General features: G+C 58.8%; 48 protein-coding genes and 2 pseudogenes (1 of these 50 running past the window's edge). 24 read left to right on the forward strand and 26 right to left on the reverse strand.

Annotated elements, in window-relative coordinates; translation table 11 throughout:
- Positions 1 to 656: chaperonin GroEL (groEL, locus tag FHT93_RS19015; RefSeq protein ID WP_183848947.1), on the reverse strand; the 656-nt coding region annotated here is incomplete at its 3' end.
- 62 nt (positions 657 to 718) lie between these two features.
- On the reverse strand, positions 719 to 1,033 hold the full coding sequence (groES, locus tag FHT93_RS19020; RefSeq protein ID WP_018114737.1) for a co-chaperone GroES: 315 nt from the start codon (positions 1,031 to 1,033) through the stop codon (positions 719 to 721).
- Positions 1,034 to 1,310: 277 nt separating this feature from the next.
- On the opposite strand from groES, the gene FHT93_RS19025 reads away from it, so the two are divergent.
- The 3 genes and pseudogenes from FHT93_RS19025 to FHT93_RS19035 all read left to right on the forward strand — a co-directional run bounded on the left by FHT93_RS19025 (position 1,311) and on the right by FHT93_RS19035 (position 2,432).
- The gene (locus FHT93_RS19025) at positions 1,311 to 1,583 is read left to right on the forward strand and encodes an usg protein (RefSeq protein WP_113205169.1); all 273 of its coding nucleotides are present in this window, start codon (positions 1,311 to 1,313) and stop codon (positions 1,581 to 1,583) included.
- A 92-nt stretch (positions 1,584 to 1,675) separates the two neighbouring features.
- A pseudogene (locus FHT93_RS19030) lies at positions 1,676 to 1,953 on the forward strand (hypothetical protein).
- Positions 1,954 to 2,168: 215 nt separating this feature from the next.
- Complete coding sequence (locus FHT93_RS19035; protein ID WP_112547932.1) at positions 2,169 to 2,432, forward strand: DUF2934 domain-containing protein; 264 nt, start codon at positions 2,169 to 2,171, stop codon at positions 2,430 to 2,432.
- A gap of 61 nt (positions 2,433 to 2,493) precedes the next feature.
- Here the strand turns inward: FHT93_RS19035 and FHT93_RS35905 are convergent, their stop codons facing one another.
- The 3 genes from FHT93_RS35905 to FHT93_RS19055 all read right to left on the reverse strand — a co-directional run bounded on the left by FHT93_RS35905 (position 2,494) and on the right by FHT93_RS19055 (position 5,362).
- Entirely contained in the window at positions 2,494 to 2,622 is a 129-nt protein-coding gene (locus FHT93_RS35905) for a hypothetical protein (protein WP_281413473.1), read from the reverse strand.
- A gap of 214 nt (positions 2,623 to 2,836) precedes the next feature.
- Complete coding sequence (locus FHT93_RS19045; RefSeq protein WP_029616201.1) at positions 2,837 to 3,040, reverse strand: cold-shock protein; 204 nt, start codon at positions 3,038 to 3,040, stop codon at positions 2,837 to 2,839.
- 1,824 nt (positions 3,041 to 4,864) lie between these two features.
- Positions 4,865 to 5,362: a metallophosphoesterase family protein gene (locus tag FHT93_RS19055; protein ID WP_112547930.1), complete on the reverse strand. Its 498-nt coding sequence runs from the start codon at positions 5,360 to 5,362 to the stop codon at positions 4,865 to 4,867.
- Between the two features lie 743 nt (positions 5,363 to 6,105).
- Here FHT93_RS19055 and FHT93_RS19060 point away from each other — a divergent pair.
- The 3 genes from FHT93_RS19060 to FHT93_RS19070 all read left to right on the forward strand — a co-directional run bounded on the left by FHT93_RS19060 (position 6,106) and on the right by FHT93_RS19070 (position 9,126).
- On the forward strand, positions 6,106 to 6,372 hold the full coding sequence (locus tag FHT93_RS19060; protein WP_112547928.1) for a hypothetical protein: 267 nt from the start codon (positions 6,106 to 6,108) through the stop codon (positions 6,370 to 6,372).
- Between the two features lie 474 nt (positions 6,373 to 6,846).
- On the forward strand, positions 6,847 to 7,737 hold the full coding sequence (locus tag FHT93_RS19065; RefSeq protein WP_113144825.1) for a Hint domain-containing protein: 891 nt from the start codon (positions 6,847 to 6,849) through the stop codon (positions 7,735 to 7,737).
- 822 nt (positions 7,738 to 8,559) lie between these two features.
- Positions 8,560 to 9,126 carry a DUF1003 domain-containing protein gene (locus tag FHT93_RS19070; protein WP_112543199.1) on the forward strand — a complete coding sequence of 189 codons (567 nt, stop codon included), beginning with the start codon at positions 8,560 to 8,562 and terminating at the stop codon, positions 9,124 to 9,126.
- Between the two features lie 395 nt (positions 9,127 to 9,521).
- Here the strand turns inward: FHT93_RS19070 and FHT93_RS19075 are convergent, their stop codons facing one another.
- Positions 9,522 to 10,283 (reverse strand): DNA polymerase III subunit epsilon, encoded by a 762-nt coding sequence (locus FHT93_RS19075; RefSeq protein WP_312866609.1) that lies wholly within the window; start codon positions 10,281 to 10,283, stop codon positions 9,522 to 9,524.
- Between the two features lie 29 nt (positions 10,284 to 10,312).
- Positions 10,313 to 11,407, reverse strand: coding sequence for a DNA polymerase IV (dinB, locus tag FHT93_RS19080; RefSeq protein ID WP_162710035.1), 1,095 nt, complete (start codon positions 11,405 to 11,407; stop codon positions 10,313 to 10,315).
- Positions 11,408 to 11,977: 570 nt separating this feature from the next.
- Here dinB and FHT93_RS19085 point away from each other — a divergent pair.
- The 8 genes from FHT93_RS19085 (at position 11,978) to FHT93_RS19120 (ending at position 20,616) form a co-directional block, all read left to right on the forward strand.
- Positions 11,978 to 12,259 (forward strand): hypothetical protein, encoded by a 282-nt coding sequence (locus FHT93_RS19085; protein ID WP_112543202.1) that lies wholly within the window; start codon positions 11,978 to 11,980, stop codon positions 12,257 to 12,259.
- Between the two features lie 347 nt (positions 12,260 to 12,606).
- Positions 12,607 to 13,485 (forward strand): DUF72 domain-containing protein, encoded by an 879-nt coding sequence (locus FHT93_RS19090; RefSeq protein ID WP_348649779.1) that lies wholly within the window; start codon positions 12,607 to 12,609, stop codon positions 13,483 to 13,485.
- Positions 13,486 to 13,841: 356 nt separating this feature from the next.
- Positions 13,842 to 16,160, forward strand: a complete 2,319-nt coding sequence (locus FHT93_RS19095; protein ID WP_183848949.1) for an EAL domain-containing protein — start codon at positions 13,842 to 13,844, stop codon at positions 16,158 to 16,160.
- A gap of 224 nt (positions 16,161 to 16,384) precedes the next feature.
- Entirely contained in the window at positions 16,385 to 16,795 is a 411-nt protein-coding gene (locus FHT93_RS19100; RefSeq protein WP_112543204.1) for a hypothetical protein, read from the forward strand.
- Positions 16,796 to 17,411: 616 nt separating this feature from the next.
- Positions 17,412 to 18,485 carry an ROK family protein gene (locus FHT93_RS19105; RefSeq protein WP_112543205.1) on the forward strand — a complete coding sequence of 358 codons (1,074 nt, stop codon included), beginning with the start codon at positions 17,412 to 17,414 and terminating at the stop codon, positions 18,483 to 18,485.
- Positions 18,486 to 19,036: 551 nt separating this feature from the next.
- Positions 19,037 to 19,336: a DUF982 domain-containing protein gene (locus FHT93_RS19110; RefSeq protein WP_112543206.1), complete on the forward strand. Its 300-nt coding sequence runs from the start codon at positions 19,037 to 19,039 to the stop codon at positions 19,334 to 19,336.
- 307 nt (positions 19,337 to 19,643) lie between these two features.
- Positions 19,644 to 19,796, forward strand: coding sequence for a hypothetical protein (locus FHT93_RS19115; RefSeq protein ID WP_183848951.1), 153 nt, complete (start codon positions 19,644 to 19,646; stop codon positions 19,794 to 19,796).
- Positions 19,797 to 20,040: 244 nt separating this feature from the next.
- A complete protein-coding gene (locus FHT93_RS19120; protein ID WP_112543207.1) occupies positions 20,041 to 20,616 on the forward strand; it encodes an alpha-ketoglutarate-dependent dioxygenase AlkB in 576 nt (191 codons plus the stop codon).
- Between the two features lie 206 nt (positions 20,617 to 20,822).
- On the opposite strand, the gene FHT93_RS35910 is transcribed toward FHT93_RS19120, so the two are convergent.
- Positions 20,823 to 20,957: a hypothetical protein gene (locus tag FHT93_RS35910; protein WP_281413564.1), complete on the reverse strand. Its 135-nt coding sequence runs from the start codon at positions 20,955 to 20,957 to the stop codon at positions 20,823 to 20,825.
- 16 nt (positions 20,958 to 20,973) lie between these two features.
- Between FHT93_RS35910 and FHT93_RS19125 the strand changes: the two genes are divergently transcribed.
- From FHT93_RS19125 to FHT93_RS19135, 3 genes are all read left to right on the forward strand, one after another.
- A complete protein-coding gene (locus tag FHT93_RS19125) occupies positions 20,974 to 21,258 on the forward strand; it encodes a hypothetical protein (protein ID WP_112543357.1) in 285 nt (94 codons plus the stop codon).
- Between the two features lie 449 nt (positions 21,259 to 21,707).
- Positions 21,708 to 28,010, forward strand: a complete 6,303-nt coding sequence (locus FHT93_RS19130) for a HAMP domain-containing protein (RefSeq protein ID WP_112543209.1) — start codon at positions 21,708 to 21,710, stop codon at positions 28,008 to 28,010.
- Positions 28,011 to 28,020: 10 nt separating this feature from the next.
- Entirely contained in the window at positions 28,021 to 29,694 is a 1,674-nt protein-coding gene (locus FHT93_RS19135) for a response regulator (protein WP_112543210.1), read from the forward strand.
- Positions 29,695 to 30,057: 363 nt separating this feature from the next.
- Here FHT93_RS19135 and FHT93_RS19140 read toward each other — a convergent pair whose 3' ends face one another.
- From FHT93_RS19140 to FHT93_RS35560, 6 genes are all read right to left on the reverse strand, one after another.
- Positions 30,058 to 31,248 (reverse strand): hypothetical protein, encoded by a 1,191-nt coding sequence (locus FHT93_RS19140; RefSeq protein WP_348649780.1) that lies wholly within the window; start codon positions 31,246 to 31,248, stop codon positions 30,058 to 30,060.
- A gap of 50 nt (positions 31,249 to 31,298) precedes the next feature.
- Positions 31,299 to 31,853 (reverse strand): adenylate/guanylate cyclase domain-containing protein, encoded by a 555-nt coding sequence (locus FHT93_RS36015; RefSeq protein WP_348649781.1) that lies wholly within the window; start codon positions 31,851 to 31,853, stop codon positions 31,299 to 31,301.
- A 670-nt stretch (positions 31,854 to 32,523) separates the two neighbouring features.
- On the reverse strand, positions 32,524 to 32,925 hold the full coding sequence (locus tag FHT93_RS19145) for a helix-turn-helix transcriptional regulator (RefSeq protein WP_162710037.1): 402 nt from the start codon (positions 32,923 to 32,925) through the stop codon (positions 32,524 to 32,526).
- A 24-nt stretch (positions 32,926 to 32,949) separates the two neighbouring features.
- On the reverse strand, positions 32,950 to 33,141 hold the full coding sequence (locus tag FHT93_RS19150) for a helix-turn-helix transcriptional regulator (RefSeq protein WP_112543212.1): 192 nt from the start codon (positions 33,139 to 33,141) through the stop codon (positions 32,950 to 32,952).
- Positions 33,142 to 33,165: 24 nt separating this feature from the next.
- On the reverse strand, positions 33,166 to 33,369 hold the full coding sequence (locus FHT93_RS19155; RefSeq protein WP_113208579.1) for a hypothetical protein: 204 nt from the start codon (positions 33,367 to 33,369) through the stop codon (positions 33,166 to 33,168).
- Positions 33,370 to 35,179: 1,810 nt separating this feature from the next.
- Positions 35,180 to 35,314, reverse strand: coding sequence for an entericidin (locus tag FHT93_RS35560; protein WP_246715738.1), 135 nt, complete (start codon positions 35,312 to 35,314; stop codon positions 35,180 to 35,182).
- A 180-nt stretch (positions 35,315 to 35,494) separates the two neighbouring features.
- On the opposite strand from FHT93_RS35560, the gene FHT93_RS19160 reads away from it, so the two are divergent.
- Together FHT93_RS19160 and FHT93_RS19165 are read left to right on the forward strand one after the other, a co-directional pair.
- A complete protein-coding gene (locus tag FHT93_RS19160; RefSeq protein WP_112543214.1) occupies positions 35,495 to 35,926 on the forward strand; it encodes a hypothetical protein in 432 nt (143 codons plus the stop codon).
- A 467-nt stretch (positions 35,927 to 36,393) separates the two neighbouring features.
- Positions 36,394 to 36,546, forward strand: a complete 153-nt coding sequence (locus FHT93_RS19165; RefSeq protein WP_183848953.1) for a hypothetical protein — start codon at positions 36,394 to 36,396, stop codon at positions 36,544 to 36,546.
- Positions 36,547 to 36,657: 111 nt separating this feature from the next.
- On the opposite strand, the gene FHT93_RS19170 is transcribed toward FHT93_RS19165, so the two are convergent.
- The 6 genes from FHT93_RS19170 to FHT93_RS35565 all read right to left on the reverse strand — a co-directional run bounded on the left by FHT93_RS19170 (position 36,658) and on the right by FHT93_RS35565 (position 45,288).
- Positions 36,658 to 36,999 (reverse strand): DUF4267 domain-containing protein, encoded by a 342-nt coding sequence (locus FHT93_RS19170; protein ID WP_183848955.1) that lies wholly within the window; start codon positions 36,997 to 36,999, stop codon positions 36,658 to 36,660.
- An 83-nt stretch (positions 37,000 to 37,082) separates the two neighbouring features.
- Positions 37,083 to 39,764 carry a DNA ligase D gene (gene ligD, locus FHT93_RS19175; RefSeq protein ID WP_183848957.1) on the reverse strand — a complete coding sequence of 894 codons (2,682 nt, stop codon included), beginning with the start codon at positions 39,762 to 39,764 and terminating at the stop codon, positions 37,083 to 37,085.
- Positions 39,765 to 40,912: 1,148 nt separating this feature from the next.
- Positions 40,913 to 41,200: a hypothetical protein gene (locus FHT93_RS19180; RefSeq protein WP_210299349.1), complete on the reverse strand. Its 288-nt coding sequence runs from the start codon at positions 41,198 to 41,200 to the stop codon at positions 40,913 to 40,915.
- Between the two features lie 1,714 nt (positions 41,201 to 42,914).
- Positions 42,915 to 44,768 carry a glycoside hydrolase family 15 protein gene (locus FHT93_RS19185; protein WP_113210895.1) on the reverse strand — a complete coding sequence of 618 codons (1,854 nt, stop codon included), beginning with the start codon at positions 44,766 to 44,768 and terminating at the stop codon, positions 42,915 to 42,917.
- A 147-nt stretch (positions 44,769 to 44,915) separates the two neighbouring features.
- Positions 44,916 to 45,065 carry an RT0821/Lpp0805 family surface protein gene (locus FHT93_RS36020; RefSeq protein ID WP_348649782.1) on the reverse strand — a complete coding sequence of 50 codons (150 nt, stop codon included), beginning with the start codon at positions 45,063 to 45,065 and terminating at the stop codon, positions 44,916 to 44,918.
- A gap of 70 nt (positions 45,066 to 45,135) precedes the next feature.
- Positions 45,136 to 45,288, reverse strand: coding sequence for a hypothetical protein (locus FHT93_RS35565; RefSeq protein WP_246781648.1), 153 nt, complete (start codon positions 45,286 to 45,288; stop codon positions 45,136 to 45,138).
- 891 nt (positions 45,289 to 46,179) lie between these two features.
- On the opposite strand from FHT93_RS35565, the gene FHT93_RS19195 reads away from it, so the two are divergent.
- Both FHT93_RS19195 and FHT93_RS19200 read left to right on the forward strand, forming a co-directional pair.
- Positions 46,180 to 46,632: a ferritin-like domain-containing protein gene (locus tag FHT93_RS19195; protein WP_112543219.1), complete on the forward strand. Its 453-nt coding sequence runs from the start codon at positions 46,180 to 46,182 to the stop codon at positions 46,630 to 46,632.
- A 57-nt stretch (positions 46,633 to 46,689) separates the two neighbouring features.
- Complete coding sequence (locus tag FHT93_RS19200; RefSeq protein WP_162730003.1) at positions 46,690 to 46,977, forward strand: response regulator; 288 nt, start codon at positions 46,690 to 46,692, stop codon at positions 46,975 to 46,977.
- A 164-nt stretch (positions 46,978 to 47,141) separates the two neighbouring features.
- Here FHT93_RS19200 and FHT93_RS19205 read toward each other — a convergent pair.
- A pseudogene (locus tag FHT93_RS19205) lies at positions 47,142 to 47,527 on the reverse strand (membrane-bound PQQ-dependent dehydrogenase, glucose/quinate/shikimate family); the annotation flags it as partial.
- A gap of 102 nt (positions 47,528 to 47,629) precedes the next feature.
- Here FHT93_RS19205 and FHT93_RS19210 point away from each other — a divergent pair.
- On the forward strand, positions 47,630 to 48,898 hold the full coding sequence (locus tag FHT93_RS19210) for a DNA repair exonuclease (protein WP_112543221.1): 1,269 nt from the start codon (positions 47,630 to 47,632) through the stop codon (positions 48,896 to 48,898).
- 1 nt (position 48,899) lies between these two features.
- Positions 48,900 to 52,400 (forward strand): AAA family ATPase, encoded by a 3,501-nt coding sequence (locus FHT93_RS19215; RefSeq protein WP_112543222.1) that lies wholly within the window; start codon positions 48,900 to 48,902, stop codon positions 52,398 to 52,400.
- 476 nt (positions 52,401 to 52,876) lie between these two features.
- Here the strand turns inward: FHT93_RS19215 and FHT93_RS19220 are convergent, their stop codons facing one another.
- The 3 genes from FHT93_RS19220 to FHT93_RS19230 form a co-directional block, all read right to left on the reverse strand.
- The gene (locus FHT93_RS19220; RefSeq protein ID WP_112543223.1) at positions 52,877 to 53,482 is read right to left on the reverse strand and encodes a L,D-transpeptidase; all 606 of its coding nucleotides are present in this window, start codon (positions 53,480 to 53,482) and stop codon (positions 52,877 to 52,879) included.
- A 340-nt stretch (positions 53,483 to 53,822) separates the two neighbouring features.
- Positions 53,823 to 54,566, reverse strand: coding sequence for a glycerophosphodiester phosphodiesterase family protein (locus FHT93_RS19225; protein ID WP_183848959.1), 744 nt, complete (start codon positions 54,564 to 54,566; stop codon positions 53,823 to 53,825).
- 608 nt (positions 54,567 to 55,174) lie between these two features.
- Positions 55,175 to 55,474 carry a hypothetical protein gene (locus tag FHT93_RS19230; protein ID WP_112543225.1) on the reverse strand — a complete coding sequence of 100 codons (300 nt, stop codon included), beginning with the start codon at positions 55,472 to 55,474 and terminating at the stop codon, positions 55,175 to 55,177.
- Between the two features lie 479 nt (positions 55,475 to 55,953).
- On the opposite strand from FHT93_RS19230, the gene FHT93_RS19235 reads away from it, so the two are divergent.
- Entirely contained in the window at positions 55,954 to 56,268 is a 315-nt protein-coding gene (locus tag FHT93_RS19235) for a DUF982 domain-containing protein (protein WP_112543226.1), read from the forward strand.
- A gap of 923 nt (positions 56,269 to 57,191) precedes the next feature.
- Here FHT93_RS19235 and FHT93_RS19245 read toward each other — a convergent pair.
- A complete protein-coding gene (locus FHT93_RS19245; RefSeq protein ID WP_112543360.1) occupies positions 57,192 to 57,494 on the reverse strand; it encodes a hypothetical protein in 303 nt (100 codons plus the stop codon).
- Positions 57,494 to 57,671 carry the 3' portion of a hypothetical protein gene (locus FHT93_RS19250; RefSeq protein WP_312866615.1) on the reverse strand. Its footprint extends 98 nt past the window's final position, so only the last 178 of its 276 coding nucleotides appear in the window; the start codon falls outside the window, past its right edge; it ends in the stop codon at positions 57,494 to 57,496. Before FHT93_RS19250 ends, FHT93_RS19245 begins: the two co-directional genes overlap by 1 nt.

Below are 57,671 nucleotides of genomic sequence, written 5' to 3' on the forward strand. Positions count from 1 at the left end.
TATGGGTCTTCGAACTCAACGCGCATCTTGTCCTGGTTGGTCACGAAATATGGAGACAGGTAGCCACGGTCGAACTGCATGCCCTCGACGACTTCGAGTTCGGTCTCGGCGGTCTTGGCTTCCTCGACGGTTATGACGCCTTCATTGCCAACCTTCTCCATTGCCTCGGCGAGATGGCGGCCGATCTCGGAATCACCGTTGGCAGAGACGGTGCCCACCTGAGCGATCTCCGAGTTGCTGGTGATCTTGCGGGCATTGGTCTTGAGTTCCTTGACAACGGCGTCGACGGCAATGTCGATGCCGCGCTTCAGGTCCATCGGATTCATGCCCGATGCGACAGCCTTGGCACCTTCCTTGACGATGGCCTGCGCGAGTACCGTCGCGGTCGTGGTGCCGTCACCGGCAAGATCGTTGGTTTTCGACGCCACTTCGCGCAGCATCTGGGCGCCCATGTTCTCAAACTTGTCTTCGAGTTCGATTTCCTTGGCGACCGATACCCCGTCCTTGGTGATGCGCGGAGCACCGAAGGACTTGTCGATCACCACGTTACGACCCTTCGGGCCGAGCGTGACTTTGACGGCATTTGCCAGCACATCGACCCCACGCAGCATGCGTTCACGGGCGTCGCTATGGAATTTGACTTCTTTCGCAGCCATTTGTCTAACTCCTCAATAGGCAGCTATTGACTGATGGTGTTGGGTTTGGGGGACGAGCCGCCTCAGGCGGCTTGTTTACGCTCGGCCTGAGCTTCGATGATGCCCAGAACGTCGCTTTCCTTCATGATCAGCAGATCTTCACCGTCGATCTTGATCTCGGTTCCGGACCATTTGCCGAACAGGATGCGATCACCGGCCTTGACGTCGAGCGCCTGGATCTGGCCTGCATCGCTGCGGGCGCCGGGGCCTACGGCGACGACCTCGCCCTCCTGCGGTTTTTCCCTGGCGGTGTCGGGAATGATGATGCCGCCTCTGGTCTTTTCTTCGGATTCGACCCGGCGTACGAGAATGCGGTCATGGAGCGGTCGGAACGACATGTTTTCCTCCGTGGACAAACGATGATGTTTCGAAATCCCCTGGCCGGACCGGATGACCAGTCCGGGCGGGTGCGAACCTCGTTGAGCGTTCGCGTGCAAAAATTTATTTTCGGGCTTTTTCAATTTCAAGAGGGTCGACAAGAAAAATTAGCACTCGACGTTGGTGGCTGCTAACATGCTGGAAAGGAACGATAAACGACATCGAAGCGTTCAGAAAACCGTTGATGGCTGCATGATTTCGCGCCACCTTCGCAGTGTCATGAAACGGAGATGAAGCATGCAATTCTCATCGGACCTGGAGCGTCAGCTCAACGGCTATGGACTGACCACCGCGCATATCCTCTATCGCATTCCCGACTTCGAGTCCGTCCTGCAGACTTACGTTTGGCAGGACTACGATCTTGCCCCGGATTTCCCTGAGATGTGCAAGTTCCTGAACTTCTGGAAGGCCAGCCTCGACGGACCACTGCATTCCGTCCGCTACACCCACCAACGTCTGATCGGCCCTAACGAATGGCGCCGTGTCGAGGGCGAATTCAAGCTCCACTGAAGCCTTGAAAACGAAATTTTACTTTCTTAGCTCTCGCGGCCGGGGCTTCATGAGCTCGGCCGAGATCGCTGGTCTGTCCGGAGTGAGTTGATCTGGAAGAGAAGATCAAGATCATCAGAGACCTCGGCATCGAGGAGCGCGAGGAAGTCTTTGTCGACATCGCGCGCATCCTTAAAGGGACTGCACAAGTGCATGGCGACCGTCACTTTGCTGCGCTCAAGGCCAACATGGCCAAGGCGATCCGCATCGATGCCAACGAACCGGCGCGAGATGATCCACAAAAGGCCGAACGCGTGCTGCAACAGGCTACCACGATGATCTCGCGCTTCAACTCGGCGCACATCGAATGACGAGCCACGCGATCCACTAACCATAGGCTCATCGGACATGGCGTGCGGGTCCGGCAACAATCACTGACGCCAAACGTCTGGACCACACGCCGCATTCCATTCACCTGCCGCGACGGTTCGACGATCTGCGTGAAGTACCTAGCGATGGCGCGAGCTGCCGGGGCTCACGCCAAGATTTACGGCTCTTCAGGAACCGCAGGTTCCTTCCCAAGTTATTTCGATCAAGGAGGATGTCATGGACGACGAACACATCAAACGCCGTGCGTATGAGAAATGGGAAGCTGAAGGCCGGCCGGAGGGCGAGCATGAGCGCCACTGGCACGAGGCCGAGAAGGAGCTCGGTAATAGTAGCGAACTTCCGCAGACGTCTTCGCCCGCACATCATAGTGGAGTGAACGTTCCGGACGGTCACGATCAGACAACCTCTGATGCGATCCCCTCGCAGAGCGGTAAACCCGGAAGCTTCAAGCCGGGCGAGTTGGCGTCGGAGAATAAGTAGCGGATATGCGCAGCAAGGCGCAAGCCGTCGCGACGCGACGATTGCAGCTGCCTATGGCGCTTCAGGCGACTTTGCTCAGTACCTGCCAGGCGAAATCGACCAGCAGGAGAGCGATCTGGTAGCCGCGTCGCTGCAGCCAATGGGCAACGTTTCGTGCACGGGCGCCGACGAGGTCATCGACGAGCACCACAAGCGCCTCCTGCGGCAGAGGGTCCCTTTAGAGGGATCGCGGCCTGAAGAGCTAGATCACGGTTTCACACATGGTGCAGGCAAACGTACTCAACGTCCGCCGCCATCTTTCGACGGCCGGCGGCCACCAATCTCTCAAGAATGGCGCTCATCGCGGTTGCGTCGGAAAGGTTAGCCGTCCTGATCCTCATCCAGAAAGCCCCGCCCACGAGCGCTCAGATCGCGCGTACGTTTTCCGCCTTCGACTTGCCGGTCTTACGATCCTGACCCAGGTCGTAAGAGACGTTCTGCCCTTCGCGCAGCAGCGTCGAGCCCTGGACTGCACTCACATGAACGAAGACGTCCTGGCCGCCATCGTTTGGCGTAATGAAGCCGAAGCCCTTGTCCTGATTGAAAAACTTGACTGTGCCGTTCGCCACTTCGAATTCCCCGATTTGGATTAAGGGGAAATTCATAACCGCTCGACGTCTGCGCCGCAATGGTGTGCCCTTGCCGGCCGGAGACCGGCGCTTGGTGGCGCAGCGGGCGATACCCGCCATTTTCGGGAAGCGACCATCGAGGTCCGCCGGTCGCTTCCCGACCCCGAGCGATCCGCCGCCTGGCGCTCGAGAGACCGGCAACATACGCTCTATCAGCAAGTCTCGGTATCGGTACGGAAAAATTCCACTCGGACGTTGCCGCAATGCAGCACCTGAGAGTTCATCCCAGCGGACAAAAAGGAAAGGCTTGCATGCGGTTACACTGTGAACAGGCTGTGGATAACGTGTGGGTGACAGTTATTGGCCGAACGGCGCGTTTCCTGTCCGTTCACCACCAGCTTGCCAAAGTGCACCGACTCGGTCGACATTCGTTCCAACCACTCCTCGGCCTCCGCCGCAAACGTTGCCGGGATGGTTCGGGCGCTCCCCATTGGGTCGAGCGCCCTTTTTCATTCCAGCCGATGTCGGGCGAGATGCTTCGCATCCTTTTCCAGAAGCGATCCGGGGGAAAGGTACGCGACGGTGGCGGCGCCACTGGCTGCTTCTCTGGATGCGAGCAGTTGAGATCGTTCGAATTCGGACCTCGCCAGATCGGCCGCAGCGTTGGCGCTCTCAACTTCGGCCTCTGCAACCGATCCAATGAGCGGTTTCGTCGCGACACGCCGCGACCTGGTCGAAGCGATGGCCTCCCGGTTGAGCAACCATGGTTTCAAGGTACGCTTTGAAATCCTGTCAAATGCCGGGCCGGATGTTCGCATTGCCGAACTACCCTACCGGTTCGCGACCCGTTCAGCCGGCCACAGCAAGAGGATCGTCGCGTCGCTCTTCAATTCTTGGAGCTGCTTGTTGCCAAGGCAACGAGAGCGGCCATCCCCTTGCGGCTGGTTTGCCTTGTCATCCTCGGCGCCGCTTTCATGGCCTTACACATGGCGCTGCTAGCCGCGGTTCTTGCGACGGGCACGGAGTTCGCGTGGGCTCAAGCGAGCGCAAGCGTCGTCACCGTGATTGTCAATTTTTCAGGTAATAACCTGATGACCTGTCGCGATCAACGGCTGCGAGGCCGAGGCTTGCTCCGAGGGTTGTCGATATATTCCGCAGTAGTTAGCCCTGGAGCCGCGGTCAATGTCGGTATCGCGACGGCTTTGTTCGCGGCGGCTAGCCCCTTGGTAGGCCGCCGGTCGCACGTGATGACCATCGACTTTCTCCCTTGCCGTCGAAGGCGTGCGCGATGGTCATTCTACCGCATCTAACCGATGGCAAGTCGGGCGGCAATCGCGTTGAGGGGAAGCAGGTCGAGCGCTCCTTAACTGGCGCGATGCCATCCGAGAATCTCTCCATGTCGCCGCGGCACATCGCGTCTATGCAGCCGTCAGGGCCTTGTAATCGTCGCCAGCGAGAAGCTTGGGCAAGGGACGGGATGGCCCGGTCCTGCAAGCCAGAAGATCCCCGTCCCGTTGCGCGCTTGCAGATCGGCCGGGGAGGGCAGGCAAAGTCGCCCTCCTCGTTATACCAGTTGAGCGGTTCATCGGCCCGACACATTAGCTCAAATGCCGCCTTGCGGCCGGCGAATCCAGTCAAGCCAATCAAGGCACCAATGTGGGCCAGGTGAACCATGAGTGATTGGCTGCCGGGAGTATTGCCAGGCATTGAAATGAGCCTAACGTTTCCATCACGAAAAAAAGTCGATGCCCAATTGCCGAAATTGACCAAGCAGGCGTTGAAGGGCTTACGCTGACGGACCCACAAACGGCTTCGCAACGAAGATCAGCTACCGCGCCCGCGTTTCATGATCTGCTCCAACCTCACCGGGCGCAATTTTTGGGCATCCACGCCGACGTCGAATTGGCGAGGCAGCGGTTTTAGACGCCCGTGCGAGTGGCCGTGCAGATTGATCGATCTCTTGCCCATCTGGTTCCACGTCCTGAAAGCGTAGTGGCAGAGGATCAGGTGGTGATCGTCAGTGCGTATTTCGGCATAGTGTTGGACGCTCGTCCAACCTCTCGCTTCAGTGGTCGTTGTTGGATCGTTATTACCAACTACCAGGTGTTTGCGCCCGTTCAAGCGCGATAGAAGCTGGTCGCAATCGCCTGCGCGGGCCGACATGAAATCGCCGAGATGCCAGACATCGTCATCTTCGCCGACGAGGCCATTCCAGTTTTGGATCAGCGCCAGATCGTGGGCGGCCATGTCTGGGATAGGACGTCGGTCGATCCTGAGGACACGCGGATCGCCAAAATGGGTATCGCTGGTAAAGAAGATCATTGATGGAACATGGGGCCGGAGCGTCCGTCGCCAAGATATTGTGGCGCTTCGAAAAGAAGTCACCTTCCATTCTTCGCAGAGAAGCCGGAGACAGTGCCATTCCAGACCGACGATGGCCCTCCTTGTTTCAACAGCCCACATTGGAGCCAGGACAAGTCGCTTGTACGCTACCGTACCAACGCGTGGTTGCGGCGCAGAATCGGACTTTAGTCCGGTTGATGACCGCAGGCAGCCCGCTAGCTTCACCACTTTACACGACGCGGGGGCGCGCAAGCGGGTCGTCATGCCAATAACTGAATCGGATCGACTTTTGTTCAGCCGAGTTTGGGCTGTCGGCGCCAAAGCGGTCAAAGACGGTCACAATTCTGCGCTGCTCGATGTTACGCTTCATGCCCCTACGCTGGAACAATACCAGGATAGCCACGGTCAGCGGATGACCGATATGATCAAGGTCGTTCAGCTAGGAATCTCGAAGCTTCGTGATAGCGGCGAGCACATCGAAGGCGACGAGGACAGCATACGTCGGTCCTTGCGTCGCTCTGGTGCGCGGTATTCGTAGCGCGAGCGATTACATCCTATCGCTGACGATTTCACAAAATCCCTAGTGGCCCCGATCTTCCAACCATAACGCCATCGCTGTTGGCGGCGACGCGGGGCTGGCATCATCGCCCGGGATCTTCATGTCCCATTCAGGTGCGACTTCGCAAAATCCCGCGAGCGTTGCAGTATTCTTGGTATCAATAGTGAACGAAGCCACCTCTGACAGTTTCCAGTTCGGTCTGAAGGCACTTCTGAAGAAGCATCCCGACCTTCAGTCATATGCGTCAACGGCGCACCAGTTGACGGAACTGATCGAGACCTATGGTGAGGCATTGCAGTCTAGAGCGAAATACCAGACCGACGGTGGCGAACACGAATTGATTCTCGCCCATTATGAGAGCGTATGTATTGAGCTGGAGGAGCACCTCCGATCGAGCCTCTCCAACGAATGTCTCCGCGATGGCGGCTGATGTCTGGACCTGACGACAAACACGTTAGCCTCGCATTGATCGACGGGTCGACCCTTCTAACTCTTTAGAAGATGGCGTCTCGCTTGTTGCCTCGGATCGATCTGTTCAGCTTGCCGAACCAGCGATGCAGATCATCGCTGCGGATCCTTCATCTCCAGATATGTCAAACCGATGAGGCGCTCTTCGCGTTGGTCCGAAAGCCTGCGCAAGAAAGATCTGAAGATAATGCAGTGACCACGTTTCTGACCCGCCGCTAAAGCTGAAAATGATCCGTAGATGCAGATATGACTAAATCCAGTACTCAATAGGGACGATCCGCTTACACTGTTTTGATCGTCCCCGAGTAGGACCTTGGTCCGAGGCCGGTTGTCGCGGCAGTCCTATCTTCATTCCTGCCTGTTCACGAAGAACCTCACAATGCCGGTCTTCACGCCACTTGGAGGGCGCAGAGACCGCTTCAGAAAGGAGATCGCCATGTCATCCACGGAAGATCCGAAACTTCTGCCGCACAATACTGCGCGCAGACATTTTCTAGGTGTCGCTGCTGCCGCCGGTGTTCGGCTCGCGGGCGCGGCGGCATTGGCCACGGCAATTTCCACATCTCCTGCGAGTGCATTGGGACGCCGTTGGGGCCACGGTGGCTCGGGTGGACACGGCGGTTCCGGTGGGCACGGAGGCTCCGGGGGGAGCGGTGGTTCCGGCGGAGGCGGTGGCGGCGGCGGTCCGCAGTGCTTCCTGCGGGGAACCGGGATCCTCACGGATTGCGGTGAAAGGCCTGTCGAGGATCTGCGTGCCGGCGATCGCGTTGCCCTTCCGGATGGAAGCACTCGTCCGATCAGGTGGGTCGGCCGCCAGGCCTTCAGGAAGAACGGCGCACGCTGGCAGGAAGCCGTCGTGCCAATCCGCATTCGCCGCCATGCGCTGGACGGCCGCACCCCGCACTCCGATCTCTACCTGTCATCCGGCCATGCGCTGTTTCTGAACGGCGTCCTGATCCGCGTGAAGGATCTCGTCAACGGCACGACCATTGCACCGGTCACTCCGGCCGACGACATGCCGCTCGAATATTATGCCGTACTGCTCGATACGCATGAGGCCATCCTGGCCGAAGGTGCGGCGGCTGAGAGCTTCCATCTCGTGGACAACAACCACGAGGCCTTCTCCAATTTCGCCGAGTTCAAGCGCCTCTATGGCGAAAGGCCCGGCGTGATGACATCCTATGCCCCGGTGCTGGGCGAGGAAGGTGGCTGGAAGCACCTGAAAGCGCTCCTCCTCCTTGGCGTTTCGCCTCTGGTGCCGGTGCGCGATCCATTCGCGGATGCCTGCAGGAAGATCGACGCGCAGGCCAGGGAACTGTCGGCCTGATCCACTGCGGGCTTGCTTGCCGGGCGCATCTCGAAACCGGAGAGCTCAGTCGCTCAGACCGCGCAACGGCCTTGCCAGGCCACATGCATAGAAGAAGAAAAGCTGGGCGTCTATCCTGGCCATTCTGGTCGCCGAGGACGAGTATTACTTCCGAAGACCTAGTCGACTCGCCTCGGAGCGACCGTGATTGGGCGCACCTCAACGCTCGAACGAGCCTGGATCTGCTCGAAGATGCTGAGCAGATAGACAGCGCTGTGCTAGACATCAGTCTCGGTGGGAAGATGAGCTGCCGACCTTCTCGCGAAGCGGGGCATACCGTTTCTACTCGCCACCGGCCACCGTCTCGGCCATGGCAACTTCGCCAAGCTAGAAATGTAACAGACCCTGCGGATGTACGAGCGCTGCGATCACCCGCCTACCTGACCAGTTCCCTCGGTGGCGCCACTTCCAGCCGTTCAGCGTCGCACCGAACCTTACCGCATTCGACATGGCTGAATGGGTCTGTAAACAGCTAGGAAAGCTGGCGACGCAGCGACACCGTTCGGGTGACACATCCCAGGCACTCATTGCAAACATGGCGCAATAGCCTCAGAGGACGCCACGTCCAGCTCCAAGGATTTGCGACTGTTCCATCGCCCCAAATGCCCGCGACCGCGGGTCCGCATGGTTCAAAAACCGGCGGTTATGGCGTGGACAGGACCTTCTGCCGGTCTTCTCTGCTGGCGTCAGGCGTAACACCCGAAGGTCGCGATGCCGGCTTGAGAGAACCGAGCGGAACTTGACGGACGGCGCGAAGTTTCGATGTAAACCCGGAGCTTTCCCATGTCGACCATCGCCTCCCACCACGAGCCGGACCTTGCCAACCGCCTCGATCGTAATATCGAAGCGCTTCTTCAACGACGGCGCGAGGAAGCTCGAAAGGCGTCGGCGCAGGAAAAAGCTGCGGCCACAATCACCCGCTTCGCCGGCTCGATGACCTTCGTTTACATTCACGCCATATTGTTCGGTGGCTGGATCCTGATAAACGTTGGGGTGCTCCCGTTTCTCCCGGCATTCGACCCTTCTCTCGTCATCCTGGCGATGGTGGCGTCGGTGGAGGCGATCTTCATTTCGACCTTCGTCATGATCAGCCAGAACCGCATGGCCGAGGCCGACGATAAGCGGGCCGATCTGAATTTGCAGATCTCGCTGCTGTCCGAGCACGAGACCACGCAACTTCTCACAATCGTTGCCGCCATCGCCGAAAAGATGGGTCTCAACCTCGAACAGAAGGCGGAGATCGAGGAGCTTCAGGAGGACGTCACGCCAGAGGAAGTTCTCGACACAATGGAGAAGATCTCGAATGACGCGGACATCGGTCTCGACAGCGCGACTTCGAGCACCGAATAGCTATGCTTCAAATAACCGTCCGTGCCGCGGCCGAAGGCGTCATGTCCAGGATGGTCCGGAGCGGCGCTCTAACCGAGCCAGTGGACGATTGCCGCGCAGGACACACCGTGGATTGAATTTCAGCTCGGCTCGTGAACACGAGGTTGTCACCGAGATGACGGACGCCGCCAATCCGCGCCGAGATTGCACTCTTCTCTGTTTCAGCAGACTGAAGGCTTTCGACGTGTGCCCCCGGAGCCGGTGAAACATCGTCAGGTGTGCCGCGGAAAACCGTCAAAAGGACAGCGTTTCTGGCCAACAGATCGAGCCGTAGCATCATCCTCGGCATTCGGCCTGTCGGATCATCGGATGGTGTCAAACCGGCGGTCCGGGCTCGTCGCGTGAAGTCGAATCGATTAAAAAAGTGTCTGCTGGGTGGGAGTAGTCGTTTTAGGTGTTTCCGTTTCTCCTCGCCGCAGAAGCTCCGCCCGGGCGCTGAAGCGAACGTCCGCGTCGCGGTCGCTCAGAAAGGTGGTGAGTGCGTCGATAGTCAGACGGTCCCAGTTTTTCCCACGGTCAGGGCCCGCCGGGACCCGCGGAAGCAGGCCAGGCTGAGAACTCCACAACAGGAGCTCATCCAGAGACGCGGAATTCAACTCGTCACGCAGATGGTGGGCGCTGACATAAGCGTCGGGCATGGCTCGATGGGCGGGAAGGCCGATCTCATGAATCAGACCTTCCGGCGCACGCTGATATCGCAACATCTGGTTGGAAAACCTCGGAAGTTCTGGCCAGACGCGCAGTGCACATTTCCATGTGCAAATCCAGGGCGTGGCCCCTGCCAGTCTGGGTGTGCAGTAGCGCTGCTCGAAAGCGGCACGGTGGGCGGCAAGGGCGACTATCGGGTAAGATGGCCGCAGGATGCTCGGCGCCACCTCTTTCCAGAACGGTGCGCCTGAGACTTCGCAATCCTGAATATGATGGATCGCCATGGTCTCTGCTGAAATGGGGCGGCCAGGATTCACAAGCACCGAGCCGCGCTCTGCCGAGATCTGCCATCGCCCATCCTCGTCCTGAAAAACGTCCTGCCACCCAATCTCGCAGACGTCGGCCGGCCCGTTGCCGGCCGTTTCAAGGTCGATGACGCGAATGCAGGGTGGGGACATTTCGGCTTTCACTGCTGGTGGTTCCCCTCCCGGCTCTTGAATTATAAACCTAGCCCGAGTTGCGGTTGTTCCACGTCGTCGGCATCCTTGTCATTGATGAGCGACGACAGTGTCACGCCGAGAAGCCGAACCGGCCGCTTGAACGGATATACACCCGCAAGCAAGACGTTTGCGGCCCCGAGAATATCATCGACGCCCGCGTAGGGAAGGGGATTTGTTCGGCTCCGGGTCGCCTGGGTAAAGTCGGAATATTTGACCTTCACCGTCACCGTTTTGCCGCTGAAACCCTTGGCATTGCAGTAAGACCAGACCTTTTCGGCGAGCGGCCGCAGCTCGCTGGTCGCGAGATCGAGATCGCTGATGTCGACAGTGAATGTATCTTCCGCGCCGACCGACTTGCGCATCCGATCTGGCCGGACCTGGCGCGCATCGATGCCCCGCGCAATGCCATAGAAGTACTGGCCGGACTTCCCGAAATGATCTATCAGGAACATCAGGGGCTTTGCCTTCAGATCCGCACCGGTCTCAATGCCGAGCCGTCGCATCTTCTCCGCTGTGGCCGGGCCGACGCCATGGAACTTGTTCACCGCGAGTTGCTCCACGAAAGCCGCACCATTCTTCGGCGTGATGACCGCCTGGCCATTCGGCTTGTTCAAGTCCGAGGCCATCTTCGCAAGAAACTTGTTGTAGGAGATGCCTGCCGAAGCGCTCAGCCCGGTTACCGCTTTGATCCTTGCACGGATCTCCAGCGCAATCTCGGTGGCGACCGGCATGTCTTTGAGATTTTCGGTGACGTCGAGATAGGCTTCGTCGAGCGAGAGGGGTTCGATCACCGGCGTATACTGCGCAAAAATCTCGCGGATCTGCTGCGAAATGGCACGATAGACTTCGAACCGCGGCTTCACGAAAATCAGGCTCGGGCACTTCCGTGCCGCCGTGACCGACGCCATTGCAGAGCGAACCCCAAATTCGCGCGCCTCGTAGCTTGCTGCTGCGACGACGCCGCGGGCGGCCGCTCCGCCAACAGCCACGGGTTTGCCGCGAAGCTCCGGATTATCGCGCTGCTCGACCGATGCGTAAAAGGCATCCATATCCACATGGATGATTTTCCTCATAGGCAAGGCAGTTGCGTCCATTGGTCAGTAAGCCGGTCCGTTAAAACAAAAGCAGAACATAGCAGCTTCCGACGCCGCGTCCAGGTGAAAGTCACATCTGGCGAATCTACAAGCGGTCCCTCTCCTCCGGGGGCTAGGAAGCAAAAGCGAAGATTGAGAGAAAACAATGGCGACACGAACCTAATCACAGAGCCATCTTCGACCGCGGGAGCTTCCCGTCACTCGGGAGACGTCTTCCATTGCCTATGCCGTGATACCCGTCGCCGTCTGACGGTCTGTTTCCGCCGATCGACGCCGCGATCGTTCCAGGCTTAAACATTCCTTTCATCACACCGGATGTCTATTGGGCCTTTGCATAAAAGAAATCTCGTGAAACGTTTGTGCACGTTCCTCGGGCGAATTGACGGGCTCAGTGCAGACGCTCGGCAGGTTCGCCGAAGTCAAAGCCCAGTAAGGTCAGGACAAACAACATGCGCAATACGCGGGGCAGCCATGACTTGCAGCGCACGTGGCGCGTCGCCACATGACTGCGACCGTCGACAGACCTTCACATCAGCTGCGCCGCGATCCTCGCCCGCGCCGGAGAACAACATGCACGGAATATCGAAGACCTTGGATGCAATGACGCTTCTCGAACGCACCAACCTGCTCGAGACAGTGGCGGACGCGCTTGAAGCATCTGCCGACGAAGCCAAGGTTGAAGGAGACGCGCGGTTTGTCGAAAATTCTTTGTCCGTGATGAACACCATTCGCGGGATGTGTTGCGATCTCGGATCGCGCGACCTCGAGGTTGCCGAACTGCTGCTCGAGCAGGGAATTATGATGGTATACCAGTTCTCAAATCGGAAGCCTGAAAAGGTAGCGCTACACTGAGGCCTGTGCCCGTCGTTGAGCCCAAGGACGGCATCATCGTCATTGCTATATGCCTGAAATCAAGGTGAGCTCTCTTCACTGTAATGAGGCCAGCTTTCTCCAGGTTAGGCTCGCCCAGCCGCTTAACTCAGCCTGACGCAATAATCGGCCAGGCGAAACGGCGCGGACATTCTCGAGATTGCTTGCCTGCCGCATAGGTGCCGATGCACCGGTCGACGTCTCACGACTTTGCACCCACCGGCGGAACCTGCTTCCTCCGTCTTGGTTACACCAGGGATGAATTTCGAACGACCAGCAAAGGGTTGAGCAAATGACGCCCCAACGCTTTCGTCACCTGGGTTGAAAGGGTGGAGCGCACCGCCGAAGAGATCGCCTTACGGCGGGCCAGGCGCGCTGAACGTCGGCAGAAACAGCGCGACGCCAATGTCACGCGGGCTGCCAAGATGCACCTCGCCCGTCTTGCCGGAGATCCGTCCCCGATAGCACCCAATGGCGATGTTGCGGGCCGCATCCATGTTGGTTGTTCTGGATGGTACTACTGGCACTGGAAAGGGTCTTTCTATCCGACCGATACGCCGTCGGGGGAGTTGTTTTCGATCTACCAGGCCAACTTCAAAACAGTGGAACTCAATGCCCCGTTTTATTCCTGGCCAACGATTGGCGCGGTCAAGACCTGGATACGACAGGCGCTTCCCGGTTTCGTCTACACGGTCAAGGTGTGTGAGCTCATCACCCATGTCCAGCGTTTTCAGCAGACACAAATTCTCGTCGATGACTTCGGCTATATTGCCGACCTGCTTGGACCGAGGATGGGATGTTTCCTGTTTCAGCTGCCGCCGAGCATACGATACTCGCCGGAAATGTTGCACTCGATCTTGTCGCAGCTCGATCACCGACGTCGAAACGTCATCGAATTCCGTCACAAAAGCTGGTGGAACCCGGAGGTTTATGCTGCGTTCAAAGCGGCTGGGACGATTTTTTGCGCCTGCAGTGGACCTCGGTTGCCAGACGAACTCGTGTGCACCGGCGATGACGTCTACGTCCGTTTCCACGGGATCGAAAAATGGTATCGCCACGACTACAGCGACGCCGAGCTGGAGCTGTGGGCAGAGCGCATAGGCCAAAGTGGCGCCAAGACCATATGGGTCTATTTCAACAACGACCGCGACGGTAACTCAATCAAGAACGCTAAGCGCCTGGCTGAGATGCTGAAGCCTCAGCGCTAAGGCGAATGAGGCGCTGCGACCAGGGGCTTCAGGTGCTGGAGCCTGGGAGGTCGAACTAGAGGCGAACCGAGCCCACGCAAGGCCTCACAGAACGTCCTGTTTCAATCGGGTGGGCGTGCTCTGCTCCCGTTGAGGCAAGAACTGAGGAAGACATGACGATAGTCATCCACCGACTACGGCACAGTTTCCGGGCAAGATCGCAAGAAACCATTGATCCCGCGACCTGAGATCGATCGCTGCGGCCAGGCGTGGCCCCTGGTACATGGCCTGGAGCAATCGCCCGATCGTTAAATTCTTAGCGAGTTCGCTAACGCCACGTTATATGCCGCATGAAAGGGTGCCGGCCGGAGGTGGCAATGGTCGCACTGGTTTCCTGTATTGCCCAACAGCACAATTTTCCGCTTCTGTCTGTCGCCGTATGTGTCTGCGTGGCAGGAAACTTGGCCGCGGTCTTCATGCTGTCTCGTGCTCGCCAGTGTGTTCGAGTCCACCGGAACCTGTGGCTCATTGTGGCAGGTTTCGTGCTCGGCGGGACGATATGGGCGACGCATTTTCTCGCCATGCTGGCCTACGACATCCCTGTCTCCTATCAGCTGTTTGCGACCGGCACATCTATTTTGGTCGCGGTCGCGATCTCGTGCCTCGGGGCTTTCGCGACTGTCGGCATGCCTCGCCGTCGAGGCGCAGTTACAAGTGGCTGCTTCCTTGGCCTCGCGATCGGGGCAATGCACACGATCGGCTTGAGTGCTATCTGGAACTCGGCCTACGTCGAAACCAGAGCTGACACCTTCATTGCAGCATGGTTGCTTGGCTTCCTGTTTACGGTCGCGGCAATGTTCGTCAGTTGCTGCGAGCTGACGAGGATCAGATTGGTGTTCACGGCATTGCTTCTCGTGGCCGCCGTCTTGAGCCACCATCTGATTTCAATGAGCGGCCTGCGAATTGTGCCCCTCTACCCGGGCCCTGAAAACGGGTTGACGTTTATCAACCGTGTCGGCATTGCCGCTGCCGTATGCGTGGTATCAAGCCTGCTGATCTCGGCAGGTGTTGCCGCACTCTTGTTCGACCGGCACCTGACCGACGTGAAGGGCCTTGCGAACGCGACCTTCGAAGCCATTGTGCTGACGCGCGCGGGCGTCATCGTCCACGCCAACGAGCAGTTTGTCTCGATGGTCGGTAAGTCGGCCGCCGAACTGAAAGCGCGTCGGCTCGAAGATTTTCTGCGTCAAAGCGGAGCAACACAGGGATCTGTAGATTCGCCGAGCGGCCAGATCCCGGTCGAAGTGGTTGAAGGTGTCATTGAATATCGCGGCCGCGAAACCATCGTGTATGGGCTGCGTGACATCAGCGAGCGACTTGAGGCGCACCAGCGTCTTGATCACCTCGCCTCACATGATCCTCTGACAAGCCTTCTTAACCGGCGCGCGTTCAACGCTCGGTCGGACGAAATGATCCGCCAGTCTCATGTTTCGGGATCAGCGACGAGTTTGTTGATCCTCGATCTCGACCGCTTCAAGACGATCAACGATGTTCATGGCCATCTTGATGGCGATCAGGTGCTCCAGCAGGTCGCCGACGTACTGAGGTCCTCTTTCGACCAAACGGCGCTGATTGGGAGGATCGGTGGTGACGAATTTTCGGTGCTGCTTCCAGCCTCCGATATCGTTCGGGCGCAGGATGTCGCAGCTGAATTTGCGTCTCGCTTAAGATCGACATTTACATCTCACACGAAGGCTGCGGCGCTAGGCGTTAGTGTAGGAATAGCAGCCTTCCCAACACATGGCGACAGCCTCAGGCAATTGCAGAACAACGCGGACGCGGCTCTCTATCGCGCGAAAGCGGCGGGGAGGGGACAGATTTGCTTGTTTGACCGGGTCCTCGACCAACAAATGCGCGAGCGGCGACGGCTGGAGGAGGAACTGCGCCGGGCCGTCAAAGCACAGGAGTTTTTCCTGCTCTACCAGCCGATCGTCGATGCCCAGTCCGGATTGCCCCAAGGCTATGAGGCACTCCTGCGCTGGCACCATCCGACTTACGGCGTTCTCTCGCCGGCAGTCTTCATAGACGCAGCGGAAGAAAGCGGCAGCATCGTCGAGATCGGTGAATGGGTCCTTCGCGAGGCGTGCCATCAAGCTGCGGGTTGGAATGAGAACCTGTTCCTGGCGGTCAACATCTCGCCGCGACAGCTCCTTTCGCCCAACTTGCTCGATCACGTAAATGCCGCGCTCAAGGCTAGCGGCCTTTCCGCATCAAGGCTCGAACTGGAGGTGACGGAGACGTCACTCCTCGAAGATCGCATCGAAGTGGCGCAATCGCTTCAGGCGCTCAAGGCACAGGGTATAAAGCTCGCCATGGATGACTACGGCAGCGGTTTTTCGTCGATGACCAATCTCAGGCGCTATCCTTTCGACAAGCTCAAGATTGACCGCAGCTATGTCTCGGCTCTCGATCACGACCCAGGCGCCGGCGTCATCCTTGATTGCGCACTGGCACTCGGTCGGGGCCTTGGATTGAAGATCGTCGTTGAAGGCATTGAGACGGAAGAGCAACGGGTGCTGATTTCAACGAAAGGCCCCGACCTGGTGCAGGGTTTCCTCTTCGGTCGGCCGGGAGCACATGGCGGCCGATCAGTCGGGCGACGACACCCAAGATCATCTCGAACTCTGCCCAGTTGAGGCGACGTCGGTTTCGAGCTGCATTGACTTGCTATCGAGTGGTACTGCCGTCGAGAACCGCAAGGCGCGCAAACGGCCAGCCGCAAGCGGTGTCTATTTGTAAGGGCGCGCTGTCGGGTTGTGCATTCGTTGCGCAACGTGGTTCTCACGCTTTCCGGAACAAAAATCGCCCGTGAGGCATAATCGTTGGATGCGCGCTCGGCGCTTCATGAAGGAGGACGATCATGCCTGCAAAGAAGACTATTACGAAACCGCTGGTGGCCGAAGGAGCGAGGATTGGCGAACCTGTGCCGCGTGCCATTGTAGACACGAACACGGCGTCAGTCGGTATTCCCCCGCAGCCCGAGTTCAATGCCGAAAACGAGATCGGCGTCCTTCGGAAACAATTGGAAGCGCTTCGCCAGCAAGTGGCCGACGCCTCCGGCGCGGTAAAAGGTGGGGCTCGTCAGGCGGTTCGGCAGACGGAAGCAACGGTAAAGCTTTACCCGCTATCCACCCTCGGGGCAGTTGCCACGGCCGCAGCAGTTGTTGCTCTCGCGATCGTCGGATTTCGGACGGCGCCAAGGCGGACGCGCTACGACCGAGGCCTCGAGGATTTGCGGGATTTGTACGACAGCGTGCGCGGTCGCTTCTAGCCAAATTTCGGGATTGCCGCCGAGCATGTTTCCCCTCGAGCTCGCTAGGGGGGCCGGTAAAGGGGGAAACATGCTGAACATCACAATCAATGCCGCTCTGGGCATTGTCGACGACGGATCGCCTGATCGCACGCGCTCGCCGCGAGGCCCCGAACGATCCGACCGTCGAGACCCAACTCGATGTTCTACGAGATGCCCTCGATTCCTTGAGGAACGACCGTGAACGCTCTTGGAAGAGCGTGCGAAGACCGGCCGGAGCTGGCTCGTGGGCTTATCGACGCGACGCTCCAGTATTCGTCCGGCGTAGGCGGTTTCCTCGCCATCGATGCCGAGCGCGCCGATGATCTTATTGACGACCCATGTTCTCGACAAGCCCGATACCGATGAGTTTCGGGGCCACCGCACCGACGTCTTTTCACGCTCCCTTTCCAGCCGTCAGCTCGCTCTGCCGATCAATGACGCATTCTTACGGCAAGTTGACGGTGACCGCGCAGCCGGCTTGAGCCCGACATCCGTCGCGCTGCTGCGTTGTCTGGTAACTCCCTTGTCCTCCTCGGGAACATCAAACGTCGCTCGCGCGTTCCTGCGGTCCCGACCCACTGCCCTGCGAGCTTTTATGACCAAAACAAACCGCAAGCCCGCCAACGATACGACACCACTCGTTCACGGCGGGGCAACATTGCCTTCTGTGGTTATTGATGACTACAACAACGAGGCGCGGGACCGGAAAGGTTTCATCGGTGACGGCGCAAACAAGAAGTCTTTTCGCGACAAGGTAGACCAGCAGAGAAAGCTCTTGCGAGAGCTCGCGCGCGACCCCTTTGGAAAGGTCGCGACTAAGGAGTTGAAGAAAAAGGATATCGACGCGCTGCTTTGCGGCGAGGATGCAGAGGCCGCAGCCATGATATTCGGTGCGGTAGAGGAGTTTTCTCGGGACTTTGCCGGCGTAATAAGAAAGTTCTTGAACGAAAAGTCATGGAAGAAAACCGAGCGAATTGCTGTTGGCGGCGGTTTCCGTCAGCGAAGGGTTGGCGAACTTGTCATCGCGCGCACGATGATGCTCCTGCGCGGTGATGGTGTCGAGATCGAACTCGTTCCGATTGCGCATCATCCAGACGATGCCGGCCTGATCGGTTCGGTGCACCTGATGCCCGAATGGATGCTGAAGGGCCATGATGCAATACTCGCCGTTGACATTGGCGGAACCAACGTCAGGGCAGGAGTGGTTCGGTTCGGCAAGGATAAGAGAAGCACAAGCAAAGATGCCGCCGTGGCGGCGTCGCTCATCTGGAAGCACGCGGAGGAAAACCCGAGCCGGACTGCCACCGTCGCGAAGCTATCTGAAATGCTTGAAGAACTAGTGACCAAAGCGACTGAGGCGGAGCTCAACCTTGCACCACTGATCGGGATCGGCTGCCCGGGAGTGATCGAAGCCGATGGTGCCATCGTCCGGGGAGGTCAGAACCTGCCAGGCGGAAACTGGGAGAGCGATCATTTCAACCTGCCTGCGGCTCTCGTCAAAAGCATCCCTAAGATAAACGAGGGGGAAACGTTCGTTATGATGCACAATGACGGCGTCGTTCAGGGGCTTTCGCAGATACCGCTGATGACCGATGTGTCAAGCTGGGCAATCCTGACGATCGGAACCGGGCTTGGGAACGCGCATTTCACCAATCGTTCTCAGCCGTAGATCGTACAAACAGCGCAGGCCCGTCTCACACGCTCGTTGCGTGGTGGTGCCGGCGAGACGTCGCACGTGTTCAAGATCGACCGATGGCGGTGGTTGTCTGCGGACAGCATATGGTATCGATCCGTCTGTCCGACAAACGATGGTCTTCGCCCACTGCCCGTCGGCACGTTCGCCGTTTGATCTTATCGGGACGGCCGGTTGCAAGCCGTCTTCGTATTGTAGGTTTGCAGTCGCCGCCGGTACTTTGGCGTGGGGTGGCGCGGGGGCTGGGGCGGGCGCGGCGTCAACTGCCTGTGGAACCGGCGGTGATCCCGCTGAGGCCGGTCAGCGTTGAGCCAATCCACACCGCCAGGATTTGCCGAAGGTGGAGGCGCGATGGCAGGATGGTCATTGGCGCCATGATAGCCGCTGCGAACAGCATGCTCTGTTCCTTATGCTCCGGCCATGCTCACGCAGACGCGGTATATGGCCAAGCCACCTCTTGAAGCGGCAACACCGTTTCACAATATCATCCTGAGGAGACAATCAGTGGCATTGGAAGGAGGAAGAACATGCCGCTCAACGATGTTCAATGGACCCGGCCGGTGACGATCCGATTGCAATGCGGTTTGGAAAAGACTTTCGCCGGCATTTACGACGCCCTCGACTTTCTCGAAAACGAATGGCCGTTGCGGCACGGAGAGCGCCATCACCGGGCCGTGAAGACCTGCCGCGCCGCACTGAACGGGGTGGTGCCCGCTTTCGTCGCACGGGAGGCATTCATGGCCGCTTGTCTCGAGGCTGGGATGCCGGCTGTTATGGCGCATTGGAAACCGAAGCCGAACCGCGCCGCGCGGAGAGTTGCAACCTGATGGTCTCAGACGGTTGGCCGGCCTCCTCTGGAGACGGCCATCCCTGGCGTCACAAAGAAGCCGGCGGCGTCGTTGGTCGTGAACTGTTCGATGTGAAGACTGCTCAACCGCGTTGGAGTTCGTCCCCGCAGACGAAAGGGGCACTGCTGACATCGCGGTCGTCTTGTAATCCGCCGCGCCACGCCTTATGTACGGTATCTCGCTGACAACATTGCATTTTGCCACGCCGGACGTCCCACTGGACGCCGGTCGGGAGCGTTTTGATCGCTCGACTGGTCTCGGCTGCGTTGGCTTTCAAAGGAATCGAATGAACAAGATACCCACTACCGCCGCCCCGGCGGCTTCAACGCCCCACGGAGCTACCCCTCGCGCTGATAAGCCAGCCAACAATCAGAAGCCAAACCCCTGCCTGCTCACCCGCGCCGAACTGAAGGCGATCATCGCCAAGCAACTCGGCTGAGCGCTGAGGTTACCCGCAGATCGAAAGGCGCAATGACGGAAGAACTGCGTCGCGTTAGGGTATCGACCGAACGACTTGAAGATTGTCGTAGTATCATGGAGCTGCGCCCTAAGGACCGGATCGGCCGCTCGAGAGCCTCCAGTCTTTCTGCCGAGAAACAGCCGATCACATTCCAGCAAACGGGTGGTGGAGAAATTCACCGCAATCTTCATAACCCCAAGCGTCCATTAGAGGAGAAGCGACGATGGCCGACTTTGCACAGCTAGACCTGTTCGCGGTCGTCGCACCCGCATTACCGGATGGGTTTCGCTATAAGCCCGATGTCGTTCCGGCGGACGTGCAGTCAGATCTACTTCGCGAAATCGGACTATTGCCGCTGAAGCCCTTCGCATTTCACGGTTTCGAGGGCAAGCGAAGAGCCACCTCCTATGGCTGGAAATACGACTTCGACACCGACGAAGTAAGCCGCGTCACCGAAATCCCACCTTTTCTCCTTCCGGTGCGCAAGCTTGCGGCAACATTTGCCGGCATCGATCCCGAGAGGCTGCAGCAGGCCCTTGTTACCGAATATGCCCAAGGAGCTCCGATCGGGTGGCATAAGGACAAGAAGGTTTTTGGCAGGGTTGTCGGCGTCTCACTGCTATCGAGCTGCACGTTCAGGCTGAGGCGTCGCGTCGGCAACAAGTGGGAACGCGCTTCAGTGAGGGTCGAGCCTGGTTCTGCCTACCTCCTTTCCGGTCCTGCACGCAGCGAATGGGAGCACTCCATCCCGCCCGTGGAACAAATGCGCTATTCCATCACCTTCCGCGAAATCGGCTGAGCCGCCATTTCAAGCCATGCATCGGCTGGACTGCGATCCAGCATTTGCAAGCACTGAGGAGCGTGCTTCCTGGCTTCTTCGTTTCCGCTGTTGAGGCGATAATCATGGCGAGGTGCGGCGCCGGCCAGAGGGCAAAATGAGGGGTCTCTTCGCTCTCGGTGTCGTAGACCAGCTACCGGCGGTTTTGCCAAGCCGGACAAATTTGATCAAGAGACCAGCAGGGCTGCTTCGATCATCGCAGCCAAGTTCATTCGGAGTGTCGCGAGAAGACATCTCATCCGTACTGCATCTTTTTGCAGCAACCGACGTTCATGATCGGCGGGCGCGACGTCATCGATCATGGAGTCTTCATTGGAGATGGTCTTTCAGAATTTTGAGGAGCTGGCCCTGCCTGAACGTCAGGCCATGCTCGAGCGGCTCGCGGTCACTCTTGAGCGCAACGCCAGATGGGCCGCAGACGAGGGAGATGATGCCCTTGAGATGGTGATGGCATCCGTGGGAAAGGCGTTGCTTTCGGTCGCCAACGACTTGGCGGCGAACGAACTTGGGCTTGCCCAGGACGTCGTCTTGCGCGCGATTAGCCTCATTGCAACCTTTCATTCAATTCACCCGGAATATCCCGTAGGGCCGGCGCTCCACTGATGAAGCGTTAACGGCGCATTGAAGGCGCGGCCTTCCGCTTGTCGATAGAGACCGGTTGCAGTGCCCTACCTGAGGGAGGTCGAGACTTCCAATTGATCCCTGCATTGGTTGGTATGGGAGAACGACGACGGGCGTGCCGGTCGACGAGAAAAACCGCCTCGTCTAAATGACGGACGATTAGCCGATCAGGCCCGATTGACGATGATGAAGACCTTAGAGGGCTCGGTTTCCCTACGGTCGGCAAAGCTTCCCGGACGATGTCTGAGCAGGGGTACGGCCAGTAGGAGATGCTGGCTTGGGAAGCGTTTGTCCAACCCTTTGGGGTGCTCGCCCCTCCGCGTCCTGGAACGGAATTGCTCCAGTCGTCGTTCCCGACGCTTCCGCGCGTGGGCCGCCATGGCAATTTCTGCCTGGAGCTCTAGATTCAGGACCACTTCGCGGGAGGGCACATGGTGGGAAAACAGAACAATCCGGTCGAACTTGACGAGACGGCTGCGCACATTCGTCCGGATGGTGATCCGACGGCGATGGCGAGCACTGATGCACGCGCGCTCCTGGACGTCCTTCTGGTCATGAAAAGAGGCGACTTCTCTGTCAGGATGCGCTCTGACTTGACCGGAGTGACCGGCAAAATTGCCGATACGCTCAACGATATTATCGCCGCAAATCAAAAAATGGCGGCACAACTCGAGAATGTCGGCCAGGTCGTCGGGCGGGACGGCCGCACCAGCACGCGCGTCCGATTTGGCTTGTCCGACGGGGCATGGGCCGACATGGAAAGCTCGATCAACACCCTGATCGACGATCTCCTGTGGCCGACGACGGCCGTTACCCGCACGATTACCGCGGTTGCGAAAGGCGACCTCCTCCAGACCGTGCCTCTTGATGTGGACGGTCGGCCCCTACAAGGGGAGTTTCTTCGCTCCGCTGATATCGTCAATACGATGATCAAGCAGCTCGGCGTATTCACCTCGGAGGTAACCCGCGTTGCGCGCGAGGTCGGCACGGACGGCAAGCTCGGCGGGCAGGCGCAGGTGCCAGAAGTCACGGGTGTCTGGAAGGACCTTACCGAAAGCGTCAATTCGATGGCTTCGAATCTGACGGCGCAGGTGCGAAACATTGCCGACGTCACGATAGCGGTTGCCAACGGCGACCTTTCAAAGAAGATCACCGTCGATGTGCGGGGTGAGATCCTGCAGCTGAAAGAAGCAATCAATACGATGGTGGACCAGCTTCGCGCCTTCGCCTCAGAAGTCACGCGCGTGGCGCGCGAAGTCGGCACCGAGGGCAAACTCGGCGGACAGGCACTGGTACCCGGCGTCGCTGGCACGTGGAAGGATCTGACGGACTCTGTCAACGCCATGTGCGGCAACCTGACGGCACAGGTGCGCAATATCGCTCAGGTCACGACGGCCGTTGCGCGGGGCGACCTGTCGCGCAAGATCACCGTGGATGTCTCCGGCGAAATCCTGGAGCTCAAGGAGACCATCAACACCATGGTCGACCAGTTGAACGGGTTTGCCGGCGAGGTGACGCGCGTTGCCCGCGAGGTGGGCACCGAAGGCCGCCTTGGCGGGCAAGCGCAGGTGCCAGGTGTCGCAGGAACATGGAAGGATTTGACCGACAACGTCAACTCGATGGCCTCCAACCTGACCGCTCAGGTGCGCAACATCGCGGACGTCTCGACAGCGATCGCCAACGGCGACCTGTCTAAGAAGATCACCGTCACGGTTTCTGGAGAAATCCTGGAGCTGAAGGAGACCATCAATACTATGGTCGACCAGTTGAACGGATTTGCAGGAGAAGTGACGCGCGTCGCCCGCGAGGTGGGCACCGAAGGCCGCCTGGGCGGGCAGGCGCAGGTGCCAGGTGTCGCGGGGACTTGGAAGGACCTGACCGACAATGTCAATTCGATGGCGGGCAACCTTACCGCTCAGGTACGCAACATCGCAGAGGTCTCGACCGCGATCGCCAGCGGCGATCTGTCGAAGAAAATCACCGTCGACGTGAAGGGCGAGATCCTGGAGCTGAAGGAAACGATCAATACGATGGTCGACCAGCTCAACGCCTTTGCTTCAGAGGTTACACGCGTCGCCCGTGAGGTCGGCACCGAAGGGCAGTTGGGCGGTCAGGCAAACGTGCGCGGCGTTGCCGGGACCTGGAAGGACTTGACCGATTCCGTCAATTCCATGGCCTCCAACCTCACGGGGCAGGTTCGCAACATCGCGGAAGTTGCGACCGCCGTCGCCCAGGGCGACCTGTCGAAAAAGATCACGGTGACGGTTTCTGGCGAAATCCTTGAGCTGAAGGAAACGATCAACACGATGGTCGACCAGCTCAACGGCTTTGCGGGCGAGGTAACGCGTGTCGCGCGCGAAGTCGGCACGGAAGGGCGCCTGGGCGGGCAAGCAAACGTTCGTGGCGTGGCCGGCACCTGGAAGGATCTGACCGACAATGTCAATTCGATGGCTGGTAATCTGACGGCGCAGGTGCGCAATATCGCCGAGGTTTCGACGGCGATCGCCAATGGCGACCTGTCCAAGAAAATCACGGTTTCGGTTTCGGGAGAAATCCTCGAGCTGAAGGAAACCCTGAACACGATGGTCGATCAGCTCAACCGGTTTGCCTCCGAAGTGACGCGCGTTGCCCGTGAGGTCGGTACCGAAGGCAAGCTAGGCGGGCAGGCGCAGGTGCCGGGCGTCGCCGGCACCTGGAAGGACCTGACGGAGAACGTCAACTCGATGGCGTCGAACCTTACCGGCCAGGTGCGCAACATCGCCGAAGTGACGACGGCGGTTGCGCGTGGCGACCTTTCGCGAAAAATTACCGTCGACGTGAAGGGTGAGATCCTGGAGCTTAAGAACACCATCAACACGATGGTGGACCAGCTCAATGCCTTCGCCGGCGAAGTCACGCGCGTGGCTCGCGAAGTGGGAACGGAAGGCAAGCTCGGCGGACAGGCGCAGGTCTCCGGCGTGGCCGGTACCTGGAAGGACCTGACCGACAGTGTCAACTCCATGGCTGGCAACCTGACGGCCCAGGTGCGCAACATCGCCGAAGTGGCGACAGCGATCGCCAATGGCGACCTCAGCCGCAAGATCACCGTCGACGTGCGCGGCGAAATCCTGCTCCTGAAGGACACGCTGAACACGATGGTGGACCAGCTGCGCTCGTTTGCGGGCGAAGTGACGCGTGTCGCGCGTGAAGTGGGCACCGACGGGCGTCTCGGAGGCCAGGCTGTTGTTCCAGGCGTTGCCGGCACCTGGAAGGACTTGACCGACAACGTCAACCTTCTTGCGGCCAACCTGACGACCCAGGTTCGCAATATCGCCGAAGTGACGACGGCGGTGGCGCGCGGGGATCTGTCGCGAAAGATCACCGTCGATGTGAAAGGTGAAATCCTCGAACTCAAGAACACCATCAACACGATGGTCGATCAGCTCAACGCCTTTGCCGGTGAAGTGACGCGTGTTGCGCGCGAAGTGGGAACCGATGGCAAGCTCGGTGGACAGGCGCAGGTGCCGGGCGTTGCGGGCACGTGGAAGGATCTGACGGACACTGTCAACGTCATGGCCGCCAATCTGACCGAGCAGGTGCGAGGCATCGTCAAGGTGGTAACGGCTGTCGCGAATGGCGACCTGAAGCAGAACCTCACAGTCGCCTCCAAGGGCGAGGTGGCCGCCCTCGCCGAGACGATCAACAACATGACCAACACGCTCGCCACGTTTGCCGATCAGGTCACCAGCGTGGCCCGCGAAGTGGGCGTCGAGGGCCGGTTGGGTGGCCAGGCAAATGTTCCAGGAACAGCCGGTACATGGAAGGATCTGACAGGCAACGTCAACCTGCTTGCCGCCAACCTCACCACCCAGGTGCGCGCAATCGCCGAGGTCGCAACCGCGGTTACCAAAGGCGACCTGACCCGCTCGATCCAGGTCGAGGCACGCGGCGAGGTGGCGGAGCTGAAGGACAATATCAACACGATGATCGATAACTTGCGCCTGACGACCGAGCGCAATACCGAGCAGGACTGGCTGAAGACAAATCTGGCGCGCTTCACCAACATGCTGCAGGGTCAGCGCGATCTGACGCTTGTCGGCAAAATGCTCTTGTCGGAACTGGCGCCTCTGGTCGGTGCTCACCAGGGCGTGATCTACCAGGTCGATGACGGCCCCCAGCCGATACTGTCGCTCCTGTCGGTCTACGCACAGGGCACGGAGACGTCTCACCCGACCAGGCTCGAATTCGGGCAGGGCCTTGTCGGCCAGTGCGCCAGCGACGCCCGGCGTATCCTGATCACCGATCTTCCGAGCAATGTCGTTCCGATCAGTTCCGGCGTCTTCTCGGCACTTCCGAGAAGCGCAATCGTCCTTCCCGTGCATTTCGAGGGGCAGGTCAAGGCGGTCATTGAGCTCGCATCGGCCGGTAATTTCACCGAATTGCAGCTCTCTTTCCTCGACCAGCTCACCACGTCGATCGGCATCGTCCTCAACTCGATTGCAGCGACGATGCAGACGGAAGGCTTGCTCAAGCAGTCGCAGCAGCTCGCCGCCGAGCTTCAGACCCAGCAGGGCGAGCTTCAGCAGACCAACGAGCAGCTCGAACAGAAGGCCCAGCAGCTTGCGGAGCGAAATGTCGAGGTCGAGGCCAAGAACCAGGAAATCGAACAGGCCCGTCGCGCACTTGAGGAAAAGGCGACCGAACTCGCGCTGACGTCGAAATACAAGTCGGAATTTCTGGCAAACATGTCGCACGAATTGCGTACGCCGCTCAATTCCATCCTCATCCTGGGACAGCAGCTCGGGGAAAACCCGGAAGGTAATCTTTCCGGAAAGCAGGTGGAGTTTGCAAAGACGATCCACGGCGCAGGCACGGACCTCCTCAACCTCATCAGTGACATCCTTGACCTTTCCAAGATCGAGTCCGGAACCGTATCGGTCGACGCCGAGGAAATTTTTATCAACAACCTTCTGGACGTTATCGCCCGGCCTTTCCGCCACGAGGCGGACAATCGTGGTCTCGCCTTTGCGGTCGAAGTCGGCACGGATGCGCCCAGAAGCATCCTCACGGACGCCAAGCGGCTCCAGCAGATCCTGAAGAACCTGCTTTCGAATGCCTTCAAGTTTACTGGGCAGGGCGGCGTTACGCTGCGCGTTTCGGCGGTGGCGAGCGGCTGGTCTTCCGACCATCCTTCGCTCAAACACGCCCCGTCCGTCCTCGCCTTCGAGGTTGTTGATACCGGCATCGGCATCCCGCCGGAAAAACAGCGCATAATTTTCGAGGCTTTCCAACAGGCTGACGCCTCGACCAGCCGCAAATATGGCGGCACAGGGCTTGGCCTTGCCATCAGCCGTGAGCTTGCAAATCTGCTCGGCGGCGAGATCCAGCTTCGCAGCAGCCCCGGAGTGGGTAGCACTTTCGCACTTTACCTGCCATTGACTTACGTTGGTGCGGGCGCCGTGGCGCCGAAGGTTGTTACCGAACCCAGCAATGTTGTTCAGCTTTCGGAGGCCATCGCCGGACGGCGGCCAGACAAGCCCGGCGAGCAGGTGGAAGACGACCGCGAGAATATTACGGCCGCCGATACGGTGCTTCTCGTCGTGGAGGATGACGCCCATTATGCGCGGGTTCTGCTCGACCTCGCCCGTGACAGCGGCTTTAAGGTTCTCGTGGCGATGCGCGGCAGCGAGGCTCTGGCGCTTGCGCAGGAATACAAGCCGTCGGCGATCTCCCTCGACATCTACCTCCCAGACATGCTGGGATGGACGGTCTTGAGCCAGCTCAAGCAGAATGCGTTGACGCGGCACATTCCGGTGCAGATCATCAGCCTCGACGAAGACCGCCAACACGGACTGACGCGCGGGGCCTTTGCTTTCATGAGCAAGCCGACGACGCCTGATGGCCTCGGCAAGGCGCTTTCACGCCTGAAGGCCTACGCCGAGCCGAGACGCAAGCGTCTTCTCCTGGTAGAGGACAACGAGGCGGAGCGGATGAGCGTTTCCGCGCTCCTTGGCCATGACGATATCGATATAGCGAGCGTTGGCTCGGGATCGGAAGCGCTTGCGGCACTCAGAAGTAATCCTGCCGATTGCGTCGTGCTAGATCTTTCGCTCCCCGATATGTCCGGTTTCGACGTGCTGGAACGGATGCGTGACGACGCTGAGATCGGTGAAGTGCCTGTCGTTGTGTTCACGGGCCGCGAACTTTCGCCCGAAGAAGACGCCAAGCTTCACAGCATGGCCCGTAGCGTCGTGGTCAAGGGCGTCGAGTCACCTGAACGCTTGCTCGATGAAACGGCGCTTTTCCTGCATCGTGTCGTTGCCGACTTGCCCGCCGCCAAGCAGGCGATGTTGGAGGAGCTGCACAGTTCGGATGAAGACCTTGTTGGCGAGACGGTTTTGCTCGTCGACGATGATGCACGTAACATCTTCGCGCTCAGCAGCGTTCTGGAGCGCCGCGGCATGAAGGTCCTGACGGCCACCACCGGCACTGAGGCGATCGAGGTGATCAACAACGAGCCTAAAGTGGCGATCGTCTTGATGGATATCATGATGCCGGGCATGGACGGTTACGAGACGATGCAGGTCATCCGCTCCGATCCGAATTTCCGTCGCCTGCCGATTGTGGCACTGACGGCGAAGGCGATGAAGGGCGATCGAGAGAAATGTCTCGAAGCTGGGGCTTCGGATTATCTGGCAAAGCCGGTCAACACCGAGCAGCTCCTGTCGGCGCTGCGCATGTGGCTGCATCGCTGAGGAGCCGGCCGTGAATCCCGTCAATATCCTTCTTGTTGATGACCAGCCCGCGAAACTTCTCAGCTACGAGGTGATCCTCCAGGAACTTGGAGAAAACCTCATCAAGGCCCAGTCAGGGCGCGAGGCCCTAGAACATCTTCTGCGTAACGAAATAGCCGTCATTCTGGTCGATGTCTGCATGCCTGAACAGGACGGCTTCGAACTCGTCAACATGATCAGGGAACATCCACGCTATCAGAACACGGCAATCATTTTCGTCTCGGCGATCATGATGGCTGAGCCGGACCGCCTGCGCGGATATGAGGCCGGAGCGGTCGATTATGTATCGGTGCCGATTGTTCCTGACGTTCTTCGGGCCAAGGTGAGGGTCTTCACCGAGCTCTATCGAAAGACGAGGGAGCTTGAGCTGCTGAATGCGGAACTCGAAAACCGGGTTCGGGAGCGCACGGCCGAGCTGGAATCCTCCTCGCGGGCGCTGCGCCTGCTCAATGAAGAACTCGAACAGCGCATTGATCAGAGGACGCGCGAGCGGGAGGAGGCCCTCGCCCAGCTGTTCGAAGCGCAAAAGCTCGACACGATCGGTCAGCTGACCGGGGGCGTCGCGCACGATTTTAATAATTTGCTCATGGCAATCATGGGCAGCCTGAACCTTCTGAAGAAGCGCCTACCACCCGACGATAAGAGTGATCGTCTCATGGCGAATGCCTTGCAAGCGGCGGAAAGAGGAGCGGCGCTGACGCAACGTCTTCTGGCTTTCGCGCGACGGCAGGAGCTCAAGCCGCAGGCCGTCGATTTCCGGGAACTGTTCGAGAATGTTGAGGATCTTCTTAAAAAGGCGATCGGCCCAGGCCTCGACATAAGGAGCGAGATCCAACCGGACCTGCCGCGTGTGCTCGTTGACGGCAATCAACTCGAACTCGCTCTGCTCAATTTGTCGGTCAATGCGCGCGATGCGATGGGTGAGGGCGGCACGATCCTGGTGTCTGCGCAAGAAAATCATTCGGTTCGTCCAGTCGCGCTCAAACCCGGCCGCTACGTGAAACTCGAGGTCACCGACCACGGCGAAGGCATGGACGAGGCCGTTGCCGCTCGTGCCACGGAGCCGTTCTTTACCACGAAGGGTCCTGGAAAAGGCACCGGGCTCGGTCTTTCCATGGTTCATGGTCTTGCGGCCCAGTCCGGCGGGATGCTCGAACTGTCGAGCATCAAAGGGACAGGGACTACCGTATCGCTCTGGTTACCGGTGGCACAAGTCTATGATACAGCAGGCGTGAAGAAGGCCGAGGCGATTGAAACCGCCGTAGCGGTGAGCCACGCCTTGAGGATCCTTGTCGTGGACGATGATCCCCTCGTGCGGCTGGGCACCATGGCGATGCTGGAAGATCTGGGACATATTCCGCTAGAGGCATCGTCTGCTCAAGTCGCACTGGAAATTCTCTCGGCCGGTCAAATCTGCGATATTGTGGTCACCGATCATGCAATGCCTGGAATGACGGGAGCCGAACTTGCCCGGTCCATATCGACCCAATACAAAAGCATGCCCGTGATCCTGGCTTCGGGCTATGCCGAGCTTCCGGACGATCCCGCCGTCCTGAACCTGTTGAGAATGACAAAACCCTTCACGCAGGAACAGCTTCAGACGGCTATACAGCATGTGGCAGCCAACCGGGTGACGGCCGCTTGAATGTCGCGATCAACGTGTCGCCTTTTGTCCGCCGTGATTCGCATACGGTGCGACGGGGGTAGGGCTTAAGAAATCATCGGCTGGCGCCGAAACCGGGGGTGGCCTTGCTTGCAGCGCTAGTTCCAGAGATTCGGTTGTATTGTCGGATCTTCTAGCAGGGCAAGTTTCAGCGGCGCCTCGAGCTATCGACTGGCTGACGATGGAGCCGGATATTGATACATCAACGGCACGCAAAGCTCGCTTCTGCGCAAAAGGCACCGCGACATCACCCGCTATATCGCTCGCTCGCATGATGGCTGATCTCGAGGGCATTGGTTGCTAGCCAGCAAAGCCCCGGCGGACGGCACCGGAGCTATGAAATCGCTAGGTTGGTAGGCCCGCGCGCCTAAGTCCTTCGCGCAGTCGCGAAACATCGCGCTCTTCGCTGAGATAGGAGACGTCCACCAGCCAGTTGACGTAGTCGGCCGCGCTCGGGGCCTCGTTCCCTCGCCACCGCGCGCCGACGGCATTGAGGAAGGTTGCGGCGCATCTTTCGGCATCCGCGATCCGATCGAGATGTCCATAGGATGCAGCGCGCCAGGCCATGTCCCGCGGCTCTCGGTCCGGCGTCGCGAATGTTCTCTGTTCGAGCAGAAGCGATGCTTCACCGTACCTGCCTGAAAGGAAGAGCAGGCGAGTTTTGTAATAATACCAGCTGGGGTAGAGCGGGTTCAGCCGACAGGCCATCTCGGCGCCAGCAAGACCTTCTTCTGGCCGACCGAGCGAACCTTGCATGGATGCCGAAAGGATCAGGATTGTCGCATCGTTTGGGTTCATGGATTTTGCCAGATCGAGATGGTGCTCAGCCCTTCTGAAGTCTCTCCAGGTTAAACATATATAGCCCAATGTGCTCTGCACCCGCGGATCGCTCGGATCGAGCGCGAAAGCTGTCTCGGCTGCGCGCAGAGACTTGATCCGGTTTTCGTCACGATCCCGCGGAATGCCGATGTCGCCATCCGAGGCGCGGTTGAGGTAGATATAGGCAAGACCGGTATAGGCCCTGGCGAAGCCGGTATCGGCCTCGGCGGCGCGGATAAACAATGCCTCCGCGCGCTCCTGAGCGCCGGGTGTGAAATCATCAGATAACCGGTTGCCCTGAAGGAAAAGGTCATAGGCCCGCATGTCCTCTGGGCGACGTCTTCGCGACGTCAGCTCATTATTGTCGATGACGCGTTGCGCTACCATCGCAACGATGGCCTGGGCTATTTCTTCCTGAGTGGCGAAAATATCGTCGATGGACCGATCGTAGCGATTGGCCCAGAGATGCATCCCGCCGACCGTTTCGACGAGCTGTACCGTAATCCGCACCCGGCTTGCGGCGCGCCTGACGCTACCCTCGACAATGTAACCGGCACCAAGAGTGCGCCCGATCTCGCGCAAATCCGTGGTGCGCCCGCGAAGCGCAAACGATGAGGTTCTGGCGATCACCATCAGTTCAGTGAAACGAGCCAGTTCGGTAATGATGTCTGCGGTTATGCCGTCGCTGAAATAGACTTGTTCCGGATCGTCCGACATGTTCTCGAAGGGCAGTACGGCGATTGCTGGCCCGATCGGGGTCGAAGCCGCTAAGGAGACAAAAATCGATCCGCTGAGCGGCACATGATAGGCTTGATTGGCCGCGAGATGTTCTTGAGGTGCTGCTCTCCCGCATAGTTTATCTTCGTGTCGATCTTTCCGGCGAGATGGTCATAGGCTGTGCCTGACATCAGTATGTCACCGGGCGGGCAGATTTGCTCCAGCCGTGCCGCCACATTCACGCCATCCCCGAGCAGATCGTCACCATCGACGACGACGTCACCAACATTAATGCCGATCCGAAAGACGATCTTGCTGGTGGTATCGGACCGATCATGCTGTCGCGCGATCGCATTCTGCATCTGGACAGCGCAGGAAACTGCCTCAACGACCGAGGCAAATTCAGCAATCAAGCCGTCGCCCATCAACTTGACGATGCGTCCTGCGTGTGCAGCGATCTGTGGCTGGAGCAATGCGGTCTGCAAAGTGGGCAAGGCCGAAAGCGTCCTGCCTTCGTCCTTCTCAACAAGCCGTGAATAGCCGACCACATCGGCGACCAGGATGGCTGCCAGCCTTCGTTGCAAAGCGTGCTCCTCCTTCCTCAAAACATGCCGAGAACCGCTTCAGAGTCTCCAGCGCATTATCCGATTAAATCCGAAGACGAGGAAAGAAAAAAAGAGCCGGGATCCTCGATTCTACGCTCGCCGGACCTGCAGCATCACATTTGCACGTGCGCAGGTGTTGGAAACCATTGGGCTTCATTGATCGTGCGACCTCATAAAAAGTCTCAAGATATTTGCAGACGGACAGTCTTCGGCAGCAATGTCAAACGCGCAAGTCAATAACCAATTTGAGGGTCGCGGGGACCAGTACAAGTCCATCTCATGTATATCCACAGAACGTACGGTGGCGGACGGGATTTGATCCATGCGTGGAGGTTGGACGGAATATCCATCCGGCACTTGCCTAAAAGCCAACACCGGTGCCGTGGCAAAAGCAGCGAGCGAATGAAGGTGCTGGAGCTCCAATGGCCTGCGGCCCTATGTTTCCGCTGCCGACACAGCCTTGCTTATTATGGTCGCTTCGGTTAGCCAGGCTGCCCAGCCGGCGAGTAACGACATGACCCTCACGAGATCGGCAAGGCCGCACTCGTCAACATGCGCACAGTCGATTAAGGATGAGCGTCCCTGTCGCTCAATTGTGGCGCAGCGCAGATGGGCTGGGTCTTTGAGCAGCGAGCGTCAATCAATGGCTTCGACAGGGTCGGGGGGCCACTCAATGCGACCTGCCGTTGGTTCGGGAAGGATCGTCCTCGTCCGGTTCTGCCGAAACCTCCCTAATCAAACCCAGTAGCGCCTTCTTTACGGCAGCACTTTTGACGGCACTGAGTTCGCCGCTTAGGGGAGGGGCTCGGCGAGATCTTCTTAGAGCGTCATTTCGGATCGTCGGCTCGGCTCCATGGAAGAAGTCATCCATTGGCACCGAGAGCGCCTGTGCCAATTCGAACAGGACACTTGCACTCACGCGGTTTGTGCCCTTTTCGTACTTCTGGACTTGTTGGAACGTGATATCGAGGACTTCGGCGATCGACGACTGGCTCAACCCTCTCGCTTTTCTTATGCGGGCAAGATTTTCACCAATTATGAGATCGATGGCGCTTTTACCTGTTCGTGCCAATGTTCCTCTCCGTGTGATTGAAGACTATGCCAAAACATGTGCGATGCGTTCGACGTGGTGCTCTGGAGCCGCGTCGTCCTGCTCGGAGGCTGCGATCTCAGTAGCCGTCAATCCTGTTGCGACTGCTAGGTCTTCAATCGTGTATCCCTTGGCGATCCGCTTTGCACGACGGGTTTCCGAAGGGCTGGTTGTCTCTGATAAATTTTGCTGGTCCATGTGTCTACTCCGGGTTCGAGCTCACTAGGAATGTCCGACCGCGGGCTGTGTTCCGCAGCTACCAGAAGGTTCGTCGTCTTCAGAGAGCCGCAGTCTTCTCAGCCGTTCAGTCTTCTCTTTGCGAAGACGACGCTCTTCTTCTGCGGCCTCGGTCGCGATCTTGTTCGTATGTTCAAAAGCTGACGCGCGTTGCTGCACGGTCAGGGTTTTTCTGAGCCTGCTCACCATGGCAATCATCCTTGAGGGTTACTCCTTATATGGGCGGATTGCCTTGCCGCTTCAACGTCTTGAGCGTCCCTGTCCGCTAGCGTACTGCTTTTCCCAATGATGCCGAACCCCTCCAAAAACGTCAGCATCACGGCAAAATATGGGCTGCTCAGCGACGTCCTGAAGCCCTCGCGGGATCGCTGGCGCGGAAAACCGCTGCATCCTTCTTGAGGACAGGACAACTACGAAATCTGCGAGGACGGCGACGCATGCGACTGGAACCTTGTGTTTGCTCGGGTGTCCGGCCTCAAACGCAAGAAATGCTGAATGTTCGTCGAAATTCTCCAAGCACTGGCGCGGCTGTCTACCTCCTGTCGATTTCATTCGCCCAATATCGCGTTCCTGCTGCGGTTTGGGGAGGGCCCGACTGGGGGGCCGCTTGGAGCACCTATCCGGGGAAGCGACGGCAGCACGGCAGGGCGAGCAAACGGGGACGCAGGGCGGGGATTCGCGCCGCAGCTTGCTGCGACGGCCAACCGTCGCGCAGCCGACCAAAACGAAAACTGCATCTCGGTGGGCAGGCGAACCCCGGGTCCGTGAGCACGTCTAATGCCACGGCCGGCAATCCGGCTGCCCGCAATTGGAGTGGTTCCCTAGAGCGCCGGCTGCTTTCCTATTTTGACAGCTCACTTGTTGCAGCCTTCGCTATGGTCCGGCCACAGGTTTCCCCGAACGCCTCGGTAAACGAACCCAAGCATAACAACCGACGGCACGCAGACAGTACTGCGCGGGTCGGGCGCGATCGCTTTCCACCTTAGCTTATCGTCGCCGTCGCCTAAAGAAGGAGCGCGAAAGCTGACGGGAGCGAGATTTTCGTCCGTTGGTCCCGCCCGCTTCTGCGGCATTCATCCCTGAGCCGTGCGTCCGAGCGGCAGCGTCGGTGTTCTCCATCCGCTCCCGATAGCTCAAGTCGCGCAGTCGCCCGTAAGATCCGTTTCGCTGCGCTGCGACTTTCTTGAAAACAAGCTGGAACCAAAGCAAAAGGTAGAGGTTCGTTAGAAAGACGCGGCCGCCTAGACCTCCCCAGAGGCAAGATCGCCCCTCTCGATCGCTGCGTTACCTCGTGAAGAATGCCTTCGGCTCGACCTCCTCCAGCCGGAGGCATTTTGACCTGGACAGGCAGCCTTCAGGCTACATGTTGGCGGCTTTGAGAGCGGTCTCCGGCACCAACCACCAAACCGGCAGACGGGCCAGTGCAATAGCAACCAACCAAACAGAAGCGAACTTTATGAGGTATTGTCGGCGTGCTTGGCCTCGCTCCACTCGTAGTATATGTGCATTCTCCCTCCCAGCCGCGGAAATTGAAGCACCGGGCATTGCGGGAGTCGAGTGCGGATGTGCAAAACCCTGATAGCAATGCCCGATGTACTCCGCACTCCTTTACGCAAGGAGAGGCAGCTCTGGTCTTTGCGGCGAAACTCCCGGCATGCCTGTTTCACAATCGAGAAAGGGATTTTCCCGCGGCAGCAACCTGTTTTCGTCCCAAGGAATTTGCCGTCGTCAACACGATTTCGCCCGCGCGGCCGAAGCAAAGCCAAGCTCAACGCGAACCGCTTAAGGGGGACGTTTCTGACGCTGGTGATCTTTTCTGTGGTCGGCCTGAACGTCTGAAAAAGGCAGAGTGCCATCGGCGATATCTGGTGGGCGGGAGAAAATGCGCCCCAGGATCTGCCCATGAACGCTATGACGACAAGAACTTCCGAGCACAAGCGGATCCGTTACCGGTCCGGCATTAGCCCGCCGGCCTGACGAGGCGACGGGCTAACGGATCTTATTTAGCTGCGTTGGCGACGCGATGTCCGGCGTTCTGGGTGGCGTTCACAGTGTTGGCTGTGTCCTGGCCCATCCCCCGAATGGTGTTGCCGCAGGATGACAGCGTTATGGCAAGGGTAAGTGTTGCGATCATTGCACAAGCGATTTTCATGGAAAGACCCCGGTTTCGTAGTAACCACCCTATAACCGTCTGGAGTGTTCAAGGTTCCCAAGACTGGGTCGATATCAGAACGCGCACCTCGATAGACATCCCAGCGCGAGCTCGAATGAACCAACGGCAGTTCTCAGCGTTTCCGTTCAAAAGGAGAACGCTATGCGCTTGACGATGGAAGGAGACTATCATCGCGCCGTCGGCGATATTGACGCGCTTGATGAACTCGAGCGGGCTAATGCTCTTGTCGATGAGTACCTCCGATTTGTCAAAGCGAACGATATTCGCAAGCAGGTGGTCGATGAGGTTGAGTTGCCCATCCCAAAGCTGGGGCTTGTGAAGGCTTTCTGCGTCGCTATTGCCGCCGAACACCGCCCCGATACACGCGCGCTCCTGATCAGGGCGGGCCTCGCTCTTGCCCAATATCAACCGGCAATCGGCCCCCGTATCTTGATAGAGGCACAGCATCATTGCCGCGCTGAGCGATCGAGGATGTCTGCTCGCCGCCTGGAAAACATCCTGTTCATGGTCGCGGAAGAACGAGTACGGCTCGGGGATCTCTTTCTGGCCGTGGTGAAACGTTCCCTCCATTGACGTCCAGACAGACCCATGAGAGGCGCGAATCACACTTGATGTCAGCATCGAAACAGACGCGCTTTGGGTACTTGGCCATGGCTTTAAGGTCGACGGGTTTTACGCCAGTGGTCTGTTCAAGTTGGATGCGTGAGGTTCTTTTTGTCGAGGAGGTACAAAAGCTGTGCTTGCGGATCGATGCCGCTGCGTCTTCCAAGAGTTCGTTGATAGCGAAACGCAAAGTCAAGGCAGTGATGTCGATGTCAAAGACCTGATTGCTGCCTTTGAAGATGGGACTATCGCTGCGAAGTCCAGACTGGATACAGGCTACTGTCCTTACAGCGCCTCGAAGGAACCCTCCAGTTTCCTGGCTTGGTTGGCGGGCTTCCGGTGCTGTTCGGGTGACAGCGTGCGCTAACTATCGGAGAGGTGTTGGCTGCGGTTGCGTAAAGCGGTACAGGATCACAGTGGACACGGAGCGAGGGAGCATGGCCGGTACGACATGGCAGGTCTTGACGGTCGGCTATTCTACTCGGACCATCACCGAATTCGTGGAACTCCTGAGGGTTGCCGACAGGGATCTTGTGCAGCAAAGCTCGAATACGAAAGCTGCAAGCGGTCGAATGCGGGCAGGTTTCTGACGACTGGCCTGCCTTTGCCGGAGCACGGTCACGTTCGTCAGGCAACAGCCTGGGAAGGGCGACATTTGGAAATCGGCCGGCGCACTGGCAATCAAATGCTGTATCCGTTGGCTAGGCGAGATGGCGGCCCCAAAGCGCGAGCATCATGACGGCAACGAGGCTGGCTGCGTGCGGCAGCAGCGCCAGTGTCCATCCCCATTCTGACAGGACCAGCAACACGTCCGCAAACGGTATCAGGGCAATCGCGAAAAGAGAAACGGTGGCGGCGGGCATCGAGATCGACGGGGCAGCCAATAGCCAGGAGCCGGTTGCGAGATCTCGAGCAGCTAACGCGCGCAGGAAGAGCGGGTCAGCAATACCGGTCATGGGCGCGCCAAACAGCAACGCGCCTATCGACGGTTCGATGAGAATGAGGATGCCGAGACCGAGCAATGCAAGGCCCAGTGCCCGCACCAGAGGTCTCCACCATCTCGATCATTGCATGATGTTCGCCATCATCTTGGGATCCTCCTGCCTGTCGGCGACCGGGCCGCTGGTCAAGCGGCCTGTCTCGTCGCCTTTGCCAGACGCTTGATCGCCTGCTCGAGAGATCGCTGCCCGTCGCAATAGTCCTGCCAGGCATTCGTCTTGGCAAGCAGCGTCGGCACGGTGCGGATGGTAAAACGTTTCGGATCGAGATCGGTTTTGACCTGGCTCCAGGTCAGCGGCATCGACACCGTAGCGCCTGGCCGCGCCCGTGGCGACAGAGGAGCGACGGCGGTCGCCATCCGGTCATTTCGCAAATAGTCGAGGAAGATGCGGCCGTTGCGCTGGTTCTTCGCCATCTTGATCAGGTAAAGTTCCGGATTGTCGCGAGCCATCTGCAGGCAGACGTCATGGGCAAATCCCTTCGCCTCGGCCCAGATCAGCTTCTTGCCTTTCGGCACGGCAAGCGGCGTGACGACGTGCAATCCCTTACCCCCAGTTGTCTTGCAGAAGCTGACGAGCCCGAGTTCTTCTAGTCGGTCGCGCATTTCGCGAGCTGCCTTGACAACGGTCGCGAAGGAGACATCCGGGCCGGGATCGAGGTCAAAGACAAGGCGGCCCGGTACTTCCGGCTGCCTAGGTTCGCAATTCCATGGATGCAGCTCGACCCCGCCGATCTGGGCAATGGCGGCCAGGCCTTCGATCCGATCGACCTGGAGATAGGGCTTCTTGTCGCCGAACACCTTGACCAGCTCCAGAAGATTCGAGGTGCCGAGCATCGCGTGGCGCTGGAAAAATTGCTCGCCGCCAATGCCATCCGGCGAACGGATTATCGAGCACGGCCGTCCCTTGATATGGTCGATCATCCAGGAACCGACCGCTGCGTAATAGCGGGCGAGATCGGCCTTCGACACCGGTTCGCCGTCGTTGGCATCCGGCCAGAGCGACTTGTCGGGGTTGGAGATCAAAACACCCATGACATCTTCCTTGCCACCTTTGCGGAGGGGCTTGGCCTCTTGTTTCGGTTTGGCAGATGTCCCCGGATCGGGAGTGCCTGCCTTATCGGGCGCGGCGGGCTTCTCGGCGACGACCTCCGTCGCAGGCTTGTCTTCACGAAGGCCCTTGAAGGCCGCCTGCCGGACAAGCCCGTCGGCGGTCCAGCCGGCAAACTCGATCTCGGCCACCAACTCCGGCTTCACCCAGACAATCTCGGCGTCCTTCTTCGGCGCACCCATGCCGGTAAATGGCGATCGGTTCGTTTCCAATGCGCGCAGCTTGGGCAGAAGCGTCTTGATCTTGCTTGCACCATATCCCGTCCCTACACGTCCCACATAGACGAAATGGTCGCCCCGATTGACACCAACAAGCAGCGAGCGGAATTTGCCGTTTGTCTTTGCATAGGCGCCAACGACCACCTCGTGCCCGGCGCGGCACTTTGACTTGACCCAGGTCTCGGTGCGTCCCGATTGATAAGCAGCTTCGGCCTGTTTCGAGACAATACCTTCAAGCGACAGCTTGCATGCCGATCTTAAGACCGCGTCCCCGCCAGTCTCAAAATGTTCGACGAAACGCAGCCGCGGATCTTCGCCGGCGTCGATGAGCACTCTCTGCAGGCGGCTCTTCCGCTCGCTCAAGGGACGCTCGCGCAGATCTTCCTCGCCCTCAAACATCATGTCGAAGGCAAAGAACACCAGTTCGTCTGTTTTTTCCTCAGATAGCGCTGCCTGAAGTGCTGCGAAATCGGGTGCACCATTTTCATCGAGAGCGCAGATTTCACCGTCGATTATCACATCAGGAAGACCCGAGGCGGATCCGGCAATCGCCGGGTACTTTGCTGTCCAGTCCAGGCCCTTGCGTGTCTTCAACGTAACGTCGCCGTCATTGACCCGCATCTGGATGCGGTAGCCGTCGAACTTGATTTCGTGGATCCACCCGGCAGCGCCAGGTGGGCGCTCGCGTGTTTCGCATAGCTGCGGCGAAATAAAGTCAGGCATGTTTGACGTTGGTGAAATGGATGACGTTGCTACCTCTGTCGCCTTTGTCTGCCGTCTGGCTTTAGGGCCGGTGGCGCGCTCCTCGGCCGCCAGACCCCGGTCGCTGTCCCAGACCGCATCCGCCTGCACGTCAGCGCTTTCCACCATGAACGGCTTCGGTTTTCTTCCCTTGCCGGCAGCAATCGCTGCCATTGTCCGGCCAGAGGCGACCGAGGTTTCATTGTCGTCGAGCACGGCGGCGCCATTCTCGTCGACAGAAAAATCGTCATGATGCTTGATCAGCAGCCAGTTGGTCCGTTTGCCGCCGTCACGGTCGTTGCGCATGCGCACCAGCACGAAGCTGCCACGAAGACGTTCGCCCTCCAGGGAAAACTTGAAATCACCTTTTGCCAGAGCTTGTTGCGGGCTCTTGTTGCCCTCCGGCTCCCAATAGCCGCGATCCCATAGCATCACCGTGCCGCCGCCATACTGGCCTTTGGGGATCGTTCCCTCGAAGTCCCCATAGTCGAGGGGATGGTCCTCTACCTCGACAGCCAGCCGCTTGTCTTGCGGATCGAGAGAGGGTCCCTTCGTTACTGCCCAGGATTTGAAGACCCCGTCCAGCTCGAGGCGAAGGTCGTAATGCAGACGCGTGGCATCGTGCTTCTGGATCACGAAGCGCCTCCGGTTCGATGCTCTCAGCTTGGCCTGGCCGCTCGGCTCCTGCGTCTTCTTGAAGTCTCGCTTTTGCTTGTAGGTCGAGAGCTTGTCGCTGGCCATTGTATTCCCCTTACGAATTCGTCGTCCGCCTCTAAAGCGGAGGACAGATCGGCATGGATCGGCAAGGACAGGCAGGATCTCAACTGGCGCTTCGTGGCGACGAAGACTTGAACAGCGTCGTGCATCCCTGTCCGTTCCGGCTGCCCGGCCGGCGACCTCGCTACCAGAAGCGTGCAAAGGTTGATTTTGTTCCGCTACAGACCGCAGCACATCGCGATCGAGGCTCGCTTTAATCCCCGATCCGTCCGTATTGTTAGTCCTCGAGGTGAGCTAGGCTTCTCACAACAACAGCCACTCGAAGAGCGGCCTGTCGTCGTCCTGTCGCACGAGAGGGTGCGTTCTTCGTCTATGATGATGATCAAGTGGCGGCCTCCACTCAAATGGGTACTTATCGAGTTCCTCGGTAGGCAACGCGCTGATCTCCAGAGGGAACGGGATGCGAGATGATCCTGCCTTTCGGTGAGCGTGGACATGACTTTCGCCCTCTTCTTGGCGGAAGAGGGCGCCGCATCTCATGGCGCTGGAGCGGCGTGAATGGCTGCCGCAGGTCGTTGATGAACCGACCAACCGCCGGTACTTTCGCGTCCTCCCGTTCCCTTGGCTGGCCTCAATCTGCATTCGCTTTTCTAAGCAGCCGGCCAACGGCCGAAAAAGTTCTGCAAATCTGGCTAGTTCGAGCTGGGGCTGGAAGCGCCACGCACCAGTGGGCTGATCCACCACCGCTGCCCAACCCAAAATGACCAAATGGTTGCGGGGGTCCAGAGATCCTGAATAGTTCGAATGAAAGATGCCCGCCACGGGGGAGACGTGCGCGGGCCAGGATGAGGCTACCAGGCCAATCTCCAGATGATAGTGGCAAATCGATGGCCCTCGCGGAGCCGAGGCAGGCACGAAGACAGGCCGGGCGCCGCTTTGGGCGATGATTATTTAATCGCCAACTGTCCAGCGTGCCATGTGGAACACGATCATCTTCAGGAAACTTGACCTGGGCTCGCTATTGACCCGGAGCGACTGGATTTGCACCGGCTGCCGGTGCCGCACCAGTCGCCTCCATGGGCTAATGCGCTGCGGATAAGACAAGCTTGACGCCGATGCCCTGCTTTGCAGAACACGATCGCGCCCTCATCAGCGGCGCACCAGGAACGGAATTAGTCCCACAGGAAATCGGGGCCAGTCATCTGGTATGTGAGTTTCAGCGTTCCGTCAGGCTGTACGACGTAGCGTTCGAATACACGATATCCAAATTCGCCCAGGAAGGAATTCTTAACCACGGTTCCAGGTTTATAGCGGGAGTGGACAACCTTGCCCCCGTAGGTGAGGCTGCCGGGAAGCGGTCGCATGCCAGCAGGCGAGCTTGTCGTCGGCTGCGCAGCACAGCCCGCGAGGCTGACTATGATCGCTGCGATCCCGCCAGATAAGCGTATGTCTTTCAGCATCGGTTGCTCCCTTTCTCATTTACACCGGCAATTGCCGTAAAACATATGACTCACTTGTGGCGATCGCGTCCTAGTTCGTATCTGCGTGCTGTCGTGCCGTCGTCGTCAGGCTGACGGCGCATAGCTTTTTGCCGTGGCGAAAGGCACGGCTTGTCGATCGTCGATCTTCTTCTTCGCTCTCGTCCGGCACGAACAAGAAGCACGAGGATGAGTTCCCGTTACGATGCTTCGACTGGTGCTCCGCATGCTTCACCTCAAGTGCGGCTAGTCGCGGTATGCTCCGCCGCTGGCAGCGAATCGCGTCCACACAGCGGGTGAGGGCAGATCAACAAGTGGACCGCCCGTTCTTCGAAACGAATATCCCCAGCGGCCAGTGCAAACTTCGCTGAGGCGGGGACTAGACGCCTCTGAACTGATTATCTCCCAGGACCAATGTCTCCAATTGGAAGACAGCGTTCCTTCGTGGCGTCCGGTGCTCCGCTTCACCACCGCGTCCGATGAGCTCGCGTTTCGTGCCTGAGCATCGGTGTCCATCCCGGATCTGACAAGCTGTTCGACCTTGTCGCTCTTTGAATCCGGCTGGCCAGCACTGTACGGAGCCGTACAGCATCCTTTCGACGCAGGACGAGTTTCCTTCTCATTGTCGGCCGCGAGCGACCATGCAAATGCTCCGCCCGAAAAGCCGAAGCTGGATCGGTTGTCTAAAGCAGGGATGTGCGGATCGCGTCATCCAGGCGTCTTGGCTGGCAACGGACAAGCGCGCAAGACGAAGCAAAGATGCAAGCGGAGGATTATGAGCGGACCCTCGGGAACACCAGCCGCTCGTCCTATTGACCCTCTTGCCGGCATGGATTTCAGGAGAGTGACATGACGGACAATGACCCTTACGGATCAACAAAGAGGTCAACCGAATATGAAGCTCAAGGAAAGCGTGGGGGGCGAGCCGGGACAGCCCGCTCGCTCTGGGCAGTCGCAATCGCGGCCATTTTTGTGGGAGCCGTGTTTGCTTGGGTTGCGTTGCTGCAAGGTCAGCTAACCGACCCTGCTCCTGCAGGACCTTCTCAATCGAGGATCCCGTTGGAGGGAGGAGGCGCTCAGAACTGAGGCTGGGAACCACATTGGACGAACCACGATCCCTCAAACCTGGTTCGTTTCTGTGCGCAGTCGGCGTGCGGTATCGGCCCCCGCCCGTCCCGTGTCGTCGGCCGCAGCAGGTTCGCTCTCTGGATCTGCGAGAGTTCCTGCTGGCCCGCCGCGCAGCTTTCGCGTGGCTCTCCCGCAGCCTGCGTACCTCGGCGCGGAGAGCTTCCAGTTCTTCGTCCGGCGATACGCTCGCTGACACACGGTCATGACCTCGTACGCTCGCAAGAGCAAGATCGACAAGGGGAGCTCCATCGTCGCGAACAAGGTTGCCGGGTGGTGCGAACTGGAAGGGTCAGCTTGGGGCGAAACGTTCGTCGATCGTGGTTGAGATGGCCGAGGAACTCTCTTCCGGGCCTTTTCAGGTTTATAGACGGGTATCGCCCGGTGCTTGGTACCGTCCTGCTCCAAGTCAACGACCGCTGGAGCTTTGTCCATACGTGCGGTGAAATCGCAAAATCCATCGCCGCCAAGAAAGCCGGGCGGTCCTCACGGAAACGCGACGGCCCCAAACGAAGACACCCCGCGTAGCTGCCTGGATTGCTGCACTGGCAGAGCGGCGAACCAGCGCATCTTACGGTCGCCATTCCTGATCGTTGCGCCGGTCAAGTTCGCGGTCGAGATAATAGGCTGCACTGATTAGGGCCAGATGCGTGAACGCTTGCGGGAAATTGCCAAGCAGATCTCCGCGAACATCGAATTCCTCCGCGTAGAGTCCGAGATCATTGGCGTAATTGAGGACGGACTCAAACACGCGGCGGGCCTTCTTCAGGTCCCCGGCTCGCGCAAGGCATTCAGCATACCAGAAAGAGCAAGCTGAAAATGCGCCTTCCCTGCCTCTCAACCCATCCGCGTTCTTGTAGCGATAAACCACGCCGTCATCGGCCAAGGTTTTTCCAATGGCATCGAGGGTCGCGAGCCATCGAGGATCCGTTGCGCTGACAAAGCGCACCAGCGGCATCAGCAACAGGGAAGCATCTAGACTATCTCCACCCCTGGTCTGGACAAAATGCCCTTTCTCCTCGTTCCAGAAGTTCGCCCAGATATCCTCGTATATATCGTTGCGGACATCGATCCACTTGCTGAAGGGCGCGGCAAGAGATCGTTTGCTCGCAAGTCGGATTGCACGGTCAACGGCAACCCAGCACATCAGCCGGGAATGGAGAAAGTGCTGCGGCTCGCGCCGCATTTCCCAGATGCCGGCGTCCGCGTCTCGCCAATGTTGGCAGACGTAGTCGATCACTTCGCGCACGCCGTTCCAGCCATCGTGCGAGATAGCGTGGCCGTATTTGTTGCTCAGGTAGATCGCATCCATTAGCTCGCCATATATATCGAGCTGGAACTGTTCTGCTGCCCCGTTGCCGATCCGCACGGGACGTGACCCTCCATAACCGGACAGGCTATCCAGGCTGATCTCGTCAGGCACCTGGCTGCCATCGACGGCATACATGATGTCGAGTTTGCCACCGGCGCCACATTTCATGGCGCGCTTGCCGATCCAGGAATTAAAGGCTTCAGCCTCCTGCCTGTAGCCGAGGCGCATTAAGGCATAGACGGTGAAGGAAGCATCGCGGATCCAGGTTGCGCGGTAGTCCCAGTTTCGAGTGCCGCCGGGCGCTTCCGGCAAGCCGAACGTTCCCGCAGCGACGATAGAGCCATGACGCCGCGACGTCATCAATTTCAGCGACAGGGCGGATCTGATGACCATTTCCCGCCAGCGGCCACGATACGTGGATTTCGCGGCCCAATCCTGCCAGAAGGCGATGGTCGCATTTTCGAAATCATCGATCTCCGGGATCGCGATTTGCCCGTCATCGATGCTCGAAAGAATGAAATCGGCCGTTTCACCGGCCACGAGCCTACCGCTGGCGCGGACGGCGGTAGCATCGGCCGTGAGCGCCAAGTTCGCGGAGAGGCGGAAGCCTTGAGCTTGCGACGGCCGCCACAACGCAACGGTTTCGTCGACATCGGGCGCCACCGATTCGCGGGCGTAGTCGAAACGCGGTGCGCAGTGCATCGTAAAGAGAACTTCGCCACGTGTCGCCCGAAGCCGGCGCCCAACCGTCGTCGGACTATCGCTGTCGCTGTCCCTTACAGCCATGAAATCGGTCAATTCGGCACTTGCATCCTTGCCCATCCAACGCGTGAGCAAGACGTTTGTATCCGGGAGATATTGCTGCGTCACCCGCGCGTCCTCGATCTCGGGGCAAAGTTCGAAGACACCGCCGCGCTCCGGGTCGAGAAGGCCCGCAAAAATCGTCGGGCTGTCGAAATTCGGCCAGCACATGAAATCGATGGCACCGTCCTTGGCAATCAACGCCATCGTGGCGAGATCGCCGATAACACCGTGATCCGAAATCGGCCTCGGCACAGTGACTTCTCTACGGGATTGCGGCGACAGGCGATCGGATTTCGTTCGCGGGTCCATGAAGTGCTCCATGCAAACCACGAGGAAACGCTTGATAGACCAGATGGGTCCCGGGATCGCGGCTCGATTCCGGGATTAAAAGAACGACCTGACCAAGTAGACAGTCATAGAGTGACAAGAGAGATTGGGCTTGGCTGAAATCGACCCTTATCGGTCAGTGAGTTTCCAACTGTCACCGGACGGGCAGGCAAAGCCGTTGAAGCGCGTTATCCCGTCGAGCGATTGCCGGCTGGTCACAAAACCGCGGCATCCATTCCGGCCGTCGATGCTGGCATCGATCTCTTCAATGACACCCACGCCGCCCGTTGACGGATGGCCCAGGCCAGCGCGGTTGCGCCGACAGGACCACGTCCGACGGTATTTGCAATCACTGCTTGATCGGCACCGGCGCAACCAGCGGCACCCGTGCGAGCGGCGTCTCAAGAGGCTCAACTTGTGAACATGCCGCCGGAGCCGCACCCATGGCCGTGATGAAATGCTTCGGATTCATCTGCTGGATAAATCGTTTCGCCTTCTGCATTGCACGTCACTTTTATTGCGATGGCTTATGAGTAACCGACCACAACAGTCGTCGGCAATCTAGAAGATGACGATGACCTAACCCAATTCCGGTTGAGGTGTCGAATGTCCATGACCCAACACCCACAGCGATACGAGCCCTGAACGAGAAGTAGCCCATGGTTACAAAATGTCGTGTGAAAACGCCTTGCAGCGTGGTTGAGCTGGAGGTGTTTGGTGGGACCGCGCGGCCTCAGCGCGAACAGAGGAATGGGCGAGAACAGGCCCGCCACGCGATCCCGTCATAAAGACTTGTTTACGATCAGTTTGTTCCGCAACGTCGATCAATTTCGCGACATGGTTGTCGATCAGGGCCTGGGGTAAGATGTTTCGCAGCGAAATCGGTGAGGGTGGCCGACGGTTAAACAGGTGCTTGGTCACTACGACCAGTAACGACGCTTGATGGACTTTCGCGCAGAAGTCGGCGTGTGGAAAAGAACTTAACCTTCTTCAGTGTAGCTGTTTATAGGCTCGGCAGGCTGCTGGCGATGTTACCATGGAAGTGCGCCACGCGATGGCCGTTTGCCGGCACTATCCCTTTTCAGTTCATGAATGGTCGCCACAACCGAGGCCACGAACATTGTGGCAATCAGGGCGCTCAAAATTGTCAGCAGAACGAACATCGAGCCTCCTCTCGTTCGAGAAGGTAATGGCTGCTTCACATAATTGTTCCCCTGCGCGTTTTCGCCTCTCGGTTCGCCTTGATGATCGCGGGAGTGGCGAGCAGCTCTAACCTGAAGTTATCATGTCGCACGAAGTGATGAGCGTACGGTAGCGGACAGTTCCCCAAGCCTGGGGAACATCGATGCCCCTCGACCATTGGTGCGGGGAAACACCGCAAAGAGGAAGCAATATGGTCACGATGGTCGGCGAGGAATCCAGTATCGAAGAGCTGGTAACGGATCTAATCTCTCTTGAGCACGACGCGATCGCCGCCTACGAGTCTTGCATCGATCGGCTCGACAACAAGGAGCTCGGCGCACAAATCGCAATATTCAAACAGGACCATCTACAGCACCTTAAGGTGCTTACCGACATGGCCCGCGAATTGGATGTGCAGGCGCCGTCCGGAGGCGATTTGAAGAAGATGCTGACGACAGGCAAGATCGCTATCGCGGAAATTATGGGCGATGCCGCCATCCTTAAGGCGATGAAAACGAACGAGGACGATACCGTCACCGCGTATGAGCGTGCAATCCGGCACGAGGATGCCATCCCGGCCACGAAAGCGTTTTTCATGAGTGCACACCTGGATGAGGAACGTCATCGGGCATGGATGAGCACTACGGCGGACACACTATCCTGACTGCCCCATACCACGCAAGGCACGCTTCACGGCATGAAAGATACCCTTGGAGCTCAAGTGCTCGCGGTTCCCACGATGTCGGCAGCCCTCGAAATTGCGGAGTACGAGTTTGACCTGGATGGGGCGCTGCTCGACGTCAATCTCTCGAGGGAGATATTTTATCCTGTTGCAGCCTTCCTCTCGATGCGGCAGATCCCCTTCGCCTTCGTGACTGGCTATGACGAAATGTCCCGTCCACCCTTCTATCGCGACGCCAAGGTTTTCACAAAACCAACTGATTGGGCCGCAGCCGCAAGGCACGTTACGGGCCGAGTGCCAGTCGCCGCGGCGGCATACGGAACCTGACATTGGCGCTGGAGCACCGCCCATGCGAGGAAACCGGGCATCTGAGCAGCCCCCTGGCAGCCAGAAGATCGCCGTCCCTCCACACCGTTTCTGCCCGCGATAACAAACAAAACTGATAATGCGCTGCGTGAGCCGGATTGGCGGGTCGATTGTGGCTCTAATGCTCACGGCAGCGTGTAGGCGATATGCTTAGTGCCGACCGAACCGTGGCCGCCCGCAACCATGACGACTATTGCTTGTTGTCATCCGTCCTATAGGTCGTCGGCGCCCCCTGACCGCCGGCCGGCAGCCGGGCTTCCGACAGTTGTCGGCCGTTCGTCACGTCATAGGCGCGCAGGTAGTTGTCGACGGCGGCGCCCCCAGGAAGGCGCCGCCGCCGCCCTTGGTCATCATTGGCCCGCGGATACCGGGCACGGCCCACCTTGAAGGGCAGGGGCAGCGGCGTCATGTCGTGCACCGTGCCGTTCTTGTGCATATAGGCGATGCCGCCGGTGCGGAGATCTACGCCGGCGACATAACCCCAAGGCGGCGCCTGGCAGGGAATCTGCAGCGGCCAAACATCCTGGGGACGACGGGAACAAAACAGGAATATTGGCTGGTGCCGAATGGCGAATGGCGATAGGAAGGTAGACCAACACATGAGGCTCGGCTCTTGGTCTATCGGTTCCTTCATACTGCTGACATTCATCTCGACTCCCCGCTTCGGACGCTGGCCTTACGAAACCTCGAGCTTTCCAAGTTGATCGGACTTGCGACCCGACGGTCGTTCGTCCGGATCGTGGACCTTTGTCTCGAGGAGCGGGTGGACGCACTCCTTGTCGCAGGTGACCTTTATGACGGCGAGCAGACGTCCATGAAGACGGCAAGGTTCCTCGCCGAACAGCTCGCCCGCCTTCATCAAGCAGGCATCGGGACTTTCATCATCCGCGGCAACCACGATGCGCTGTCGAAAATCACTGCCGAGCTGGTGATGCCTGATACGGTTAAGGTTTTCGGCGCCGCGGCGGAGACAACCCTCGTCGATCGTGACGCTTGCCATTTTCCCGTGGCCATCCATGGGCTCAGCTTCGCCAAGCCGCATGCACCCGAGAGCCTGCTGCGAAACTTTCCGCCTCCGTTTCCGGACGCCGTTAATATCGGTCTACTGCATACCAGCCTCGGCGGGTCGCCCGGGCACGATTTATATGCTCCATGCAGCGTTGCCGATCTTCAGCAGAGCGGATTTCGCTATTGGGCACTCGGCCACATTCACAGGCGATCGGCCGTCCCTGGCGGCGCCTCGACGATCATCATGCCCGGCATACCTCAGGGGCGCGACATCAACGAGGATGGCCGCAAATCCGTGTCGCTGGTCACGATCAGGGATGACCGCTCGATCATCGTCGAGGAGCGCCACACGGCTGTTGCGCAGTTCGAGAGACTTGTAATCGATATATCGCAGGCCGCTGATTGGAAGGACGTCGTCCTCGAGGTCAACAGCAAACTTGAGAGCCTTTCTTCAACGGTGTCAGCCGACCATCTCGTGGCGCGCGTTGAATTGATTGGAACCAATGACCTTGCGTGGAGACTGCGACGCGATACGGACCTGTTGCGGACGGAATTGGAATTGCGCGCAGCGTCGGCGGGCAACATCTGGATCGAGAAGGTGGTCGCTTCGCCCACGATACCGGGTCATAGCCGCGACCGCCAGTCCGGTGCGCTCCACGAGCTGGCATCGATTATCGACGAGGAGATCCTCGGTTCCACCGATTATGTCGGCGAACTGTGCTCCATCCTCGATGAACTGAGAGGGCAGCTTCCGGCCGAGCTTCGAGACACATTCGGCAGAGACGAAGCATCATTCGAGGCCCTGGCGTCTCAATTGGCCAGGAACGGCGCCTCGCAGGTTCTGGCGCGCCTACGCAGTGGCGAGGGAGAATAGCGTGCGCATCAATCGCCTTGATCTCACGCGCTATGGGAGATTCACCGACGCCATCCTCGATTTTGGGCCGCGCCCGGTCGGATCGGCTGACCTGCACATCATCTACGGACCGAACGAAGCAGGTAAGTCGACCACGCTCGATGCCATCCTCGATCTGATCTTCGGGATCGGCAACACGTCCAGATATGGCTTTCTGCATCCCTATAATACCATGCGTTTAGGCGCCAACGTCCAGGTTGCTGGCCAGGCGCGGGAGTTCGTGCGCATCAAACGGGCCCAGAACAGCCTGCTCGCCGGCGACGAGCGCAGCCTGGCTGACGCCGAAATCAGAGCCGATCTCGGAGGCATTGACCGCGATGCGTTCTCGACGATGTTCTCGCTGGACGACACCACGCTCGAGAAAGGTGGCGAGAACATCCTTGCAAGCAGAGGCGATCTCGGGGAACTGCTCTTTTCGGCCAGTGCCGGGCTTTCGGATCTCAGTCGACACCTTGTCGCGATCCGCGCGGATGCGGACGGTTTCTATAAATTCCGCGGACGCTCCGGCCTGCTGGGTGACCTTAAGGCCCGCTTGACGGAATTGAAGCAGAAACGCGAGGAGCTCGACCTCCAGGTCACGGAATATCGCAAGCGGTTGACGGAACTGAACCGCCTTGACGCGCTCTACGATCGAGCCCTGACGGAAAGGGCAAATACCAAGCGGCAGGCGGATGAGATCAATCGTGTCCTGAGCGCGCTCCCAACGATGAAAAGGCTCACAGCGTTGCGGGACCAGTTCGACGCCCTGGAGATCGTGTGCGAACCGCCCTCATCCTGGAGTTCGGAGCTTGTCGAAATTCGAAAGGGCGATATTGCCGTCCGCGTAAGGTTGGACGAGGTCGGCCGTTCGATTCAAGAGGTCGAAAAGGAGATAACGCAGACCGTAGATGACCGGGTCGCTCTTGGTCTTTCTGCGCGTGTCGCCGACCTTACGAAAATCCTGGAACCGCGATATCTGACAGCTTTGGTCGATATCCCCAAGCTCAGCGGCCGGATTGCAGAACTCTCCGTCAAAGCACTTCTTCTGCAGCTCGGAAAAGGCGATGAAATAACGCCGGCGAGATTGGTGCTGGATGCTGTCACCATCGGCAAGTTCAGGGCGTTGATAACCGAGCGGTCAGGCATCGACGCCCGCCTGTCATCTGCGTCGCAGGAGCTCAAACGAGCCCAGCGGGCACTTGAGGATGAGGGCGAGAGCGTCAGCCCGTTCGAAGAATTCGAGTCTCCCGGACGGATCAATGCGTTTAAGCTGCTCGCCGCGACAGTCAGGGCCCTGCCGCGATCGGACGACGCTCTTGCTCACCGGTCGTTGATGCGACGCTGCGAAAGCATGGATGTGGTCCTATCGCAGAACCTGGCACAGCTTGCGCCCTGGCGCGGAACCGCCGGCGAACTCGCGATGATGGCGATGCCATCGCCCGCAAAGCTGGACGACTGGAAAAGCCGATACAACGAAGGCCGAGATCGGGTGAAGGCGGCGCAAGCCGATCTCGGGCGGCTGGAGCCGGAAGTCCGGCGCATGGATGTTGAGATCGATCTCTTGCGCGCCAGAGCGGGCGAGATTGACGAGGCATCGGTCGCTGCAAGCCGGGCGGCGCGCGAGACGGCATGGATGTCACATCGCAAGACAATGGACGCGACCTCGGCCGCCGCTTTCGAGACGGCGATGAGGGCCGACGACCAACTCGTGACGCAGCGGCTTATCCACTTCGCTGAGGCAAGCAAACTGGCGCAATTGAAGCTCACGCGGGCATCTGTGGCATCGGATATCGAAATTGCGCGCGAGCGCCTTCATGCAGCCGAGCGTTGCCTCGCCGAAGTCAGAAGTGAGATGTCGGGAGCCTTGGCAGCGATTTCTTTTGGTGCCTCGCTCGATCCCGCGGAGCTTGAAGAATGGATCCGGAGGAGGGCAATTGCCCTTCGAACGCGCGAAGATCGATTGGCGATCGGGCAGGAAATTGCCGACATTCGCGATAGGGTAGAGCAATCGAAGAAACAGCTGCTCGCCGCCATGCAAGGAGCAGGCGTGGCGGGCAATGTCGATGCGGATCTGGCAACGCTTTTCTCCGCCGCAGAGCAAGAGCTGGACCTCTTCAACCTGGCCATGGATCATAGCGATCGCTTACGGCGTCTGACCGAAGAGATCACCGAGCGCACGAGCGCCAGGGACGACGCGATGAAAACCGCTCGTGAGTGGGACGCAAGCTGGCGCGAGCTTTGCGATGGTTGCTGGATCGGAGAAGAGCAGCAGGTCCCTGATGTCGGCGCCGTCAATGGGATCCTACAGGTTCTTGAAAAGCTCGCAACCGCTGTCGAAGCCAGGGACGGGTTGGTGGATCGCGTTCAGAAGATGGAAAAGGACCGCATGTCGTTCGAGGCAGCGGTCTTCGAACTGTGTGACAGGCTCAAGGTGGAGCACTCCGGTTCTCCAACCGAACTGGCGCGGATAATCGCCGAACGGGTCAAAGTGGCAGAGCGGAGCCAGGAGCAACGGCACAAGCTCGCGAAAGATCTCGAAAGGAAACGCGAGAGTGAACGAGCGCTTGTTGTTGAGAGAGACATTTTCGATGCCCGCATGAATGAGATGACGACATTTTTCGGGTGTGTGAACGCCGACGAGGTCGAGGCCCACATCAGTCTGTTCTCGAAGCGGCAGGCACTGCAGAGCTCGATTGTCGAACTGGAGCAAGGCCTGGTCGAGATCAGCAGGGCGAAAGGCATCGCCGAGGTCGAGCAGCAGCTCGCGCTGGCCGATCGAGAGGCATTGGAAGAACAACTCGAAGCCTTGACGCCCGCCCTGGAGGATCAGGACAAGACCTGTCGCGACTTATTTCATGAGCGAGCTACAGCGCAAAAGGCGATCGACGCGATCGGTGGGGATTCTGTGGTTGCGGAAATCGAGGAGCAGCGGCGAACGCTCCTGGTCGAAATCGAGGAACGTGCGGGGCGCTACCTGGAGCTTCGGGCAGGTGTTACGGCAGCCGAGCAGGCGCTAAAGCTATACAGGGATAGGCATCGCAGTGGAATGATGACGAAAGCCTCGGAGGCTTTCAGAACCATCAGTCGTGGAGCCTATACAGGCGTCGCTGCGCAGCCAAGCAGGGATGGCGAAGTACTGATCGCAATATCGGCGCACGGAGGGTCGAAGTCGGCCGATGAACTTTCGAAAGGGGCGCGTTTCCAGCTCTACCTCGCACTGCGCGTCGCCGGATATTTCGAGTTCGTCGCCAACCGGCCCCCGATTCCTTTCATTGCAGACGACATCATGGAAACATTCGACGATTTCCGGGCTGAGGAAGCCTTCCGACTGTTTGCGCAGATGGCGGAGCACGGGCAGGTAATCTATTTGACCCACCATCGTCATCTGACCGAGATCGCCCAAAAGGTCTGTCCAGGAGTCCTCCTTCACGACCTGGAAACAATCCAGTCGTCATTGCCTGTCAAGGCGATGGCGGCGGAGTAGGAATGCCACAGATTAACGTCAGCTTGCATTCTCCAAACTGAAGGCGCCTGCGCTGGATCGCCCCCTTTCGCTCTCGATATGTTCGAGGTGCGAGCTGGATGACTAGATCGAAGCACTCAGCTAACGTTACTCAAACGAAGGTTTCTGGGTTCCCCGATGTCATTGTCAGAGAAATTGATCGTCGTTCCATTCAAGCGCAACCGGCAGGATTGGTCCTGGGAAAAATGCGAGAGGCTTCCACCGGCATGTCCGCTGAGAAGATTGCATTACCGATGTCTGCAGGTCGATCGGGGTCGGTGCCTAATCCATCACGGTGGACGGCGAGACCGGTGAAACGAGTTCGCCACGCCTGCTTGCGAGCTTCGGCAAAGTGGGCGACTTGAGGCGGGATGGACCGAATGAGCGACGATCACCGCAGCATTGTCACGGGAAGGCTGACACAAAGAGGATTTGGCAACGGTGTGCGTTGTGTAAGGTCAACGGTGAACGATAACCTGTGTCCCCGGCTGCACCATCTCGTAGAGCTCCTCTACGTCTTGGCGATACATCCGAAAGCAACCGCTCGACGCGTTGGTCCCAATGGACGAGGGGTCGTTTGTTCCGTGGATGCGTAGAAGCCCATCGGCAAGATATATCGCGCGCGTGCCAAGAGGATTGTTCGGGCCAGGTTTGACGACGGCAGGCAGCTTTGGGTTCTTCTGACGCATGCTCGTAGTCGGTCGCCACTCCGGATGTTCTTTCTTCGAGACGACCCGGGTCATTCCGTACCATTGTTTGCCTTCACGACCCACGGCGATCGGATAGACGTACCGCTCTCCCCACGGTGTGGTGTAATAGAGAGCGTGTTGACCTGTAACGATCACGATCGATCCTGTCGATCTGGTGATGGGCGCCCGGTTTGGCGCCGGGTTTGGGTAGCGGGGACGTGGCTCGTATATCGGCGGCGGTAGGTACGGGCTGTACGGCTCGTCGTATCCGTAGCCGCCATAGTCATCATATCCGTCGTAAGGCGCATACACCTGAGCGTCAGACTGAACGGCGCTCAGCAAGAGAGTGGCGACCAGAATAGCAAGAAGCCTCATAATCCTCATCCGCTTGTTAAACAAGCGCTATTAGGACGAGCTCTGTGGCGGGACTATGTCAGCGCCTTGCCACCTCCTGGACTGTTGCCGGGCGAAAGGATTGAACTCGAATCGGTCGGCACGCGAGCATGCCTACGCCTGTCTCAGCGAAAACGGCGAGGCGCGCGGAGGCTCTGGCAGAGAGAGCGGTCCGGCGCGGCAGGCCCATTTGGGTGCATTCGTTCCTCGGATTTCACCGCGACCTTAGTACAAAAAGCCGATAGGATGTTTGACCGACGCTATGTCGACACTCACCGCCCTGGTCAGCCAGATTGGCGCTGACATTTACGGATGTCTGTGCTCATGGTCGGGTGAGGAGATGCGGGTCGTCGAGCATGATCGCGTCCGGGTCTGCAATGGCGATTTGCTTCAATCCCTCCGCATCGACCAGGCCGACAGGGTAGCGCGGATACTCCGGCAAGGGCACATCACGCGGCTGCCCCACCATGACCGCAAGCCGCATGCCAGCGCCTCTGAACGAAGCCGCACGTCCCGGAGACAGTTCGCCCTGCCACAGACGAAACCAATTGGCGCCCGCCTGCGCGGCGCTTTGGTGCAGCTCCGGATCGCTTGCAAGCGCGAGTATCGCAATGTCGGCTGCGGTGTCTCGGGCTGCTTTGACAAGAGCGATGTCACGAAGTCCAAGGAGAGTGCGCCCAGCCGCGTCAGCGCGAGAGATTTCCGCGAGGATTGAAGGCAGATACGTCCTGTCCATCAGCTTCACATCAAGCAGCAATCCGAGTGGCGCGGAAGAAGCTATCGCCTCCGCCAATGTCATGATCGCCGGAACGAGGGATTTCAACGTGCGGAAATCGATCTCGGCCACGCTTCGTCGATCGCCACAGAGCCGCTGCAGGTCAGCGTCGTGAAAGTTCACGAGGATCCCGTCTCGGGTAATGCGTACGTCGGTTTCGATCGCATCTGCATTTGCCTTTTCGGCGGCGCGAAAAGCTGCCCTGCTGTTTTCCTGCGCCAGCAGGGCGCCGCCCCGATGCGCGATCACAAGCGGCTTCTTGAAGACGCCGAGCCAACGATTGACTGCCACTACAAAACTACCCTTGCCAAAATCTCGTGGCCTCTGTCACGTCCCGACGAACCACGCGTGGCTGTTATTGCCGATAAAGACCGCGGTGTTAAGATGATTGAGGTGCTCGTCTGTTGACATGCCCAACGCACCCGCCGTGAACGCGATATTCGGTTCGTGTGTTTCCTTCAATATCGTGAATGGTCGTGGCCGCGCCGATGAGGGAAAGCCGGGTATTGCGCATGTGTTAACCACGCCGGCCTCGGTAAGTTGGTCTTTCAGACGGCTGGCTTGGGGAGAAATTACCGTTTGTTTCAGGGCATCGAGATCATTCGTCCGCTATCGTACTGCCCAGGTCCAAGGCTTGTGGTATGAGGTCGGACCTTCCATATAACGCTTGCCACCCAACATCGCGCAAACCTCCGCAGCGGCATCCGCCGGTCTCTGCGTTGACGGTCTGCGCGGGGTGAGAGGGCCGCTCCCTTCCTCGAGGTCGAGCGCCCTCGGAAGATTTCGAGACGCTCGAGGTCGAACCGGCAACGATGGTGGTGTCTTGTTCTGACGCCATCTTATGCCGCGCAGGTGCGAGCAGGTGAACTCCTTTTTTCCTTTTCTTTCGGGCTATCGCTCTAGAGGCGGTCTATATGCGTCGCTCTGACGACGATCTCCTGTTGGCGGAAGCGAAGTTCCAAATCCTGGCGGTAAGAATGCCACCACGCGTGATCGATGTCGCTGGTCATGACCTCAACCACAACGATATGGTCGCGTTCAAGGTAGCCATCATTCTCCCAGATGCCTTCTGCTGGGGCGTTAACATGGAGCGTCGCTCCACCAAACCTTTCGGTAAGTTCGTCGCGCACCGTCTGAAGATTTGTGCGGCTTCGACGCGAGCGTATGATGGGCAGCAGGATCTCGATCAGATAAGGCATGGTCCCCCCAACCACGACGCAAGCCCGTGGTTCCCGACCGCTGGCACCTGAAACCCCAAGGACGAGCCAACGCTGGCGCGGGCAAATGTCATCTGGGCCGGCGAGGAAAGAGCAGGGTGTCGCTTTTTTGCCTTGGCGCCGAACGCTTGAGCAGGCGGTGAGCAGCCGACAGTTGTCCGCATCGACAACATGTCCCTGATGGAGTTGATGTTACGCCGAGGATCAACGGCTTTGTTGAAGAACCGGCTATCCGCGGTGATCTCGCCCAGCCTTACGCCTCGATCGCAGACACAGGTTCGGAACAGCCGCGACGATCGGTTGACCGGTATCGAGACAGCCAGGACCTGATCGCAAGGTTGCGTCAGAGGCTCCAACGGGTGTCCTGTAACTCTCTCAGCAAATTAACGTTGTTTTAACTATGTGACATACGCCGCTCGTATCCTCGTGTATAAAGTTGCTTTCAATACATGGGTGAAGGCATGGCAGCGAATAAATATTCGGCCTTTGCGCCGGTCGGACTGAAGTTCCGCGACGAGCGACCCTTCGTTGTCCTTCGCACACTGGCCGATGTGGCGCGAATTCTCATGCAGGACTGGCCCCTGGACGACGGCGAGGACTATGTTGTCGCCATCAAAGCCTGCGCCGACGCTCTTACCGGCGCAACGAGCCCGGAGGAGCTGACACAGGCGCTGCTTCTCGCGGCCAAGGAAGCCGATATCTCCGCGTTCGCCCTGGTCCACGACAGAAATCTGGAAGAAGCCTTTTCGGGCGACCGTCTAAGCGTGCAGGGCTAATAAGCCCTTTGGGCTATCGCCGCTTTATAACGTTGTTGACACTTGCCCGGACGTGGAACAAATAGGAAACATTCGAGATGACAGAAGGAGGCCGCGATACTCGACAAGATTCAACAGCGCGCCAAAAGAAAGACCGCGTTCGACGCATGGTGGGAGCTTCAACCCCTCAAGCTTCGCCAAAACAATGATGTAGATTTCGCGCGGCGCTGCTTTCGCGCCGGACATCAGGTTGGCGCCCGCCCGCCAAAAACGAAATACACGTTCAAGACCGGCAAATTTCTGGTCTCAGTCTGGGCCCCGACCATAAGGGAAGCGCGCAAGGCGGCTCAGATCGAACTGAATTTTCGCGTCGCCGCGGGCGGAGGAATACCGCCAAGGGCTGGCTGGAAGCTCATCACGGTGAAGGCCGGCGATGCCTGAGATTCATCCGCTCAAAAGGCTACGGTCTTGGACGGTAAGAGCAGCGGCCGCCCAGGGACAAATCATTGTCGTCACCTGCGACTTCTGCCGGGTCACTCACAATTACCTACCAGGTGATCTTGAGACGCTGTGTGGAAACCTGTCCCTCGACCGGCTGCTCGGCAGGTTCAAATGCGAAGGCTGCGGCAAGAAGATATATCTGCGAATGACCCTTCACATCCCGCATGGGAGCGAATTCGGCTCCATGAAGATCCGGCGCCTGACGGGCGTGCGCACGCTCATTGTCCCGGTATGGTCGGAAGACATCCTGCGTTAGCGCATGCCTTTGGAACCAACGTCCGCGCAAACTGCTGAATCCGATTTTGGCGTGATCGCGCTCAAACGATCGCCGGTCGAGCTCTCCGATCGAACCGCACTAATCCACGGCTCTCAGGGAGGCCAGGAACACTGACTGCCATCATGTAGGCGAACTATCTGCCAGCCGCCGCGTCGCCTCAGTACTTTCAGTGAAAAAGACCTTGGCGAGCCGACTTCTCCACCAGCGCCTCGGCGGTTCCGATCAAACGACCAGCCCTCCCTAAAACAAGCGCACCTTGATCGCCGAACCCGATCTCTTGCGATATCGCTTCGATGGTGCGCGCCACGTCGCCAAGCTTCTCCGCCAGCTCTGACAGCTCGGCGCGTTGGGCCTGGCGTGCGAGGCGATGAAGACATTCGGCATATCTGGAGGCCACCATCATACGTGCGCCTATCTGGCAGGCGCCTTCGGAACTGGCTGTCAGCCTACCTTTCTGCCTTGTGGTCATCACGGCCTCCATGCATGTTTGCGGCTGACATCAGCCGCGCCGTCCTGGCCCCACATATGGTCGTCTACAGCCATCAGCGCGTCGAGGATATCCTGGCAGCGGATAGGCTCTCTGACGCCCGGGGGCAGCCGAAGGTCGGGCCGCGAATCCACCGCGAAGAGATCTGACGCCCAGGAC

It is taken from the genome of Rhizobium sp. BK379 (assembly GCF_014193955.1).
Classification (GTDB): domain Bacteria; phylum Pseudomonadota; class Alphaproteobacteria; order Rhizobiales; family Rhizobiaceae; genus Rhizobium.

Bases quoted from the DNA above. Each gene is read 5' to 3' on its own strand.
- groES (WP_018114737.1), bottom strand. From the start codon at position 1,033: ATGTCGTTCCGACCGCTCCATGACCGCATTCTCGTACGCCGGGTCGAA.
- FHT93_RS19025 (WP_113205169.1), top strand. From the start codon at position 1,311: ATGCAATTCTCATCGGACCTGGAGCGTCAGCTCAACGGCTATGGACTG.
- FHT93_RS19035 (WP_112547932.1), top strand. From the start codon at position 2,169: ATGGACGACGAACACATCAAACGCCGTGCGTATGAGAAATGGGAAGCT.
- FHT93_RS19055 (WP_112547930.1), bottom strand. From the start codon at position 5,362: ATGATCTTCTTTACCAGCGATACCCATTTTGGCGATCCGCGTGTCCTC.
- FHT93_RS19065 (WP_113144825.1), top strand. From the start codon at position 6,847: ATGTCATCCACGGAAGATCCGAAACTTCTGCCGCACAATACTGCGCGC.
- FHT93_RS19070 (WP_112543199.1), top strand. From the start codon at position 8,560: ATGTCGACCATCGCCTCCCACCACGAGCCGGACCTTGCCAACCGCCTC.
- dinB (WP_162710035.1), bottom strand. From the start codon at position 11,407: ATGGACGCAACTGCCTTGCCTATGAGGAAAATCATCCATGTGGATATG.
- FHT93_RS19085 (WP_112543202.1), top strand. From the start codon at position 11,978: ATGCACGGAATATCGAAGACCTTGGATGCAATGACGCTTCTCGAACGC.
- FHT93_RS19095 (WP_183848949.1), top strand. From the start codon at position 13,842: ATGGTCGCACTGGTTTCCTGTATTGCCCAACAGCACAATTTTCCGCTT.
- FHT93_RS19100 (WP_112543204.1), top strand. From the start codon at position 16,385: ATGCCTGCAAAGAAGACTATTACGAAACCGCTGGTGGCCGAAGGAGCG.
- FHT93_RS19105 (WP_112543205.1), top strand. From the start codon at position 17,412: ATGACCAAAACAAACCGCAAGCCCGCCAACGATACGACACCACTCGTT.
- FHT93_RS19110 (WP_112543206.1), top strand. From the start codon at position 19,037: ATGCCGCTCAACGATGTTCAATGGACCCGGCCGGTGACGATCCGATTG.
- FHT93_RS19115 (WP_183848951.1), top strand. From the start codon at position 19,644: ATGAACAAGATACCCACTACCGCCGCCCCGGCGGCTTCAACGCCCCAC.
- FHT93_RS19120 (WP_112543207.1), top strand. From the start codon at position 20,041: ATGGCCGACTTTGCACAGCTAGACCTGTTCGCGGTCGTCGCACCCGCA.
- FHT93_RS35910 (WP_281413564.1), bottom strand. From the start codon at position 20,957: ATGATCGATGACGTCGCGCCCGCCGATCATGAACGTCGGTTGCTGCAA.
- FHT93_RS19125 (WP_112543357.1), top strand. From the start codon at position 20,974: ATGGTCTTTCAGAATTTTGAGGAGCTGGCCCTGCCTGAACGTCAGGCC.
- FHT93_RS19130 (WP_112543209.1), top strand. From the start codon at position 21,708: ATGGTGGGAAAACAGAACAATCCGGTCGAACTTGACGAGACGGCTGCG.
- FHT93_RS19140 (WP_348649780.1), bottom strand. From the start codon at position 31,248: ATGTCGGACGATCCGGAACAAGTCTATTTCAGCGACGGCATAACCGCA.
- FHT93_RS19150 (WP_112543212.1), bottom strand. From the start codon at position 33,141: ATGGACCAGCAAAATTTATCAGAGACAACCAGCCCTTCGGAAACCCGT.
- FHT93_RS19155 (WP_113208579.1), bottom strand. From the start codon at position 33,369: ATGGTGAGCAGGCTCAGAAAAACCCTGACCGTGCAGCAACGCGCGTCA.
- FHT93_RS35560 (WP_246715738.1), bottom strand. From the start codon at position 35,314: ATGATCGCAACACTTACCCTTGCCATAACGCTGTCATCCTGCGGCAAC.
- FHT93_RS19160 (WP_112543214.1), top strand. From the start codon at position 35,495: ATGCGCTTGACGATGGAAGGAGACTATCATCGCGCCGTCGGCGATATT.
- FHT93_RS19165 (WP_183848953.1), top strand. From the start codon at position 36,394: ATGGCCGGTACGACATGGCAGGTCTTGACGGTCGGCTATTCTACTCGG.
- ligD (WP_183848957.1), bottom strand. From the start codon at position 39,764: ATGGCCAGCGACAAGCTCTCGACCTACAAGCAAAAGCGAGACTTCAAG.
- FHT93_RS19180 (WP_210299349.1), bottom strand. From the start codon at position 41,200: ATGCTGAAAGACATACGCTTATCTGGCGGGATCGCAGCGATCATAGTC.
- FHT93_RS19185 (WP_113210895.1), bottom strand. From the start codon at position 44,768: ATGGACCCGCGAACGAAATCCGATCGCCTGTCGCCGCAATCCCGTAGA.
- FHT93_RS35565 (WP_246781648.1), bottom strand. From the start codon at position 45,288: ATGCAGAAGGCGAAACGATTTATCCAGCAGATGAATCCGAAGCATTTC.
- FHT93_RS19195 (WP_112543219.1), top strand. From the start codon at position 46,180: ATGGTCACGATGGTCGGCGAGGAATCCAGTATCGAAGAGCTGGTAACG.
- FHT93_RS19220 (WP_112543223.1), bottom strand. From the start codon at position 53,482: ATGAGGCTTCTTGCTATTCTGGTCGCCACTCTCTTGCTGAGCGCCGTT.
- FHT93_RS19230 (WP_112543225.1), bottom strand. From the start codon at position 55,474: ATGCCTTATCTGATCGAGATCCTGCTGCCCATCATACGCTCGCGTCGA.
- FHT93_RS19235 (WP_112543226.1), top strand. From the start codon at position 55,954: ATGGCAGCGAATAAATATTCGGCCTTTGCGCCGGTCGGACTGAAGTTC.
- FHT93_RS19245 (WP_112543360.1), bottom strand. From the start codon at position 57,494: ATGACCACAAGGCAGAAAGGTAGGCTGACAGCCAGTTCCGAAGGCGCC.